The sequence below is a fragment of the Microbacterium sp. NPDC089698 genome, assembly GCF_044749045.1.
Taxonomy (GTDB): domain Bacteria; phylum Actinomycetota; class Actinomycetes; order Actinomycetales; family Microbacteriaceae; genus Microbacterium.
The window spans coordinates 280,059-337,356 of record NZ_JBIVHE010000006.1; the positions used below are offsets into that span (position 1 = coordinate 280,059).

Annotated in this window: 47 protein-coding genes (1 of these 47 running past the window's edge); 22 read left to right on the forward strand and 25 right to left on the reverse strand. The window is 71.9% G+C overall.

The annotated features are described in order from the left end of the window. The 7 genes from ACIPY5_RS16675 to ACIPY5_RS16705 form a co-directional block, all read right to left on the reverse strand. On the reverse strand, positions 1-53 hold the 5' end (the start) of the coding sequence (locus ACIPY5_RS16675) for an antibiotic biosynthesis monooxygenase (RefSeq protein WP_400972584.1). The gene continues 544 nt to the left of window position 1, outside the view; only the first 53 of its 597 coding nucleotides appear in the window; the start codon lies at positions 51-53; its stop codon lies off the left edge, out of view. A 104-nt stretch (positions 54-157) separates the two neighbouring features. After that, on the reverse strand, positions 158-1,198 hold the full coding sequence (locus tag ACIPY5_RS16680; RefSeq protein WP_400972586.1) for an N-acetylglucosamine kinase: 1,041 nt from the start codon (positions 1,196-1,198) through the stop codon (positions 158-160). Next, complete coding sequence (locus tag ACIPY5_RS16685) at positions 1,195-2,469, reverse strand: 6-phospho-beta-glucosidase (protein WP_400972588.1); 1,275 nt, start codon at positions 2,467-2,469, stop codon at positions 1,195-1,197. The genes ACIPY5_RS16680 and ACIPY5_RS16685 overlap by 4 nt, the downstream gene beginning before the upstream one ends. 1 nt (position 2,470) lies before the next feature. Continuing rightward, complete coding sequence (locus ACIPY5_RS16690; RefSeq protein ID WP_309342190.1) at positions 2,471-3,352, reverse strand: carbohydrate ABC transporter permease; 882 nt, start codon at positions 3,350-3,352, stop codon at positions 2,471-2,473. Further along, entirely contained in the window at positions 3,349-4,353 is a 1,005-nt protein-coding gene (locus ACIPY5_RS16695) for a carbohydrate ABC transporter permease (RefSeq protein WP_400972591.1), read from the reverse strand. Before ACIPY5_RS16695 ends, ACIPY5_RS16690 begins: the two co-directional genes overlap by 4 nt. After that, the gene (locus ACIPY5_RS16700; RefSeq protein ID WP_400972593.1) at positions 4,353-5,708 is read right to left on the reverse strand and encodes an extracellular solute-binding protein; all 1,356 of its coding nucleotides are present in this window, start codon (positions 5,706-5,708) and stop codon (positions 4,353-4,355) included. Before ACIPY5_RS16700 ends, ACIPY5_RS16695 begins: the two co-directional genes overlap by 1 nt. A 62-nt stretch (positions 5,709-5,770) precedes the next feature. After that, positions 5,771-6,931 carry an ROK family protein gene (locus ACIPY5_RS16705; protein ID WP_400972595.1) on the reverse strand — a complete coding sequence of 387 codons (1,161 nt, stop codon included), beginning with the start codon at positions 6,929-6,931 and terminating at the stop codon, positions 5,771-5,773. A 169-nt stretch (positions 6,932-7,100) separates the two neighbouring features. Between ACIPY5_RS16705 and ACIPY5_RS16710 the strand changes: the two genes are divergently transcribed. From ACIPY5_RS16710 to ACIPY5_RS16735, 6 genes are all read left to right on the forward strand, one after another. Next, positions 7,101-8,372, forward strand: coding sequence for a hypothetical protein (locus ACIPY5_RS16710; RefSeq protein WP_400972597.1), 1,272 nt, complete (start codon positions 7,101-7,103; stop codon positions 8,370-8,372). Positions 8,373-8,691: 319 nt separating this feature from the next. Next, on the forward strand, positions 8,692-10,194 hold the full coding sequence (locus tag ACIPY5_RS16715) for a CoA-acylating methylmalonate-semialdehyde dehydrogenase (protein WP_400972598.1): 1,503 nt from the start codon (positions 8,692-8,694) through the stop codon (positions 10,192-10,194). 39 nt (positions 10,195-10,233) lie between these two features. Beyond that, positions 10,234-11,421 (forward strand): acyl-CoA dehydrogenase family protein, encoded by a 1,188-nt coding sequence (locus tag ACIPY5_RS16720; protein WP_400972601.1) that lies wholly within the window; start codon positions 10,234-10,236, stop codon positions 11,419-11,421. Continuing rightward, the gene (gene mmsB, locus ACIPY5_RS16725) at positions 11,418-12,302 is read left to right on the forward strand and encodes a 3-hydroxyisobutyrate dehydrogenase (protein ID WP_400972602.1); all 885 of its coding nucleotides are present in this window, start codon (positions 11,418-11,420) and stop codon (positions 12,300-12,302) included. Before ACIPY5_RS16720 ends, mmsB begins: the two co-directional genes overlap by 4 nt. Before the next feature lie 184 nt (positions 12,303-12,486). Beyond that, positions 12,487-13,269 (forward strand): enoyl-CoA hydratase-related protein, encoded by a 783-nt coding sequence (locus tag ACIPY5_RS16730; RefSeq protein ID WP_309342202.1) that lies wholly within the window; start codon positions 12,487-12,489, stop codon positions 13,267-13,269. Further along, positions 13,266-13,811, forward strand: coding sequence for a putative immunity protein (locus ACIPY5_RS16735; protein ID WP_400972604.1), 546 nt, complete (start codon positions 13,266-13,268; stop codon positions 13,809-13,811). The genes ACIPY5_RS16730 and ACIPY5_RS16735 overlap by 4 nt, the downstream gene beginning before the upstream one ends. Before the next feature lie 102 nt (positions 13,812-13,913). Here ACIPY5_RS16735 and ACIPY5_RS16740 read toward each other — a convergent pair whose 3' ends face one another. Together ACIPY5_RS16740 and ACIPY5_RS16745 are read right to left on the reverse strand one after the other, a co-directional pair. Continuing rightward, positions 13,914-14,354: a YdeI/OmpD-associated family protein gene (locus ACIPY5_RS16740; protein WP_400972606.1), complete on the reverse strand. Its 441-nt coding sequence runs from the start codon at positions 14,352-14,354 to the stop codon at positions 13,914-13,916. A gap of 47 nt (positions 14,355-14,401) precedes the next feature. Further along, positions 14,402-14,938 (reverse strand): MarR family transcriptional regulator, encoded by a 537-nt coding sequence (locus ACIPY5_RS16745; RefSeq protein ID WP_309342214.1) that lies wholly within the window; start codon positions 14,936-14,938, stop codon positions 14,402-14,404. Between the two features lie 260 nt (positions 14,939-15,198). Between ACIPY5_RS16745 and ACIPY5_RS16750 the strand changes: the two genes are divergently transcribed. Genes ACIPY5_RS16750 through ACIPY5_RS16760 form a run of 3 tightly spaced genes read left to right on the forward strand, consistent with a single transcriptional unit; the run spans position 15,199 to position 18,574 of the window. Beyond that, positions 15,199-15,975 (forward strand): electron transfer flavoprotein subunit beta/FixA family protein, encoded by a 777-nt coding sequence (locus ACIPY5_RS16750; protein ID WP_400972609.1) that lies wholly within the window; start codon positions 15,199-15,201, stop codon positions 15,973-15,975. Between the two features lie 2 nt (positions 15,976-15,977). Continuing rightward, positions 15,978-16,958 (forward strand): electron transfer flavoprotein subunit alpha/FixB family protein, encoded by a 981-nt coding sequence (locus tag ACIPY5_RS16755; RefSeq protein ID WP_400972611.1) that lies wholly within the window; start codon positions 15,978-15,980, stop codon positions 16,956-16,958. A gap of 2 nt (positions 16,959-16,960) precedes the next feature. Further along, positions 16,961-18,574 carry a cytochrome b/b6 domain-containing protein gene (locus tag ACIPY5_RS16760; protein WP_400972613.1) on the forward strand — a complete coding sequence of 538 codons (1,614 nt, stop codon included), beginning with the start codon at positions 16,961-16,963 and terminating at the stop codon, positions 18,572-18,574. A 285-nt stretch (positions 18,575-18,859) separates the two neighbouring features. Here ACIPY5_RS16760 and ACIPY5_RS16765 read toward each other — a convergent pair whose 3' ends face one another. Continuing rightward, positions 18,860-19,366, reverse strand: a complete 507-nt coding sequence (locus ACIPY5_RS16765) for a GNAT family N-acetyltransferase (protein WP_105689569.1) — start codon at positions 19,364-19,366, stop codon at positions 18,860-18,862. Positions 19,367-19,507: 141 nt separating this feature from the next. On the opposite strand from ACIPY5_RS16765, the gene ACIPY5_RS16770 reads away from it, so the two are divergent. From ACIPY5_RS16770 to ACIPY5_RS16790, 5 genes are all read left to right on the forward strand, one after another. After that, entirely contained in the window at positions 19,508-20,071 is a 564-nt protein-coding gene (locus ACIPY5_RS16770; protein WP_309342227.1) for an acyl-CoA thioesterase, read from the forward strand. A gap of 142 nt (positions 20,072-20,213) precedes the next feature. Beyond that, entirely contained in the window at positions 20,214-24,032 is a 3,819-nt protein-coding gene (locus tag ACIPY5_RS16775; RefSeq protein ID WP_400972615.1) for a proline dehydrogenase family protein, read from the forward strand. Between the two features lie 160 nt (positions 24,033-24,192). Then, a complete protein-coding gene (gene ddaH / locus ACIPY5_RS16780; protein WP_309342232.1) occupies positions 24,193-25,065 on the forward strand; it encodes a dimethylargininase in 873 nt (290 codons plus the stop codon). Beyond that, positions 25,065-26,306: an ornithine--oxo-acid transaminase gene (gene rocD, locus ACIPY5_RS16785; protein ID WP_400972617.1), complete on the forward strand. Its 1,242-nt coding sequence runs from the start codon at positions 25,065-25,067 to the stop codon at positions 26,304-26,306. The genes ddaH and rocD overlap by 1 nt, the downstream gene beginning before the upstream one ends. Positions 26,307-26,428: 122 nt before the next feature. Then, positions 26,429-26,704, forward strand: coding sequence for a helix-turn-helix domain-containing protein (locus ACIPY5_RS16790; RefSeq protein ID WP_400972619.1), 276 nt, complete (start codon positions 26,429-26,431; stop codon positions 26,702-26,704). 23 nt (positions 26,705-26,727) lie between these two features. On the opposite strand, the gene ACIPY5_RS16795 is transcribed toward ACIPY5_RS16790, so the two are convergent. From ACIPY5_RS16795 to ACIPY5_RS16825, 7 genes are all read right to left on the reverse strand, one after another. Next, entirely contained in the window at positions 26,728-27,216 is a 489-nt protein-coding gene (locus tag ACIPY5_RS16795) for a GbsR/MarR family transcriptional regulator (RefSeq protein WP_400972621.1), read from the reverse strand. Between the two features lie 28 nt (positions 27,217-27,244). Then, on the reverse strand, positions 27,245-28,855 hold the full coding sequence (locus ACIPY5_RS16800) for an ABC transporter permease (RefSeq protein ID WP_400972623.1): 1,611 nt from the start codon (positions 28,853-28,855) through the stop codon (positions 27,245-27,247). Further along, the gene (locus ACIPY5_RS16805; RefSeq protein ID WP_309342242.1) at positions 28,855-29,835 is read right to left on the reverse strand and encodes an ABC transporter ATP-binding protein; all 981 of its coding nucleotides are present in this window, start codon (positions 29,833-29,835) and stop codon (positions 28,855-28,857) included. The genes ACIPY5_RS16800 and ACIPY5_RS16805 overlap by 1 nt, the downstream gene beginning before the upstream one ends. A 269-nt stretch (positions 29,836-30,104) precedes the next feature. Beyond that, positions 30,105-31,664 carry a molybdopterin-dependent oxidoreductase gene (locus ACIPY5_RS16810; protein WP_400972625.1) on the reverse strand — a complete coding sequence of 520 codons (1,560 nt, stop codon included), beginning with the start codon at positions 31,662-31,664 and terminating at the stop codon, positions 30,105-30,107. A gap of 69 nt (positions 31,665-31,733) precedes the next feature. Continuing rightward, entirely contained in the window at positions 31,734-32,957 is a 1,224-nt protein-coding gene (locus tag ACIPY5_RS16815; protein WP_400972628.1) for a multidrug effflux MFS transporter, read from the reverse strand. Then, a complete protein-coding gene (locus ACIPY5_RS16820; RefSeq protein ID WP_400972687.1) occupies positions 32,954-34,438 on the reverse strand; it encodes an MFS transporter in 1,485 nt (494 codons plus the stop codon). Before ACIPY5_RS16820 ends, ACIPY5_RS16815 begins: the two co-directional genes overlap by 4 nt. A gap of 5 nt (positions 34,439-34,443) precedes the next feature. Further along, the gene (locus ACIPY5_RS16825) at positions 34,444-34,890 is read right to left on the reverse strand and encodes a MarR family winged helix-turn-helix transcriptional regulator (RefSeq protein WP_400972630.1); all 447 of its coding nucleotides are present in this window, start codon (positions 34,888-34,890) and stop codon (positions 34,444-34,446) included. Positions 34,891-35,042: 152 nt separating this feature from the next. Here ACIPY5_RS16825 and ACIPY5_RS16830 point away from each other — a divergent pair, with 152 nt between their 5' ends. From ACIPY5_RS16830 to ACIPY5_RS16845, 4 genes are read left to right on the forward strand one after another with little or no spacing between them, the layout of a single operon-like run. After that, positions 35,043-35,789: a copper homeostasis protein CutC gene (locus tag ACIPY5_RS16830; RefSeq protein WP_400972634.1), complete on the forward strand. Its 747-nt coding sequence runs from the start codon at positions 35,043-35,045 to the stop codon at positions 35,787-35,789. A gap of 57 nt (positions 35,790-35,846) precedes the next feature. Beyond that, complete coding sequence (locus ACIPY5_RS16835) at positions 35,847-36,713, forward strand: alpha/beta fold hydrolase (RefSeq protein ID WP_400972637.1); 867 nt, start codon at positions 35,847-35,849, stop codon at positions 36,711-36,713. A 42-nt stretch (positions 36,714-36,755) separates the two neighbouring features. Next, entirely contained in the window at positions 36,756-37,805 is a 1,050-nt protein-coding gene (locus tag ACIPY5_RS16840) for a biotin/lipoate A/B protein ligase family protein (RefSeq protein ID WP_309342253.1), read from the forward strand. Further along, positions 37,802-38,812: a DNA-methyltransferase gene (locus ACIPY5_RS16845; RefSeq protein ID WP_400972639.1), complete on the forward strand. Its 1,011-nt coding sequence runs from the start codon at positions 37,802-37,804 to the stop codon at positions 38,810-38,812. Before ACIPY5_RS16840 ends, ACIPY5_RS16845 begins: the two co-directional genes overlap by 4 nt. 173 nt (positions 38,813-38,985) lie before the next feature. Here the strand turns inward: ACIPY5_RS16845 and ACIPY5_RS16850 are convergent, their stop codons facing one another. Continuing rightward, complete coding sequence (locus ACIPY5_RS16850; RefSeq protein ID WP_400972643.1) at positions 38,986-39,879, reverse strand: LysR family transcriptional regulator; 894 nt, start codon at positions 39,877-39,879, stop codon at positions 38,986-38,988. A gap of 274 nt (positions 39,880-40,153) precedes the next feature. On the opposite strand from ACIPY5_RS16850, the gene ACIPY5_RS16855 reads away from it, so the two are divergent. Next, the gene (locus tag ACIPY5_RS16855) at positions 40,154-43,630 is read left to right on the forward strand and encodes a bifunctional proline dehydrogenase/L-glutamate gamma-semialdehyde dehydrogenase (protein WP_400972646.1); all 3,477 of its coding nucleotides are present in this window, start codon (positions 40,154-40,156) and stop codon (positions 43,628-43,630) included. A 309-nt stretch (positions 43,631-43,939) separates the two neighbouring features. Here ACIPY5_RS16855 and ACIPY5_RS16860 read toward each other — a convergent pair whose 3' ends face one another. Beyond that, positions 43,940-45,415, reverse strand: a complete 1,476-nt coding sequence (locus ACIPY5_RS16860) for a carboxylesterase/lipase family protein (RefSeq protein ID WP_400972649.1) — start codon at positions 45,413-45,415, stop codon at positions 43,940-43,942. Positions 45,416-45,575: 160 nt separating this feature from the next. After that, positions 45,576-46,142, reverse strand: a complete 567-nt coding sequence (locus ACIPY5_RS16865; RefSeq protein WP_400972652.1) for a TetR/AcrR family transcriptional regulator — start codon at positions 46,140-46,142, stop codon at positions 45,576-45,578. A 163-nt stretch (positions 46,143-46,305) separates the two neighbouring features. On the opposite strand from ACIPY5_RS16865, the gene ACIPY5_RS16870 reads away from it, so the two are divergent. Beyond that, positions 46,306-47,613, forward strand: coding sequence for an MFS transporter (locus ACIPY5_RS16870; protein ID WP_400972655.1), 1,308 nt, complete (start codon positions 46,306-46,308; stop codon positions 47,611-47,613). 62 nt (positions 47,614-47,675) lie between these two features. Continuing rightward, on the forward strand, positions 47,676-49,214 hold the full coding sequence (locus ACIPY5_RS16875) for a carboxylesterase/lipase family protein (RefSeq protein WP_400972658.1): 1,539 nt from the start codon (positions 47,676-47,678) through the stop codon (positions 49,212-49,214). A gap of 88 nt (positions 49,215-49,302) precedes the next feature. On the opposite strand, the gene ACIPY5_RS16880 is transcribed toward ACIPY5_RS16875, so the two are convergent. Continuing rightward, positions 49,303-49,929 carry a TetR/AcrR family transcriptional regulator gene (locus tag ACIPY5_RS16880; RefSeq protein WP_400972661.1) on the reverse strand — a complete coding sequence of 209 codons (627 nt, stop codon included), beginning with the start codon at positions 49,927-49,929 and terminating at the stop codon, positions 49,303-49,305. Between the two features lie 125 nt (positions 49,930-50,054). On the opposite strand from ACIPY5_RS16880, the gene ACIPY5_RS16885 reads away from it, so the two are divergent. Beyond that, a complete protein-coding gene (locus ACIPY5_RS16885) occupies positions 50,055-52,322 on the forward strand; it encodes a glycoside hydrolase family 3 C-terminal domain-containing protein (protein ID WP_400972664.1) in 2,268 nt (755 codons plus the stop codon). A gap of 232 nt (positions 52,323-52,554) precedes the next feature. On the opposite strand, the gene ACIPY5_RS16890 is transcribed toward ACIPY5_RS16885, so the two are convergent. The 4 genes from ACIPY5_RS16890 to galT all read right to left on the reverse strand — a co-directional run bounded on the left by ACIPY5_RS16890 (position 52,555) and on the right by galT (position 57,125). Further along, positions 52,555-53,088: a GNAT family N-acetyltransferase gene (locus ACIPY5_RS16890; protein WP_400972667.1), complete on the reverse strand. Its 534-nt coding sequence runs from the start codon at positions 53,086-53,088 to the stop codon at positions 52,555-52,557. Between the two features lie 298 nt (positions 53,089-53,386). Continuing rightward, positions 53,387-54,364, reverse strand: a complete 978-nt coding sequence (gene galE / locus ACIPY5_RS16895) for a UDP-glucose 4-epimerase GalE (RefSeq protein ID WP_400972670.1) — start codon at positions 54,362-54,364, stop codon at positions 53,387-53,389. Between the two features lie 127 nt (positions 54,365-54,491). Then, positions 54,492-55,790: a galactokinase gene (gene galK, locus ACIPY5_RS16900; protein WP_400972672.1), complete on the reverse strand. Its 1,299-nt coding sequence runs from the start codon at positions 55,788-55,790 to the stop codon at positions 54,492-54,494. Between the two features lie 147 nt (positions 55,791-55,937). Next, on the reverse strand, positions 55,938-57,125 hold the full coding sequence (gene galT / locus ACIPY5_RS16905) for a galactose-1-phosphate uridylyltransferase (protein ID WP_400972690.1): 1,188 nt from the start codon (positions 57,123-57,125) through the stop codon (positions 55,938-55,940). Between the last annotated feature and the right edge of the window lie 173 nt (positions 57,126-57,298).

Sequence of the window (57,298 nt, forward strand, 5' to 3'; positions counted from 1 at the left end):
ACCTCGCGGCGGATCGACACGGTGATGGGCGCGGATGACGGCGTACCGGACATGGTGGGTCCTTCGGGGGAGTGCGTGCTTGTGGCGTCCCCGAGTGTACGCATCCCGTGTTTCCCGGATGTTGCAGGATGCCGAGGGAGCCCCGGATCCGCTCCTGTCAGGCGGCCACCACCCGCTCGATCGCGGTGCGGGCGCGCTGCAGCACCTCGTCCGGCGCGCCGCGCTGCTCGAGCAGGGCGAGCCCCGCGCCGACGACGGGGCGGGCGTCGACCACGGTCGGCACCGCGTGCGGGAGGTGCTCCGCGAGCCCCTGCCGCACGCCGTCGAGCAGCAGCGGCAGGCGCGCGGCGATCATGCCGCCGCCCAGGACGACCGGGATCCGCTCGCGCTCGAGACCCAGGCGCCGGGCGGCGCTCGCCGCCATCCCGACGATCTCGCCGGCCTGACGCTGCACGAGCGCGCACGCCACGGCGTCGCCGTCGGCCGCCGCCGCGAAGACCGCCGGCACGAGCTCGGACAGCCGCTCCTCGCCGAGACGGCCGAAGTGCACATCCGCGATGAGGGCGGCGAGGTCGGGCCGGCCGACCCGAGGGGGGATCGTCGTGGACAGCACGGTCGCGGGACCGCGGCCGTCCAGTGCTCGCGCCGCGAGGCGCAGCGCCTCGGTGCCGAGGTCGGTGCCCCCGCCCCAGTCGCCGGAGACCGCGCCCCATGCGAGGAAGCGGGCCGTGGCGCCGTCCGCGCGCACGCCGATCGCGTTGAGCCCGGTGCCGCAGACGACGGCGACCGCGTCCGCGGCGAGCGTTCCGGTGCGCAGCAGCGCGAACGTGTCGTTCTCCAGGTGCGCGTCGACGCCGTCGTCGCCGCGGAACCACGGCAGCGGAAGGATCCGCGCCCGATAGGACGCGACCTCCGCCTCGTGATCGAGGCCGGAGAGGAACACGCCCACCCTCAGCAGCGGCGCCCCTCCGGCCTCCGTGCGCACCCGCTGCACGGCCTCGTCCACGACGGAGACCGATTCTCCCTCACGGCCCGGGTGCACATCCGAGGGGCCGAGCCGCACATGCGCCACGACCGCTCCCGTCTCATCGAGGGCGACGGCATCGGTCTTGGTCCCGCCGCCGTCGATCGCGACGACGATCCCTCCGGCGCGCCCCGCCGTCCGCTCCGGACCGGTCCGCACCGCCGTGTCGCTCATCGCGCCCATGCCAGGTGCTCCCGGTTGTTCGCGAGCAGGAGGTCGGCGAGCTTCTCCGCCTTGTCCCACTGGCCGACGAGCGGATGCGCGAGCAGGGCGCGCTCGACGAGCTCCCGGCCGCGCGCGGCGGATCCGGTGTGCCGCGCGGCGTCGAGGGCGAGCCGCTCGTAGCCCGCGACGTGACCGATCAGCCCCTGCACGTCGGCAGGCAGGGGAGCTGTGGGCAGGGCGACGGGGCCGTCCGCGCCGATCGTGGCCGACACCTCGATGACGTGATCGTCGGGGAGGAACGGCAGCGTGCCGTCGTTGCGCAGGTTCGCGACCTGTACGTCGCCGCGGTCGCTCTGCAGCGAGGCGATGAGGTCCACCGCCGCCTCGGAGTAGAACGCGCCGCCGCGTTCGGCGAGGATCGCGGGCTTGGCGTCGACGGCCGGATCCGCATAGAGCCGGAGCAGCTCCCGCTCGACCTCCATGACCTTCTCCGCACGGGGCTGCGCGTGCTGCTGCTCGTCCAGGACGCGATCGTGCGCGTAGTAGTAGCGGAGGTAGTACGACGGCACCATCGCGAGGTTCCGCAGCAGCGGCGCCGGCAGCTCGACCTCGTCCGCGAGTTCCGGCAGGCAGTCCCGCAGCATCTCCGGCAGCGCGTCGGCGCCGTCGAGCAGCACCCCGCGCTCCCACGTGAGGTGATTGAGGCCGACGTGCTCGAGACGGACCAGAGACGGATCCGCGCCGAGCATGCGCGCGAAGCGGCGCTGGAAGCCGATCGCCACATTGCACAGGCCGATCGCCCGGTGGCCCTCCTCGAGCAGCGCGCGCGTCACGATCCCGACCGGGTTCGTGAAGTCCACGATCCAGGCGCCGGGCTTCGCGTGCCGGCGCACGGCCTCGGCGACCTCGAGCACGACGGGAACCGTGCGCAGCGCCTTGGCGAGCCCGCCGGGTCCGGTGGTCTCCTGCCCGATGCAGCAGGCCTGATGCGGCCAGGTCTCGTCGCCGAGCCGGGCCGCCTGGCCGCCGATGCGCAGCTGGATCAGCACCACATCCGCGTCGGCGACGCCCTCCACGAGGTCCGCGGTCGCGCGGATCCGGCCGGGGTGCCCTGCGCGCGAGAACATCCGCTGCGAGACCCCGGCGACGAGCTCCCTGCGGCGGTCGTCCGGATCCACGAGCCAGAGCTCGTCGATCGGCAGCACGTCGCGCAGCCGGGAGAACCCGTCTGTGAGTTCGGGGGTGTAGGTGGATCCCCCTCCGATGACGGTGAGTTTCATGTCAGCCCTTCACGCCGGTCAGATTGATGCCCTCGACGAAGACGCGCTGGGCGAAGAAGAACACGATCACGACGGGGATCGTCACGAGCATGGTCACGGCCATGGTCGTGCCCCAGTCGGTGCCGTGCGTGCCGTGGAAGGTGGACAGGCCGTAGGCGACCGTCCAGGCCGACGGATTCTCCGAGGCGTACAGGAGGGGTCCGAAGTAGTCGTTCCACGAGTTGAAGAACAGGAAGATCGCGGCCGAGGCGATGCCGGGCTTCGTCATCGGCACCATCACGCGCCACAGCACGCCCCACTCGCCGTTGCCGTCGATCCTCGCGGCATCCGCGTAGGCGGTGGGGATCGTCAGGAAGAACTGCCGCAGCAGGAAGATCGAGAACGCGTCGCCGAGCAGGTTCGGCAGGATCAGCGGCCAGAGCGTCCCGGTGAGCCCGAGCTTGGAGAACATCACGTAGACCGGCACGATCGTGACCTGGGGCGGCAGAAGCATCGCGACGATGATCGCGAGGAAGATGATGTTCGCGCCCCGGAAGCGGATCTTCGCGAGCACGTACGCCGCGGGCACCGAGGAGACCAGCATGAACGCCGTCGCGAGCACCGCATAGAAGGCGGAGTTCAGGAACCACAGCCCGAGCGGCACCTGCGTGAACGCGCGGACGTAGTTCGAGAGGTCCCACGGCTGCGGCCAGATCGAGGCGGTCAGCGTCTGCCGGCTCGACATGAACGAGGTCAGCAGCACGAACAGGATCGGGGCGAGGAAGAGCACCGCGAGCACGGAGAGCACGGTGTGGTCCGCGATCCAGATCAGGATGCGCCGGCCGCCGCGCACCGGGCGCGCAGGGCGGGCGGATCCCGTGGTGATGAGCGCGGTCGCGGTCATGAGAAGTCCTCCGGGGAGAAGGCCCGCGACTTGCGCAGCAGCAGAGCCACGAACACGCTCGCGACGACGAACAGGACCACGGCCATGGCCGCCGCGTAGCCGAGCTGGAAGTTGGCGAACCCGCGCACGTACAGCCACTGCGTGTACGTGAGCAGGGAGTCCTCGGGATAGCCGATGTCGGCGGCGAGCCCGCCGGAGGCGGCGCCCGAGCGCCCGGATGCGACGCCGGAGGCCACGGCGGCCTCGGTGAAGTACTGCAGGGCCGCGATCATGCCGGTCACCAGCGCGAACAGCAGGACGGGGGCGATCGACGGGATCGTCACGTAGCGCACCTTCTGCAGGGCGCCCGCCCCGTCGAGCGACGCCGCCTCGTACTGGTCGCGCGGCACGTTCAGGAGCGCGGCGAGCAGGATGATCATGACGTCGCCCATGACCCACACGCCCAGCAGCACCAGCGAAGGCTTCGCGAGGGCCGGGTCGTTGAACCAGAGCGGACCGGGGATGCCGAGGCTCTTCAGCACGAGGTTCACAGGGCCCGTCCCCGGGTTGAACAGGAACACGAAGGCGACGACGGACGCCACGGGCGGGACGAGCGCGGGCAGATAGAAGATCGTGCGCCAGATCCCGCCGGCGCTGCGTGCGCGGAGCAGGAGCCCGGCGACCGCGAGGGCGCAGACGATCCGCACCGGCACGAGGATCACCACGAACCACAGGGTGTTCAGCGCGGCCGTGACGATCCGCGGATCCTTCGTGAACAGGTAGACGTAGTTGCTGAACCCGTTCCACTGCGGCGCCGAGACGAGGTCGTAGCGCGTGAACGAGAAGTACAGGTTCGCGACGAGCGGGTAGACGAAGAACACGGCGAGGCCGAGGAGCGTCGGAGCCAGCATCAGGGCGATGCTTCCGCGGCGCCGGCGGGCGGCGGATCCGCGGCGGCGGACGGTGGCGCCCGGGGCGCGCGGCGGGGTCTCCGCGCGCCCCGGAGAGAGGGTCGCGGTCATCACGGGCCTTCGCTCAGCGCGAGCTGGTCGTCGATGTCCTTGTCGACCTTCTTGAGGCCTGCGTCGAGATCGCCCCCGCCGCCGGACTGGAACTTCGTCCAGTAGCCCGAGAGAGCGACCTGGTTCGCGCTGCCGATCACGGTCGCCGGGATCGAGGTCAGGTGCGGGCTCTTCGCGATGTCGAGGAACGTGCCGAACTGCTCGGGGAGGTCGAGCTTCGAGGACGCGAGGGCGTCCTTCGTGGTCGGGACGTTCTTCAGGCCGTTCGCGAGCTTCACGACCGCATCGGTGTCGAAGGTCAGGTAGCGCAGCAGCGCCCAGGCGGCCTCGGGGTTCTTGGAGGCCTTGGAGACGCCCGCGATCGTGCCGGAGGAGTACCCGCCGCCGTAGAGATCCTCGTGGCCGTCGAGCACGGGGAACGGCGCGACGCCGTACGTGACGTCGGGCGCCTGATCGGCGAGGAACGCGACGCGCCATTCGCCGTCGAGGTTCATCGCGAGCTGCCCGGTCTGGAACGCCTGGCCGGCGGAGAACTCGTCGCCGAGGCCGGCCGTGAAGGCCTTGAGCTTGTCGTAGCCGATCTTGTCGATGAAGCTCTTCTGCCAGGTCATCAGCTCCTTCCACCCGGGGGAGGAGGCGATCGCGCTCTTGCCGTCCTTCATCCAGTCGGCTCCGGCGGCGGCGCCGAAGACGGTGGGCGCGTTCTCGTAGGCGCCCATCAGCGGGTTGAAGCCCAGGGTCTTGATGGATCCGTCGGCGTTGTAGGTCGTGAGCTTGACCGCCATCGCCTCGAGCTCGCTGAGCGTCTTCGGAGGTGCGCTGTAGCCGGCCGCCTGCAGCAGGTCGGTGTTGTAGTAGAGGCCCTGCACGTCGGCGAGCATCGGCAGCGCGCACTGCTTGCCGTCGAAGGAGGTGTAGCTGCGCGCGACGTCCGACAGCTGCGACAGCTGCACGCCGTCGCGCTGGATGTAGGGCGTGAGGTCGCGCAGCGCCCCCGAGGAGCAGAAGGCGCCCACGTTGTCGACAGCTCCCGAGATCGCGACGTCCAGATCATTGCCGGCGGCGATCGCCTTGATGATCTTGTCGTCCTCCTGGCCCGTGCGCACGTCGACCTTCACGTCGGGGTACTTCTTGTGGAAGTCGTCGATCACGGACTGCACGACGCCCGCTTCCCGGTCGCTGAAGAACTCCCACAGCGTGACCGTGCCGGACAGGTGATCGGGCGCCTTCGTGGCGATGGCGGCGTCGGATCCGCCGGAGCAGCCGGCGAGCACGATGCCCGCGACGGCGATCGCGGCGACGGCTCCGAGCCGTCTCGTGGTGTGGCGCTTCATGGGAACCTCTCTGTTCTTCATGCGAACCTCTCTGTTCACGGGGTCTGGACCCCTCGCCGTGGTCCCGGGCGATCCCGGGTCGTTCAGTCGGGCAGGATCCGCGCGCGCAGGCGCGACACGAGCACGTGGCGCGCGCCCAGCAGCACCGCATCCGCGGGGGCGCCGGTGGTGTGCACGGTCGGGTTCCAGCTCGACGACGCGCGCAGGGCGGCGGACACGGCGTCGGCCAGCGGCGCTCCGCCGGCGACGCCCGTGGGGCCGCCGAGGATCACGAGCGACGGATCCAGCACCGCGATCACCGGGGTCAGCGCGAACGCGATGCGCTGCGCGAGTGCCGGGAGGATCCGCTCCTGCCCCGGCGCTGCCAGCGCGTCGAGCGCGTGCGCGTAGTCGAGCGGGGTGCCCAGGACGGCGCTCGCGGCGCGCGCGACCGCGGATCCGCCGACGAGCTCCTGCAGGTCCTCCGCATCCGGGTCGATCGCCATGGCCGTTCGGGGGGCGGGCAGGTAGCCGATCTCGCCCGCGCCGCCGGTGGCGCCGTGCAGGATCGTGCCGTCCAGGTCGATCGAGAGGCCGAGGCCCTCGCCGAGCCACAGCAGCGCGAAGCCCGGTGCTTCGGCGCCGGCGCCTTCGGCCCGCTCCGCGATCGCGGCGAGGTTCACGTCGTTCTCGAGCGTGACGGCGATGCCGAGGCCCGCCTCGAGTTCGCCGCGCGCGTTCTGCATGGGCCAGCCGTCGAGGGTGTCCGTGAAGTTCAGCCGGTCGGCGGCGGGATCCGTGGCGGCCTGCACGCCGATCACGATCTCGACGATCGCGGCCGGCTCGACACCCGCTGCGGTGCAGGCGGCCTCGATCGCGCGGCGCACATCGCCCTCCGCGGAGCGCGGGTGCGAGGCGTCGAGCGCGACGGTCGCGACCGGGCGCTGCGAGCCCCGCGCATCGACGACGGTCGCCCGCAGCACCGTCTCGTCGACGTCGATCGCGACGCCCAGGGTGCGGTCGAGCCGGACGTCGTAGGTCACCGCGTTCGGCCCGCGGCCCGCGGAGAGCTCGCCCGCAGTGCGGATGAGCCCGGCCTCTTCCAGCCGTGCCACGATCTGCGCCGCGGTCGGCTTGGAGAGCCCGGTCAGCTCGCCGATCCGATTGCGCGTCAGAGGCCCCTCGTCGAGGAGGAGGGCGAGCGCCGCCTGATCGTTGCGCAGGGCGAGCCAGCCGGGGGTGCCGGGGGCGGGGGAGGACGTCATCGCAGCTCCTGAATATCTAATAGCTAAGTTTCTTTATAGATTCGCAAGCGGGAAGTGTCAAGACTTTTCTGCGTATCCGCTCGGGCTCGGAGATCCTGGCCCGCGTTCTGCCCGGTGGAGGGGAGCTCTGCCCGTCGATCGGTGTCGGCGCGGTCGCTAGTCTGAGTCCATGGCTACCGAGGGGGAACCGCTGCAGGGCGGGCATGAGCTCGATTTCGGATCCGGATCGCAGAACCCGACCCCGCCTCCGCCCGCTGCGGCTCCGGCGCCGCCGGACGGGGCCTTCCCGCAGTCCGCACCGCCGTATGGTGCGCAGCCGGGGCAGTCGTATCCGGCCCAGCCGTATCCCGTGCAGCCGACGCAGCCGTACGGTGCCCAGCCGACGCAGCCGTACGGTGCGCAGCCGACGTCGTATCCGGCTCAGCCCGGCCAGCCCTATCCCGCGCAGCCCTATGGTCCGCAGCCGCCTCGCAGGTCCTCGAAGGGCCTGCTCTGGGGTCTGATCGGAGGCGGCGCCGCACTGCTGCTCGTGGCGATCCTGGTCGTGGCGCTGCTCGTGGTGCCCGCGATCACCCGATCCTCGGTCACGGCCGCTGACGCGGTCAAGGCCTACCTGACCGCGGTCTCCCAGGGTGACGCGAAGACCGCGCTCGGCTACCTGGAGAGCGTTCCGAGCACGGGCCTGCTCACCGACGAGGTGCTGAAGGAGTCGAACAGACTCGCGCCGATCAGTCACATCTCCGTGGCGAAGGGCGGGGAGGGCAAGAACTCGGCCACCGTCATCGCGTCCTACCGCATCGGCGACAAGACGATGTCGTCCGTGGCGTACGAGGCCTACCGGATCAAGGACTCGTGGAAGATCGCGAACGGGGTGAGTCCGGTCTCCTTCCAGAGCCTGAGCGGTCTCGACGCCACGATCAACGGCGTGCCGACCGCGAAGCTGACCGACGCGTATGTCTTCCCCGGCACCTACGAGCTCGCGCTGGATTCGAAGTACTTCTCGATCGACGGCGATGCGACGTTCACTATCGTCTCCCCGGAGGACGCCGCGGCGCTGTACACCGTGAAGACCGCGCTCAACGACGCGGGCGTCGCGCAGTTCCGCTCGCTCGTGCGCTCGGCGGTCGAGGCCTGCGTGGCGATGAAGACCCTCGCGACGCCGTGCGGGATGGACATCACGGCGATCGACCTCTCCGGAGCCAGCCCGGTGGAGGGGACGGTCACGCGCACGCTCACCGCCGACGGCAGCGCCGCGCTCGACAACCTGAAGCCGGATTCCGGCGGATCCTCGCCCACGGTCGTGTCCAGTTACGACTCGATCAGCGTCGACATGACGCTGCAGGGCAGCGACGGGCAGACCTACACGGTCACGTTCGGCGGGTACCTGAACACCCCGACGGTCGACTTCGGGGCGGCGGCTCCGACGGTGACCTGGGAGTAGCCACCGCGTCTTCTGTGGAGAAGGACCGCTGAGAGAAGAGAGGACCCCCGCCGACCCGATTCGGCGGGGGTCCTGCGGTTCGTGACCGCGTAGGCGCCCGTGCGAGAAAGCCGGGCGCATCCCGTTGCGCGGGGAAGACGAGCACCCGATCCGGTCAGCGTCCGCAGCCCGCGCAGAGTCTGTTGTACGTGTCGAAGGTGGCCGGAAGGTGAACGGCCTGACAGGTGTCGATGAATTACATGGAACCCCTCCTAACTAGATGGATGACCATGTATTCTCAGAGGCAGCGCCGACGACGACGCAGAACCAGGAGCACACGATGGTCCGCGACATCACCCACTTCATCGGAGGATCCCCGATCCCCGGCACCTCGGGACGCTGGGGGGAGGTGTTCGAGCCCGCGACCGGCGCCGTCCAGGCGAGGGTGCCTCTTGCGAGCGGGGACGAGGTGCGGGCCGCGATCGCGAACGCCGAGGCCGCGCAGCCCGAGTGGGCGGCGACCAACCCGCAGAAGCGGGCGCGCGTGCTCATGCGCTTCCTCGAGCTGATCCGCGACGAGATGGACGACCTCGCCGCGCTGCTCTCGCGCGAGCACGGCAAGACGCTGGACGACGCCAAGGGCGACATCCAGCGCGGCGTCGAGGTGATCGAGTTCTGCGTCGGGGCTCCGCATCTGCTCAAGGGGGAGTACTCCACGGGTGTCGGCACCGGCATCGACGTGTACTCGCTGCGTCAGCCGCTCGGCGTGGTCGCCGGGATCACCCCGTTCAACTTCCCCGCGATGATCCCGCTGTGGCAGATGGGCCCCGCGATCGCCGCCGGAAACGCCTTCATCCTCAAGCCCAGCGAGCGCGACCCCTCGGTGCCGGTGCGGATCGCCGAGCTGTTCCTGGAGGCGGGCCTGCCCGCGGGGATCCTCAACGTCGTGCACGGCGACAAGGAGGCCGTCGACGTGCTGCTCACCGACGAGCGGGTGCGCGCGATCGGCTTCGTCGGATCCACCCCGATCGCGGAGTACATCTACACGACCGCGAACGCGCACGGCAAGCGCGCCCAGTGCTTCGGCGGGGCGAAGAACCACCTCGTCGTGATGCCCGACGCCGATCTCGACCAGGCCGCGGACGCCCTCATCGGCGCGGGCTACGGCTCGGCGGGGGAGCGCTGCATGGCGATCTCGGTTGCGGTGCCGGTCGGTGAGGAGACGGCCGACGCGCTCGCGGCGAAGCTCGCCGAGCGCGTGGCCGCGCTCAGGGTCGGCCCCTCGCTCGAACCGGGAATGGACTACGGCCCGCTCGTGAACCGCGCCGCGGTCGAGCGCGTGACCGACTACATCCAGCAGGGGATCGACGCGGGGGCGGAGCTCCTCGCCGACGGGCGCGGGTTCTCCGTCCCGGGGCATGAGGAGGGCTTCTACCTCGGTCCCACCCTGTTCGACCGGGTCACCACCGACATGTCGATCTACCGCGAGGAGATCTTCGGCCCGGTGCTCGTGATCGCCCGCGCGGCCGACTACGAGGAGGCGCTGCGGATGGCGTCCGAGCACGAGTTCGGTAACGGCGTGGGCATCTTCACGCGCGACGGGGATGCGGCCCGCGACTTCGTCGCCCGCGTGAACGTCGGCATGGTCGGCGTGAACGTGCCGATCCCCGTGCCGATCGCGTACTTCACGTTCGGCGGCTGGAAGCGCAGCGGATTCGGCGATCTCAACCAGCACGGCGCCGACGCCTTCCGCTTCTACACGAAGACCAAGACGGTCACCTCGCGGTGGCCCGCCGCGGGCGTCCGCGAAGGCGCCAGCTTCGTCATCCCCACGATGCACTGACCCGGCCGCACGCCGCAGGAACACCAGAAGGAACACGACATGACCACCGTCGCCACCCCGATCACGATGACCAGCGAGGAGCGCGCCGCCATCCTCGGCGCCGTGCGCGAGTTCGCCGAGACCGAGCTCGCCCCGTTCGCCGCCGAGCGCGATGAGAAGCACCTGTTCCCGCGCGACACCCTGGTGCGCGCGGGCGAGCTGGGACTCGGCGGGATCTACGTGCGCGAGCAGTCCGGAGGCACCGGACTCGAGCGCGTCGACACCGTCGCGATCTTCGAGGAGCTCGCGAAGGGCGATCCGACCATCGCCGCCTACATCTCGATCCACAACATGGTGGCCTGGATGATCGACAGCTACGGCACGGACGCGCAGCACGCGCGCTGGATGCCCGAGCTCATCGCGATGGAGGGGCTGGGCAGCTACTGCCTGACGGAGCCGGGCGCGGGATCGGACGCCGCGGCGCTCGCGACGAGCGCGACCCGCGACGGCGACGAGTACGTCCTGACCGGAGTGAAGCAGTTCATCTCCGGCGCCGGCGAGGCCGCGGTCTACATCGTGATGGCCCGCACCGGGGCCTCCGGTGCGCGCGGCATCTCGGCCTTCCTCGTCCCCGGGGACGCGGCGGGCCTGAGCTTCGGCGCGCCGGAGAAGAAGATGGGCTGGCACGCGCAGCCCACCCGCCAGGTGATCCTGGACGGCGTGCGCATCCCCGCGACCAGCATGCTCGGGTCCGAGGGGCAGGGCTTCGCGATCGCGATGAGCGCTCTGAACGGCGGCCGCCTCAACATCGCCGCCTGCTCGATCGGCGGCGCGCAGTGGGCGCTGGACCGCGCCGTGCAGTACGTGCACGAGCGCGAGGCGTTCGGCGAACCGCTCGCCGAGAAGCAGTCGATCCTGTTCGCGGTCGCCGACATGCGCACGGACCTGCAGGCCGCGCGGCTCATGGTGCGCGACGGCGCGCAGGCCGTCGACGAGAAGGCCCCCGATGCCACGATGCGCTGCGCGATGGCCAAGCGCTTCGCGACGGACGCAGGCTTCGACGTCGCGAACAAGGCCCTTCAACTGCACGGCGGCTACGGGTACCTTCAGGACTACGGGATCGAGAAGGTCGTCCGTGATCTGCGGGTGCATCAGATCCTGGAAGGGACGAACGAGATCATGAGACTCATCGTCGGACGCGAGATGCTGCGCCCCTCCGGATCCGCGTCGATGCGGGCCGCATCATGACGCGCATCGCGTTCCTCGGGCTCGGCCACATGGGCCTTCCGATGGCGAAGAACCTGCTCGCCGCCGGGCACGAGGTGATCGGCTTCGACGTCGTGCCCGCCGCGGTCGACGCCGCCTCCGCCGCGGGGCTGCCCGTCGCGCAGTTCGGGGTGGACGCGGTGTCCGGCGCGGAGGTCGTCATCACGATGTTCCCCGCGGGCAAGCACGTGATCGCGGCCTATCAGGACGGGCTGCTGGCCGCGGCCGACCCCGGGACCCTGTTCATCGAGAGCTCGACGATCGCCGTCGACGAGGCGCGCACCGCACACGAGCTCGCGATCGAGGCGGGGCATCGCAACATCGACGCCCCTGTCTCCGGCGGCGTGGTCGGCGCGGAGAACGGCACGCTCGCGTTCATGGTGGGCGGCTCCGACGAGGATTTCGCCGCCGCGCTCCCGCTGCTCGAGACCATGGGCAAGCGCATCGTGCACTGCGGCGGTCCGGGGCTCGGGCAGGCCGCGAAGGTCTGCAACAACATGATCCTCGGCATCTCGCAGATCGCCGTGGCGGAGGCGTTCGTGCTCGGCGAGCGGCTCGGCCTCGAGCATCAGGCGCTCTTCGACGTCGTGTCGCAGGCGTCGGGCCAGTGCTGGTCGATCACGACGAACTGCCCCGTGCCGGGCCCCGTGCCCACGAGCCCCGCCAACCGCGACTATCAGCCCGGCTTCGCGGGCGCGCTCATGGCGAAGGACCTGGGGCTCGCGCTGCAGGCGATCGAGGGCACCGGCACCGACGCGCAGATGGGCCGGCTCGCCCAGCAGATCTACGCGAGGTTCGCCGCCGGCCCCGGCGCCGGTCGCGACTTCTCCGGGATCATCACCGACATCCGCGACGCGTCCTGACCCGGCAGGATCCAGACCCGCAGGATCCCTGACCGCGAGACTCCATCTGGGCGACGAGACTGCACTCGCGCAGTGCAGTCTCGTCGCCCAGATGGAGTCTCGCGGTTCGTCGGGAGGGGACACCGTTCGTTCACCGACATCGGAGATACTGGAAGCGCCACGAAGGTGCGGCGAAAGGATGAGCATGGCCACGAACGAGTACGAGACGATCCTCACGGAGCAGCGCGGACGAGTCGGCTGGATCACCTTGAACCGGCCTCAGGCGCTCAACGCGCTGAACTCTCGCGTCGCCGAAGAGGTCACGGCCGCCGCCACCGCCTTCGACGCGGATCCGGGTATCGGGGCGATCGTCGTCACCGGATCCGAGAAGGCCTTCGCCGCGGGCGCCGACATCAAGGAGATGGAGGCGATGTCCGCCGCGGAGATCACCGCGACCGACCACTTCGGCGTGTGGCGCGACTTCGCCGCCGTGCGCACCCCCGTCATCGCCGCCGTGTCCGGCTTCGCCCTGGGTGGAGGATGCGAGCTCGCGATGATGTGCGACATCATCCTCGCCGCCGACAACGCGAAGTTCGGCCAGCCCGAGGTGAACCTCGGCGTCATCCCCGGCATGGGCGGCACCCAGCGGCTCATCCGCGCGGTCGGGTACTACAAGGCCGCCGAGCTCGTGCTGTCCGGCCGGATCATCGGCGCCGAGGAGGCCGAGCGCGCGGGCCTGGTGTCGCGCATCGTGCCGACCGCCGAGCTGCTCGCCGAGGCGTCGACGCTCGCCGAGACGATCGCGTCGAAGTCGCTGCCGTCGATCATCGCGGCGAAGGCCACCCTCGATGCCGCGATGGAGACCACGCTCGCCGTCGGACTCGACATCGAGCGCGAGGCCTTCGCATCCCTGTTCGACACAGAGGACCAGAAGGAGGGCATGGCCGCCTTCCGTGAGAAGCGTCCTCCGCAGTTCGTGAACCGGTGATCGCCGTGGCCGACATCCACTCCCTCGGATCCTTCGCGGATCCGTCCCGCCAGGACGCCTCGGGGCGCGAGGACCCGTCGTCGAACGTCGTGCCGCTCTTCGCCGACGGCGCGCTGCCCGACATCGAGGATCTGCGCCTCTCGGAGGACGATCGGCGCGAGCTGGTCGGCTGGACCATCGCCTGCGCCGAGCGGCTCCTGCCGCTGTTCCAGGCCGAGCGCCCCGATGACGACCGCCCGCATCAGGCGCTCGCGGCCGCGGAGGCGTTCCTGCGCGGCGAGCTCGACATCGACGCCGTGCGGGAGAAGGCGTTCGCCTGCCATGAGGCCGCACGCCAGGCGCAGGATCCGAGCGCCGTCGCGGCCGCGCGCGTGTGCGGGCAGGCGGTGGCCGTCGCGCACCTCGCCGGGCACAGCAGGCAGGTGCCGCGGCACACGGCCCGGGCGTTCCCCGGCGATCGCTCCCGCCGCGACGAAGAGCTCGCGTGGCAGCGCATGAACATCCCCGCCCGCTTCGACGCCTACGTCTACGACGGGGACTGACGGCGGATCCTCCTGGGCTGGGCGCGTGCTCGCTAGGGCGCCGCGTTTCGTCTCGCTCGGCCTTCGGCCGGGCTCGCTCAACGACCCCGAGGGCGCGGCACCTCAGCCGCGCAGCTCGTCCAGGGCTTTGGCGATGCGGCGTTCGCGCGTCGCCTCCTGCTTGGCGTCTGCGACGGAGACCGCGAGCTCCTTGCGGCGCGTGAAGCTCAGCGCCTCGTAGGCCCCGGTGAGTCCGGCATCGGCGAGGGCGGCCGAAAGCGCTTCCGGCACCTCGACTGTGCGTTCGGCGGTGTCGGCGGCGATCACGGCGTCGAACTCGTCGCCGAGTTCGAGGCCCATCGCCGTGCGGTTCGCCTTGCTGAAGCCGATGAGGTTCTTCCCGCCCATGCGGCCCAGGCGCAGGCGCGCGGAGCTCTCGCCGATCGTCACCGTGACGGGGAAGGCCTTCGCGGTGCTGATCTCGGCGACCTGCGCATCGGTGAGCACGATGGCGCCGGCGGGGCCGAAGGGTTCGAGGACGGTGCGGATCCGCAGTTCGCTCATGCGCGCCAGCCTACGGCGGCGTCGTCCGCACCGCGAGCAGGACGAGATCAGAGCGGATCCGGCTGGGGGCGCGGATCCGCGAAGTCGCCGGCGGCCTTGCGCATGCGGGCGACGATCGCGACGAGGTCCGCCGAGTCCTGGGAGGAGATGCCCGGTTCGGCGAACACCTCGTCGTTGAGCGCGGCGGTGGCGCGTTCGACGAGCTCGCGGCCGCCCTCGGTGAGCTCGAGCAGTGCGGCGCGGCCGTCGTGGGGGTCGCGGTGCCGGGCGATCAGGCCGTCGCGGACCAGCCGGTCCGCGGTGCTGGAGACACTCGTGGCATGCACCTGCAGGCGTGCGACGACGCTCGACAGCGGCAGCGTGCCGGTGCGGCTGAACGCGAGCAGGCGCAGCACCTCGTAGCGCGCGAACGAGAGGGCGAACGGGCGCAGCGTGGCGTCCACCCGCGCGAGCAGGAGCTGCTGGGCCCGCATGACCGAGGTGACGAGCGACATGCCGTCGGCGGCGTGGTCCCAGCCGTGCGCGAGCCACTGCCGCTTCGCCTCGGCGAGAGGATCGACGGGCAGGGGGTGCGGACGGGCCATTCCCCTACGTTACCGGGGCGGGAATCGGATCCGGATCCGCGGGGAGCCGCCGCGCGGGCGTGTTCGTAGTGCTCCGCCAAGGCGCTGCGGGCTGGGCGGCGTCCGGGTTGGAGGGTTGCGCCAGGGTGTGTCCGCCGGTGTCGGGAACGGTCGGATCCGGCCCCCGCGCTGAGGTACGCTGGCACCACGTTATCGCCCGGTAACCGGGATGATTCCGCCTGCGGCCGGACCGGCCGGTCAAGGTCGCGTGAGGAGGCTCGATGAAGATCTTCGTCCTGGTGAAAGAGGTGCCGGACACCTACGGGGACCGCAAGCTCGACCTGGAGACGGGTCTGGCCGATCGCGGCGCCGGAGACGTCGTCCTCGACGAGATCACCGAGCGCGCGCTCGAGGTCGCCCTGAGCTACGCCGACGCCAACCCGGGGACGGAGGTGGTGGCGCTGTCGATGGCACCGGAGTCGGCGACCGCGTCGATCCGCCGGGCGCTCGCGATCGGCGCCGGATCCGCGGTCCACGTCGTCGACGAGGCGCTGCACGGCGCCGATCTGGGGCTGACCGCGACGACGCTCGCGGCGGCGATCCGGCGCGGCGAACCGGATCTGGTCATCACGGGGAACCTCTCCACGGATGGATCCGGCGGCGTGATCCCGGCGATGCTCGCAGAGCACCTCGGCTTCGCGCAGGCGACCGCGCTCAGCGCGGTGACGATCGGCGCGGACGCCGTGACCGGCACCCGTGCGACGGACTTCGGATCCCAGCAGGTGAGCGCGCCGCTGCCCGCCGTGATCTCGATCACCGAAGCACTGCCCGACGCGCGCTTCCCGAACTTCAAGGGCATCATGGCGGCCAAGAAGAAGCCGCTCGAGGTGCTCTCCCTCGCCGACCTCGGCGTCAGCGCCGATCCCGCAGAGGCGCCGCAGACGATCCTGACCGCCGTGGCGGAGAAGCCTCCGCGCGCGGCCGGTGTGAAGATCACGGACGAGGGCGATGCGGCAGCGCAGCTCGTCGAGTTCCTCGCGCAGAACAGGCTGGTGTGAGCATGGCATACCCCGAGAAGGCGATCCTCGTCCTCGTCGACGTGACCCCGGCGGGCGCCGCCGCGCCGTCGACCGCGGGACTGCTCGGCGCCGCAGCGGAGCTGGGCTCCCCGGTCGCGCTCGTCGCGGCCCCGGCCGGAACCGCGCAGGCGGCGGTCGACGCCGCCATCGCGGCCGGCGCGCAGGTCGTGCTCACGGCGGACGTCGACGGCGGATCCGTCACCGTCCCCGTGGTCGACGCGCTGCAGGCCGCGTATCGCGCGGTCGGCCCCGACGCCGTGCTCGTCGCGAACTCGATCGCCGGCCGCGACGCCGCCGCGCGCCTCGCCGTGCGCGAGCACCTGGCGCTGTCGGTGGACGCGATCGGCCTCTCCCGTGACGACGAGGGCGTGGTGGCCCACCACTCCGTCTACGGCGGGGCGTTCCTCACCGACTCGGCTCCGACTTTCGGCGCCCCCGTGATCACGGTGCGCCAGGGCGCGATCGACGCGCGCGCGGAGGCCGTGGCCGACGCCCGCGTCGAGGCGCTCGCGGTCGAGGCGTCCGGTGCCGCTGCCGCGGCCGGCGAGCCCGTCGAAGCCGTCGAGGCGGCCTCGTCCCGGCCCGAACTGCGCGGTGCCAAGGTCGTCGTCTCGGGAGGCCGCGGACTCGGATCCAAGGAGAACTTCTCCCTCGTCGAGGATCTCGCCGACGAGCTCGGCGGCGCGATCGGCGCCTCCCGGGCAGCCGTCGACGCGGGATACATCCCCTACGCCCATCAGGTGGGTCAGACCGGCGTCTCGGTCTCGCCGCAGCTCTACATCGCGCTCGGCATCTCCGGCGCAATCCAGCACCGCGCCGGCATGCAGACGGCCAAGACGATCGTCGCGATCAACAAGGATCCGGAGTCGCCGATCTTCGACGTCGCGGACTTCGGCATCGTGGGCGACCTGTTCACGGTCGTGCCGCAGGTGATCGAGGCGCTGCGGGCTCGGAAGAAGTAGTCATGACGACCGTGCGCAGGGGACTGCCCCGCACCCGCGGCGGCGAGGCCTGGCCGCCCGCCGGGGTGGTCGCGGCGGCTGCCGAGGTCGTCGCGACGGCGCCCGCCGATGCGCGTGCCGTCGAGATGGACGCCGCTCCGAGCGCTCCCGCGACAGCGGAGTCCGTCTCGGTGTCGGCGGATCCGGCGCGCGACGTCGCCGGTGCGGCGGCGGCCGGATCCGCCCTGCGCCGCGGCCTGCCGCGCATCGCGGGGGGTGAGCCCTGGCCTCCGGCGGACGCCGCGCCCGTCCTCCTCGCGACCCCGGCCGCCCAGGCCGTCGAAGGATCCGCCGCCGTGGCGCCGAGCACCGCGAGTGCCTCGGCGACCGGCGCTTCGGAGGCCGCTGCGGCGAGTCCCGCGATGGCGGCCGCGCCGAGCGCCCCCGTGTCCGCGGGCGCTCCCGTTGCGACCGGAACCGCCCTGCGCCGCGGTCTGCCGCGCGTGGCCGGTGGAGAGCCCTGGCCTCCGGCCGGAACCGTCGCCTTCTCGGCCGAGGAGGTGGCCGGCCCCGTGGTGACGGCGGCCGCTGCCGTTGCGACCGAGGCGGCGACCGCCACCGGCGCCGCGCCGTCGACCGTGGTCGCGCCGCGCCCCGACGTGTCCGCACCGCTGCCGTTCACGCGCACCGTCTGGAACGGCTCGGCACCGCGCCACGCCGTCGCGGAACCCGCGGCATCGAAGCTCCGCCCGACCTGGCTGCAGGCGATCGGCGGCCTGTTCGCCGCGGCGGGCCTCGCGGTCCTCGCCGGCGCCGCGATCGTGCTCGTGCGGGCGTTCCTCAGCCTGCCCTTCATGCAGGACTTCCTCACGACCTACCCGGGCGAGTGCCACCTGCCCTCGGGCGCGCCCGTCGGGATCCCCGGGTGGATCGGCTGGCAGCACTTCTTCAACGTGTTCCTCATGACGCTGATCATCCGATCGGGTCTGCAGGTGCGCACGCAGAAGCGTCCCACGGCGTTCTGGACGCCGCGCGGCAACCCCAAGGGCAAGATCAGCCTGACGCTGTGGTTCCACCAGGGCCTCGACCTGCTCTGGATCGTCAACGGCGTGATCTTCGTGGTGCTGCTGTTCGCCACAGGGCAGTGGATGCGGATCGTGCCGACGAGCTGGGACGTGTTCCCGAATGCTCTCTCCGCGCTGCTGCAGTACGTGTCGTTCGACTGGCCGACCGAGAACGGCTGGGTGAACTACAACAGCCTGCAGCAGCTGGCCTACTTCACGATCGTGTTCCTCGCGGCGCCCGTGGCCATCGCCACGGGGTTCCGGATGTCGGGGCTGTGGCCGAAGAAGGCGGAGGGGCTCTCCAAGGCGTATCCCATCGAGCTCGCCCGCGCGGTGCACTTCCCGACCATGCTGTTCTTCACGGCGTTCATCGTGGTGCACGTCGCGCTCGTGCTGCTCACCGGCATGCTCCGCAACCTGAACCACATGTTCGCCTCGCAGGACGCGGTGACCTGGACCGGCTTCTGGGTGTTCGTGCTCTCGCTCGTGGTGATCGCCGGGGGCTGGATCGCCGCGCGACCGCTCGTGATCGCCCCCATCGCGAAGGCGTTCGGCCAGGTGTCGGGCCGGTAGCAGCAGGATCCCGTCGCCCCCCTACCCGCCCAGGATCCGTCGACGCCCCCTCGCAGTATCGAGGCCCCCTCTCAGCGGCGCACGCCTGTGGGGGCGTGGATGCTCAGAGGGGGCCTCGACATGGAAGCGTGCTCCGCGATCGGGCGCGAGTCCGATATCGCGCTCCGTGGCGGGATCCGCTGACGCCCCCTCGCAGCGTCGAGGCCCCCTCTCAGCGGCGCACGCCTGTGGGGGCGTGGATGCTCAGAGGGGGCCTCGGCGCAGAGACGCGGGGCGCAGCCGGGGTCAGCGCACGAAGCGGACTTCCTTGATGGTCTCGCCGAGGAAGGGCTCCTGCTGGCTGGCGCCGTCGAGCGTGAAGCCGTTGCGCACGTAGAAGCGATGCGCGCGGGGGTTGTCCTCGGCGACCCAGAGGTAGGAGTTCTCGCCCGCGCCGACGGCGGCGTCGAACAGGCGCTGGCCGATGCCGGTGCCGTGCCAGGCGTCGAGGAGGTAGATGAAGTAGAGCTCGCGCTCCGCCGGGGGGTTCTCGTCGCGCGCGGGACCGGAGCCGACGAAGCCGACGATCTCGCCGTCGACGAGCGCCGCGCTCATGCGGTACTCCTCGCCCTGGGAGGCCCAGTGCGTCCACAGCTCGGCGAGCCGCTTGGGAGAGACCGCCTCGAGCGTCGCGGTGCTGATCAGGTGGTCGTAGGTCTCGTGCCAGCACTTCGCGTGCACGCGGCCGAGCGCTTCGGCATCGACATCGCGAACGGGCCGGACGGTGACGGTGGGAAGGGCTTCGGCGCTCATGATCGCGACTCTACGCGCGCCGTGCGCGGACGCGAAATCGAGTGACGACAAGCATTTCCGGCACGTTTCCGCCTCCCGGTCGTCTGTGGGATTCAGACAATCGATCAGGGGAATCCATGCCGGATTCACTACGCTCCTCGTGTGAACGTGATCTGGCGCACTCTGCTCGTCATCCTCTCCGCCCGCCGGCGCTCGCGCCGGGGCCAGACCCTCGCTCCGACGGCGGTCGGGCGGATCCGCCTGACCACACTGCCGACGGACCTGGACATCCTGCGGCACATGAACAACGGCCGGTATCTGTCCCTGTTCGACCTCGGCCGGTGGGATCTGCTGATCCGCACCGGGCTGTTCGACGCGATGAAGGATCGCGGCTGGTACGCCGTGGTCTCGAGCGAGACGATCACCTTCCGCAAGTCGCTCGAGCTGTGGCAGCGCTTCGACGTGGAGTCCCGCTTCATCGGGCACGACGACAAGGCTTTGTTCATGGAGCACCGCGCCGTGGTCGACGGCGAGGTGTACGCCAAGGTGATCGTGCGCGCGCGCATGCTGCGCCGCACCGGCGGGACCGTCTCGCACGAGGAGTTCTTCGGCGCGCTGGGCCGACCGGAGGATGTGCCGGGCGTCGAGGACTGGATCCACGACTGGGCGGCCGCCTCGGCGCTGCCGCCGACCAAGGCGCCCGCGCCGAGCGTCTGGGCGGACTGAGGCGGCAGCCCTCGCGCCGGCGGAGGGCGCAGACAGGGGCGCGGAGGGCGTGCCGCCGAGCCGCGCGCCGCGAGGAGCGCCATGCTGGAGGGGAGCATTCCGCGCCCACCCCGAAGGCGCGAGGCGGGAAGGACGGAAACCGATGCCGCAGTGGCTGAACGCCGCCGAGACCGAGCGCGCCCGCCGGGCCGTCGTCCTCGCCCAGCGCTGGATCGATGAAGCCGCCGCCGCGCACGCGGATCCCGCTGCCGAACGGCTCGCCGGGGTGCTGCGGGATCCGAACGGGCTGCCGTTCACGCTCGGCTTCGTCGACGACGTGATGCGGCCCGAGAGTCTGGGGGCCGCGGCCGCCGGGCTCAACCGCGTGGCGCCGCTCGTGCCCGGATTCCTGCCCTGGTACCTGCGCGCCGCCGTCCGTGCGGGCGGGATCGTGGCTCAGGGGCTCCCCGCGCCCACCGTGCCGATCGCGCGCACGGTGCTGCGCGAGATGGTCGGCCACCTCATCGCCGATGCGCGCCCCGCTAAGCTCACCCCGACGATCGCGAAGCTGCGCTCGGGCGGTGCGCGGCTCAACCTCAACCTTCTCGGCGAGGCCGTGCTCGGGGAGGACGAGGCGCAGCGGCGGCTGGACGGGATCCACGAGCTCATCCGCCGGGACGACGTCGACTACGTCTCGGTCAAGGTCTCCGCGGTCGTGAGCCGGATCTCGATGTGGGCCTTCGACGAGGTCGTCGAGCAGGTCGCGGAGCGGCTGCTGCCGCTGTATCTGACGGCGGCCGGGGATCCGTGGGCGTCGACAAGCCCGAAGAGCGCGCAGACGTTCATCAACCTGGACATGGAGGAGTACCGCGATCTCGACCTCACGATCGCGGTGTTCACGCGGATCCTGGAGGATCCGCGGCTCAAGGATCTTGAGGCGGGCATCGTGCTGCAGGCCTACCTGCCCGACGCCCTTCCGGCCCTGCGGGAGCTGACCGCGTGGGCGAAGGATCGCGTCGACCACGGCGGCGCGCCGATCAAGGTGCGTCTCGTGAAGGGCGCGAACCTCGCGATGGAGCGCGTGGAGGCGGCCCTGCACGGCTGGACCCCTGCTCCCTATGACACCAAGATCGACACCGACGCGAACTACCTGCGCTGCCTGGACGAGGCGCTCACGCCCGAATCCGTCCGCGCGGTGCGCATCGGCATCGCCGGGCACAACCTCTTCGACATCGCCTACGCGTGGCTCCTCGCCGGCGACCGCGGAGTGCGCGCTTCGGTCCCCGAGCTCGTCGAAGGGGCCGGCGCCGCAGGCGCGGGATCCGGATCCGCGCCGATCGAGTTCGAGATGCTGCTCGGGATGGCGCAGGGCCAGGTCGAGGCGGTGAGCCGCGAGGTCGGGCACGTGCTGCTCTACGTGCCGGTCGTGAAGCCGCGCGAGTTCGACGTCGCGATCAGTTACCTCGTACGGCGTCTCGAGGAGACGGCCTCTCCCGAGAACTTCCTCTCCTCCGCCTTCCGGCTGCACGAGGATCCGGATGCGCTGGACCGTGAGATCAACCGCTTCGCGCTCTCGCTCGAGCGCTCCGCCGACCCCGCACTGCCGGCACGCCCGCGCCGCCGGCAGAACCGGCTCGCCCCGGTGCACGAGTCCGCCGCGCTGACCACGGATCCGGATGCGGAGTCCGCCGCGCTCACCCAGGCCGTGCTCGGGATCGCCGAGGCCGTGGATCCCGGCGACACCTTCGTGGAGACGGCCGTGTTCGCCGCGCGCGAGGACGAGTCCGCGATCGCGGCGGGCGCCCCGGGCTTCCGCAACGCCGTCGACAGCGACCCGGCGCTGCCCGCGAACCGCGAGTGGGCGCGCGAGATCCTCGCCCGGATCCCCGATTCGACGACCGGCGACGGGATCGTGCGCAGCGCCCGCGTCACCGACGCGGAGCAGCTCGACCGCATCCTCGCCCGCGTGCGCACCGCGGCCGCGGCCTGGGGTGCGCGCCCGGCGGTCGAGCGCGGCGAGGTGCTGCTGCGGATCGCCGCCGTGCTCGAGTCGCGCAGGGCCGAACTGATCGAGGTCGCCGCCGCCGAGACCGGCAAGGTGATCTCCGAGGGCGACGTCGAGGTCAGCGAGGCCGTCGACTTCGCGAGGTACTACGCCGCGAAGGCCCGTGAGCTCGACGCGATCCCCGGGGCCGCGTTCGTGCCGTCCCGGCTCACCGTGGTCGCCCCGCCGTGGAACTTCCCGCTCTCGATCCCCGCCGGCGGCGTGCTCGCGGCGCTCGCCGCGGGATCCGGTGTCGTCTTCAAGCCCGCCCCGCAGGCGCGGCGCTCGGCGGCCGTGATCGCCGCCGCGCTCTGGGACGCCGGGATCCCGCGGGACCTGCTCGCGTTCGTCGACATCTCCGAGGGCGAGCTCGGCCGGGAGCTCATCGCGCACCCCGACGTCGACCGGGTCATCCTCACCGGATCCTTCGAGACCGCCGCGCTGTTCCGCGGCTGGCGGCACGACCTGGCGCTGCACGCCGAGACGAGCGGGAAGAACGCGATCGTGATCGCGCCGTCGGCGGATCTGGATCTCGCGGTCGCCGACCTCGTGAAGAGCGCGTTCGCGCACGCGGGGCAGAAATGCTCCGCCGCATCGCTCGCGATCCTCGTCGGCCCGGTGGGGCGCTCCCGCCGGTTCGCGCGGCAGTTCGTGGACGCGGCCCGGTCGATGCGCGTGGCCTGGCCCGAGGATCCGCGCGCCGAGGTCGGCCCCGTGATCGAGCCGCCGCAGGGCAAGCTGGAATGGGCGCTCACCGAACTCGGTCCCGACGAGAAGTGGCTGCTGAAGCCGCGCGAGATCCCCGGATCCGAGGGCCGGCTGTGGACGCCGGGCATCCGCCTCGGCGTGCAGCCCGGGTCGCGCTTCCATCGCGAGGAGTTCTTCGGCCCGGTGCTCGGCATCATGCACGCGCCGACGCTCGCGCGGGCGGTCGACCTGCAAAACGCCGTGGACTACGGGCTCACCGCGGGGCTGCACACCCAGGATCCGGCCGATCTCGCGCTGTGGCTGGATCGCGTACAGGCCGGCAATCTGTACGTGAACCGCGGGATCACCGGCGCCATCGTGCAGCGGCAGCCCTTCGGCGGCTGGAAGCGCTCCTCGGTCGGCACCGGCACCAAGGCGGGCGGGCCGAACCACCTCATCGGGCTGGGATCCTGGCGGGACACCGGCGGCGCCGGATCCACGACCCTGCACCTGCGCGGACTGGACTCGCGGATCACCGCGCTCATCGAGGCCGCCCAGCCCTCGCTCGACTACACCGCCTTCGAGTGGCTGCGTCGCGCGGCGCTCTCGGACGCGCTCGCCTGGGACCGCGAGTTCGGCCGGGTGCGCGACGTCTCGCGCCTCGGCGTGGAGCGCAACCTGTTCCGATACCGCTCCGTGCCGGTGGCCGTGCGCGCCACGGGAGAGGCGCCGCTGCGGGCGCTGCTGCGGGTGGCGATCGCGGCGATCCGCGGCGGGGGCGCGTTCACGCTCTCCTCGCCGATCGGCCTGCCCGCCGCGGTGCGCCGCGTGCTGGGGGAGGCCGGCGTCACGGTGTTCGTGGAGAGCGACGCGGAGTGGACCCAGCGGTTCACGGGACCGGCCGCGGACGGATCCGTTCGAGATGGATCCGATCTGCTCCTGTCGCAGGATCCGCCGGAGAACCGCAAGGAGAGCGGCAGAGATCGCGACGGGAGCGGGCGGGAACCCGCTGTCGAGGGTGCGCCGGCGCGGCCGAACCGGGTGCGCATCGTGGGCGGGGCGGAGGAGGTCGCTGCGCTGCACGCCGCGCTCGCCGAGGCGGTGCAGGGGGATCCGGATCTGGCGATCTTCGCCGGAGAGGTGACGACCGCGGGACGGATCGAGCTGCTGCCGTTCCTGCACGAGCAGGCCATCGCGATCACCGCCCACCGCTATGGCAACCCGGACGACTGGAGCGCAGAGGTGATCTGACCCGGCGCCGCGCCGTGATGGCCACGTCCAGCCTCGGGTGAGACAATGGACGACGGCGTGCCCGTGTCGCATCTTCTCCGCGCATCCACGATGTGCCGGATCGAAGGACCGCCGGGCCTCAGGACAGCGTCCGCCGCGACCGAAGATTCCGAGGAGCCTCATGTCGACGCCTGAGACCGCCACCGCCACGCCGGCCCGTACCGCGCACCACCGCCGGTACCTGATGTGCAAGCCCGAGCACTTCACGGTGAACTACAGCATCAACCCGTGGATGGAGCCGGCCAACCCGACCGACACGGCCAAGGCCGTCGCGCAGTGGCAGAAGCTGTACGACCTGTACCTCGAGCTCGGCCACGAGGTCGAGCTGATCGAGCCGCTCGCCGGCTACCCCGACATGGTCTACACGGCCAACGGCGGCTTCGTGATCGGCGGGCGCGCCTATGTGCCGTCGTTCTACTACGCGCAGCGCCAGGGCGAGGCCCCCGCGTTCGCCGACTGGTTCCGCGCGAACGGCTTCGACACCGTGATGCCGAAGGAGATCAACGAGGGCGAGGGCGACTTCCTGCTCGCCGGCGATGTCATCCTGGCCGGCACCGGCTTCCGCTCCGCCGGCGACAGCCACCGCGAGGTGAGCGAGGTCTTCGGCCGCGAGGTCGTGACGCTGACGCTCGTCGACCCCCGTTTCTACCACCTCGACACGGCCCTCACCGTGCTCGACCCCGTCATCGGCGAGGAGAACGGCGGCCCCGCGGCCGCCAACATCGCCTACCTGCCGCACGCCTTCGACGACGCCAGCCGCAAGGCCCTGGAGGAGCGCTTCCCCGACGCGATCCTGGTCTCCGACGAGGACGGCGCCGTGTTCGGCCTGAACTCCGCGAGCGACGGCTACAACGTGATCATCTCGCCGCGTGCCACGGGCTTCGAGAAGCAGCTGCGCGAGCGCGGCTACAACCCGATCATGGTCGACCTCAGCGAGCTGCTGCTGGGCGGCGGCGGCATCAAGTGCTGCACCCTGGAACTGCGTGGTGCGTGATGACGCCTGAGCAGGTCAGAGAGTTCGCCGAGCACGGGACGATCTCCGGTCAGGATCCGGATGCCGGGTCGGAGCCGCACGTCGCGCGCAACTACGCGCCTCTCGACGTGACGATCGCTCGTGGCGAGGGCGCCTGGGTGACCGATGTCGAGGGCAAGCGCTACCTCGACATGCTCGCCGCGTACTCGGCCGTGAACTTCGGGCACCGTCATCCGGCGCTCGTCGCCGCGCTCGAGGAGCAGCTGGGCCGTGTCGCCCTCACGAGCCGCGCGTTCCGCAACGACCGGCTCGAGCTGTTCGCCGCCGCACTCGCGCGACTGTGCGGCAAGGACCTGGTGCTGCCGATGAACACGGGCGCCGAGGCCGTCGAGACCGGTATCAAGGTCGCGCGCGCCTGGGGCTACCGCGTCAAGGGCGTGCGCCCCGACGCGGCGCGCATCGTCGTCGCGCACGGCAACTTCCACGGCCGCACCACGACGATCGTCGGCTTCAGCGACGACGAGTCGGCGCGCGACGGCTTCGGACCGTTCACCCCCGGCTTCGACGCCGTGCCCTACGGCGACGCCGAGGCGATCGCCGCCGCGATCACCGAAGACACGGTCGCCGTGCTCATCGAGCCGATCCAGGGTGAGGGCGGCGTGATCATCCCGCCCGAGGGCTTCCTGCGCCGGATCCGCGAGATCTGCGACGAGCGGAACGTGCTGTTCATCGCGGACGAGATCCAGTCCGGCCTCGGCCGCGTGGGCGAGACCTTCGCCTGCGACCGCGAGGGCGTCGTGCCCGACCTGTACCTGCTCGGCAAGGCGCTCGGCGGCGGGCTCCTGCCCGTGTCGGCGGTCGTCGGGAACGAGGACGTGCTGGGCGTCATCCGCCCGGGCGAGCACGGATCCACCTTCGGCGGGAACCCGCTGGCCGCGGCCGTCGGGCTGCGCGCGGTGGAGATGCTCGAGTCCGGAGAGTTCCAGGAGCGCGCCCGCGCGCTCGGCGCGCATCTGCGCGAAGGGCTCGAGGCGTTCCTCGGCCACGGCGTCACCGAGGTGCGCGTCGCGGGCCTCTGGGCCGGCGTCGACATCGATCCGTCGCGCGGCACCGGGCGCGAGATCGCGGAGAAGCTCCTCGACCGCGGCGTGCTCGTGAAGGACACCCACGGCCAGACGATCCGCATCGCGCCGCCGATCGTGGTGCGGGCGACCGAGCTCGACTGGGCTCTCGAGCAGCTCCGCGTGGTGCTCGCCGGCTGAGACCGCGGAAGGGCCCGCCCCGGCGGGCCCTTCCGGGTCTCCGGTCGTCGAAACAGGCAGGTGCTTAAAGCCCGGGTGAGTACGCCCTGGCACATCTCGCCGGTATTTCGGACTCTTGAAGGGTGCCCCGAGTTCCGTCCGCCGCTGCCTCGCACATCGGCGAGAAGATCCGCGGGGCCCGTCTGGCAGCCACGCTGACGCAGGATCAGGTCGCCGCGCACAGCGGCATCGACTCGTCGAACATCCGCGCCTACGAGACCGGACGCGCGATGCCCAGCGTCCCCACGCTCGTGCGGATCGCCGACGCCCTGGGCATCGCGCCCGGCTCACTGCTCGAAGGGCTCACCGTCGGGATGCTCCCGATCGCGGACACCGACGGGCGACGCCGCGCGAGCTGACCGCTCGCACGGAGTCGGCGCGATCAGCTGTCCCGGAGCCCCGAGCGGTACGCCTCCCACTCGTCCACGAGCTCCGGCATGCGCCGCGCCATGAAGCGGAAGAACTCCGCCATCTCCGACGCCCTGTCCTGGGCGGCGCGGTCGTCGTGCTCCGTGCCGATCGCCTCGATGTGCGCGGCGAGCCGATCGTAGATCGGGCCGTTGTTGGTCATGAGCCCGTACCAGGTGTCCGGGATGATCAGGTAGTGGTCGCGCCGGCGATCGGGCCGGGAGACGCGGCGGATGACCTGGATCGTCTGCAGGTAGCGCACGGCGCCGGAGACCGCCGCGGGGCTCACCCCGAGGCGGTCGGCGAGCTCCGCGGCCGTGTAGCCGTCGGCGGGCGCTGCGATGAGCGCCATGAGCACTCGGCCGGGCATGCGCGGAAAGCCGACGGCGGCGATCATCGCCGCCGCGGCCTCCGCGGCATCGACCCCGTGATGCACGGGGGGTGCCGGATCCTGCGCGTTCATGCTTCCATCTTCCCGCGGCCGGCCCGGGTCAGCCCGCCGTGTGCAGCTCGCGGCGGCGCATGAGCGTGAGCCCCGCCGCCGCGCCCACCGCGACGACGAGGACCAGCCACCAGGTGCCGCGCAGATCGACGTCGCCGTTCGTGACGATCGGGGTGACCGAGAACGGCGAGAACCGCGTCGTCCACTCCGGCAGTCCGAACAGGGGGCCGAACAGTCCGAACAGGGTGGCGAGCAGCACGAGAGCCCAGGCGATGCCCACGGTGCCGCGGGGGAGCAGCACGAACACGAGGCCCGTCAGCACGATGAACACGCACGCCGCGAGTCCCTGCCCGAGCCCGACCACCGTGACGACCTGCACGAGCGAGGACGCGTCCTTGTTGCCCGCGAGTCCGGCGTACGCCGCGAGCATCGCCGCGACGACGATGATCGCGATCGCGAACATCGCCACGAGCAGGTAGTCGAGGAGCCACCGCACGCGCCCGACCGGCTGGGCCAGCACGCTCTCCGCCGTGCCGTGCGCCTCCTCCTGCCGTGCTCGGGCGACGATCTGCACGGCCGCGCAGGCGGCCAGGATCCCCATCATCGTGAAGAACACCGAGACGACGGTCTCCTCGAGGTTGCCGGCCTTGCCGATCTTGTCGAGGATCTGCTGCACCGCGGGGTTCTGGCCGGAGATCTGCCCGGCGAGCCCGGACAGCTTGGTCGCCAGGAGGCCCGTGAGCGCGCCGCCGATCGCCCAGCCGATGATCGCGCCGTTGGTGAGCCGCCAGACGAGGGCATGCGGCGTCGACAGTGCGGGCCGCGCGTGCACCCGGCCGGGGCGGGCGGGGACGAAGCCCTCGCCGATGTCGCGCACCGACTGCAGCGCCACGGCGACGATCGCGAGGACCAGCCCGAAGGCGAGTCCGAGCAATGCGGGCCACCCGTTGTCCGTGTCGTATGGGCGGGCCTGCTCGGCCCAGCCGAAGGGCGAGGCCCAGACGAGCCCGGAGCTCGTGATGCGGGTGAGGTCGTCGCTGGGGGTGCCGGCGACGTTGCCGATGCCGTTCACCAGGAACGTGCCGACCAGGATCCACACGGTGAGCGCGTTGGCGCCGCGCGAGGTGCGCATGAGCTGCGCGGCCATGAGGCCGATCCCGAGGAACGCGATGCCGGTGGTCGCGGAGGTCGCGCCCATGAGCCAGGATCCGGGGGCGTCGAGCTTGGACCCGATCAGCGCGAGCGCGACCAGCACGCCGAGCACGACGTTCGCGGCGACGCCGTGGATGATCGTCGCGATGGTGGGCAGGGCGCGCCCGACGGGCGTGGCGGCGACGAGCTCGGCCCGTCCGGCCTCCTCGTCGCCGCGCGTGTGGCGCACGGCCAGGAACGTGCTCATCAGCGCCGCGAGCATCGTCAGCCAGGGCAGGATCTCGAAGGAGAGGAACTGCCCCTCCGAGGCGCCGGAGGGGAGGCCGCGGAACATCATGATGACGGGGTTCGCCATCACGGCCGAGAGCACCTCGACCCGGTCGGTGTGCGTGGCGTAGGACTGCGTGACACCGGCGTAACCGGCGAAGGCCATCAGGACCGTGGCGAGGATCCACAGGAGCACCTGCAGCCAGTCGCGGCGCAGACGCTGCCGGAGCAGGGCGCCCATCATGACTCCTTCGCGGCGGCGCGGCGCGAGGCGCGCGTGCCGGAGCCGGCCGAGGGGTCGTCCTCGGCGGCGCGGAGGGCGGCGAGGTCGTCGCCGTAGTGCCGCAGGAACAACTCCTCGAGGGACGGCGGCTCGATCCGCAGTCCCGTCACGCTGCGCTGGGCGAGCACGGGGAGCACGGCCGGGATCGCGTCGCTGTCGACCGTGAACCGCGCGCGGCCGTCGTCGATCATGCCGTCGTGCGCCCCGGGGATCCCGGCGAGGGCGGATTCGTCCGCGGCCTCGAACGAGACCTCGGTGCGGGTGAGGTGGCGGAGCTCGGGGAGCGTGCCGGACTCGACGATCTTCCCGGCGCGGATGATGCTGACCCGGTCGCAGAGCAGCTCGACCTCGGACAGGATGTGGCTGGACAGCAGGACCGTCGCGCCGGAGCGCCGGATCCGCTGCACCTCGTCGCGGAAGACGACCTCCATGAGCGGATCCAGCCCGCTCGTCGGCTCGTCGAGGATGTAGAGATCGGCGGGGACGGCGAACGCCGCGATGAGCGCGACCTTCTGCCGGTTGCCCTTGGAGTAGGCGCGGCCCTTCTTGCGCGGGTCGAACTGGAACGCCGTCATGAGCCGCTCCCGCTCGGCGCGGTAGCCCTGGTCCTTGGTCGTCGCGCCCCGCAGGCGGGCGAGGAAGTCGATCGCCTCGCCGCCGGAGAGGTTCGGCCAGACGCTCACGTCGCCGGGCACATAGGCGACGCGGCGGTGGATGCCGACGGCCGCGGTCCACGGGTCGTCGCCGAAGACCGTGGCGGATCCGCCGGTCTTGCGCGCGAGACCCAGCAGGATCCTGATCGTGGTGGACTTGCCGGCCCCGTTCGGGCCGAGGAAGCCGTGCACCTGGCCCTCGTCGACACTGAGGTCCAGCCCGTCGAGCGCATGCACGCGGCCATAGTGCTTGGTGAGGCCGTCGGTGCGGATGATCGTGTTCATGGCGGCGATGCTACGCCGATTTCACAAATTCGTGAAGGAAGTGAAGCGCATGGATTCCGTGAGGATCGTCGGGCGGGTGCTCGATGTTCTGGGTGCGTCCGTGGTCCCTCTGGCCCGGTTTGGGGCGTGGCCTGTCGTTTTGGGGCGCAGGGTGCCGGGATCTCCCGGTGGGGCGCGCCCCAAAACGGAGCGGGGCGCCCAAAACAGGGGGAGGGACCGACGAAGGACCCGGGGCCGGACACCCGGGGCCGGGGCCGGACGAGCCGGGGTCAGGCGTTCACGGTCACGCTGACGGTGTGCCAGCCGGTCGCGCCGTCGGGGGCCGGGGGCGCCATCTGCTCGGTCTGCACCGTGCCGTCGGCGCCGATCGCCCGGCAGCGGAGCACGCGCTGGCCCGCGGCAGCGCTCCAGGGGAGGCGCCACTGCACCCAGGTGTCGGCGGAGATCGCCGGGGCCAGCTCGGCCCGCTGCCAGGGGCCGTCGTCGACCTGCACCTCGACCCCGGAGATCCCCTCGTGCGGCTGCCAGGCCACGCCGGCGATGACGGCGTCGCCGGCCGTGATCGCACGGTTCTGGCGCGGCACGTCGATGCGGGAGGACAGCTTGATCGGCCCGCGGGGGGACCAGCCCCGATCCGTCCAGTAGGCGGTCGCGCGATCGAAGCGGGTGACCTCCAGATCCGTGACCCATTTCGTCGCAGAGACGTATCCGTAGAGACCGGGCACGACCATCCGTACCGGGAAGCCGTGCTCGAAGGGCAGCGGCTGGCCGTTCATGCCGATCGCGAGCAGCGCGTTGCGGTCGTCGGTCAGGGTCTCGAGCGGTGTGCCCGCGGTGAAGCCGTCGACTGAGGTCGAGAGCACCATGTCCGCGTCCGCGGAGGGCTGCGCCTTCGCGAGGAGCTCCCGGATCGGGTAGCCGAGCCAGACGGCGTTGCCGACGAGGTCGCCGCCCACATCGTTCGACACGCAGGACAGCGTCGCCGCCGACTCCACGAGCGGCAGGGCGAGCAACTGGTCCCAGGTGAGGGTGACCTCGTGCGCGACCAGGCCGTGGATGCGCAGCTTCCACTGCGCCGGATCCACCTGCGGGACGATGAGCGCCGTGTCGATGCGGTAGAAGTCGGCGTTCGGGGTGATCAGCGGGGTGATGCCGTCGACCTTCAACGCGGCGCCCGCGGGGACCGGAGGTGCCGGCTTCGCCGGCTTCGGCAGGTGGAGTGCGGCGCGCACCGCACCGACCGCGACGGATCCGGCTCGGCTCGCGGTCGCCGCGACGGCGGCGAGGACTCCGATCGCCGCGGCGCCGACGGTCCAGGCGAGGAAGCGGCGACGGGAGGTGCCGGCGCCCGCCGCGGCAGCCGCTCCGGATCCCGCCCCCGCGATCGTCTCGGGCAGCCGTCGCACGAGCATCCGCAGCACGACGGCCGCGACGATCCCCGCCAGCAGCGCGGGCAGCCACGAGAGAGGCGCCGCGTCGGCGCGCAGCGGTGCGATCACGGCGACGGCGGCCCCCAGCACCACGAACCCGGTGACGCCGATGCCGCGCCAGCGCCGCTCGCAGATCCCGAGGGCTCCCGCCGCGGCGAGCAGCACGATCGCGATCCCGGTGAGCAGCGCCGCCTTGTCCCCGGTGCCGAACCACGCGATCGCCGTGTCCTTCGCCCAGGCGGGCGCGGCGTCGATGAGGAACCCGCCCACGACCGCGAACGGGCTCGACGAGGGCGCGAGCAGCGTCGCCGCGAGCTCGCCGAGGCCGATGCCGAGCAGGGCCGCCGCGACGCCGGCCGCGGCGGCCAGCGCCCTGTCGCGCGACGCGGATCCGGTCATGCTCTCAGCGTAGGAACCTGCACGGGCGCCGGCGCGGGGAGATCACGGATTCGTAAGAAGTTCCCGGCATCAGCCCCTGGCCCGGGTGATGCGCCCTGTCGCGGCGAGCAGGGCGAGCGCGGCCGCGAACGCGATGAGCATCGTCGCGCCCATGAGGGTCGCCGAGACCCCCGCGTGCGAGAGCAGCGGCGGCAGGAGCGCGCCCAGCAGGGCGGCGAGCGTGCCCAGCACGGCGGAGGCGGATCCGGCTCCGCGCGTGATGCGGGACAGCGCGAGCGCGGTCAGCGTCGGGTTGTTCACGCCGTGCAGACCCACGAGCACGAAGAGCGGTGCGAGCAGCCAGGGCAGCGGGCTGTGCAGCAGCGCGCTCAGCAGAACAGCGACGGCCGCCGCGGTCCCCAGCGAGAGCGAGGTCAGCACGATGCGGCGTCCGTCGATGCGGCGCTCACCGGTGCGACGGGCGAGACGGCGGCTGATCCACGCGCCGAGCACGATGCCTCCGGAGTTCATCGCGAAGATGAGCGCGAACCCCTGCGCGTCGACGCCGAACTGGTTCTGCAGCACGAACGACGACATCTGCAGATAGGCGAAGAATCCGGCGGACGCCAGGCCGAGAGTGAGGGCGAACACCATGAACGGGCCGTTGCCGAGCGCCGCCCCGATGCCGCGCAGGTCGTTGCCGAGCCCGCCCGTCGTCCGCTCGGCGAGCGGATGCGTCTCCGGCACGAACAGTGCGGCGGTCAGCAGGAGGAGGGCGCCGATCGCGCCCAGCGCGACGAACAGTCCGTGCCAGTCGGTGAAGGTCAGCAGCGCACCGCCCAGCAGCGGCGCGAGCACGGGCGCCGCACCCGAGATCGCGGTGAGCGTCGCGAACCCGGCGGTCGCCTCGGATCCCTTGTACACGTCGTGCACGACCGCGCGCGCGATCGCCATCCCGGCCGCGCCGCAGAGTCCCTGCAGCAGGCGCACCAGGATCAGCAGCTCGATCGACGGCGAGACCGCGCACACGAAGGAGGCGACCGCGAACCCTCCCACGGCCCACATCAGCGGGCGACGGCGTCCGTAGCGATCGCTGATCGGTCCCCACAGCAGCTGGCCGAGGGCGAGCCCGATCAGGCACGCGCTCATCGTCACCTGCGCGAGGGCCTCGGTGGTGTGCAGGTCGCGGCCGAGCTGGGGGAGCGCCGGGATGTACAGATCCATCGAGAGCGGCCCGAACGCGGAGAGCGCGCCGAGCGCGGGCAGCAGCGAACGGCGCGCGCGGGCGTCGCCGACCGGGGCGGCGCCGCTCACGCGCCGTCGCCCGATCCGTTGCGCTTCGTCGCGTCCGCACGGGGCGAGCCGAGGTCGGCGTCGGCGGATCCGCCGCGGTCATCGGATCCGCCGCCGTCGGATCCAGGATCGCCGAGGTCTCCGGTCCCGTCGGGACGCGCGGTCCCCGGCCCGGCGTCCGTGCGAGGCTCGACCCGGATCGGCGTGGTCGCGCTGGTGATCGGCGGGACGAACGCGCGCTGCATCGCCTCGACCACCCGCACCGGGCGGGTCTCGTCGAGGGTGAGCAGGAAGCGGGCGTCCTCCCGGCGATGCAGCCGCCCGGAGTACAGCATCCAGCCCGCGCCGATCGCGAAGGACAGGAGCCCCGCGGCGCCGCCGACCGTGATCGCGGCGCGCGGGCCGAAGGTGTCAGCCACCCAGCCGGCGATCGGGGCGCCGATCGGGGTCGCGCCCATGACGACCGCCATGTACAGGGCGAGCACCCGGCCGCGCAGGGCCGGATCCGTGGTCGTCTGCACGTACCCGTTCGCCGTCGTGAGCATGGTGACGGTGGAGAACCCGACGAACACGAGCGTGATCGCGTAGGACACGTAGGTCGGCATCTGCGCGGACACGATCGAGGCGACACCGAACCCTCCGGCGGCGATCATGAGCACGCGCACCCTGGCCCGATCCCGGCGGGCCGCCAGCAGCGCCCCGGTGAGGGATCCGATCGCGAGCACCGAGCTGAGCACGCCGTAGCCGTCGGCCTGCTTGTGGAACTCGAGTGCCATGGTCGAGGCGAAGATCGGGAAGTTCATGCCGAAGGCGCCGATGAGGAACACCATCGCGAAGACGACCACGAGATCCGGGCGGCTGCCGACGTACCGCACGCCCACGATGAGCCCGCCCGCGCGGCGGTTCTTCGGGCGCGGCATGAGCTCGCGGGTGCGGATCAGGAGCAGCGCCACGATCATCGCGAGGAACGTGGCCGCGTTCGCGACGAAGACCCAGCCGGATCCGAGGGCGACGATCGCTAGGCCGCCGATGGCGGGGCCGATCAGGCGCGCCATGTTGAAGGAGGCGGAGTTCAGCGCGACCGCGTTCGAGGCGTTCTCCATCGACACCATGTCGGAGACGAACGCCTGCCGCGCGGGGGCGTCGAAGGCGTTCGCGATGCCGAAGCACGCCGCGAACACGAGCATGAGGGGCAGCGTCATGACGTGCGTGAGCAGCAGCGCCGCGACGGTCAGGGCGAGGAGCATCAGCGTGGTCTGCGTGACGAGCAGGATCCGGCGCCGGTCGAACCGGTCGGCGACCCGGCCGGTGAGGCCGACCAGCACCAGAGGCGGTCCGAACTGCAGCGCCATCGTCGCGCCCATCGCGGTGGCGTCGTTGTGCGTGAGCTCGGTGAGCACGACCCAGTCCTGCGCGGTCGACTGCATCCAGCCGCCGATGTTCGAGACGATCGCCCCGATGAACCAGACCCGGTAGTTGAAGACTCCGAAGGAGCGGAACATCTGGCTCACAGCTCGGCCAGCTTCCGCATCAGGATGCTGGCCTCGTGCAGGATCCGCAGCTCGTCCTCGGTCAGATCCAGCTCGGCGATCTCGGCCATCAGGAGCTGGGTGCGCCGCTCGAACGTCTCCACCACGATGGACTCTCCCACCGGCGTGATCTCCACGTGCACCCGGCGGCGATCCTGGTCGTCGGGGATCCGGATCGCGTAGCCCTGCTCCTCGAGGCCGGTCACGAGCGCGCTCATGGTCGGGGCGGTCACGCGCTCGCGGTCGGCGAGCGCGGTGAGGGAGTGGCGGCCGTGTGCGCGGAGCGCCGCGAGCACGCCGAGCTGGGCGTCGCTCATCGCGGTGTTGCGGCTGTCCACGGCGCGGACGGAGCGCAGACGGCGGGCGAGCCGGAACGTGGCGAGGCGCAGTTCGGTGGCGGTCTCGTGCAGGTTCTCAGAAGTCATTGCTTAGATAGCCTAACTAAGTATTCGACCTCGTGGGTGCGGACCGGCGGACGGATCCGGTGGGGGAGGGGCGCCGATCCGGTTTGGCAAGCGGCTGAACAAACGCCCGCGCGTCCGTTCCGCTCGCGACGCCGACCGGTGAGAATGGACGAATGCCGCTCGCGCTCGAAGTCGCCGTCCAGGATGCCGCAGGAGTGCGCATCGCCCGCGAGATCGGCGCACGCCGCGTCGAGCTGACGCAGGCCCTCGCGCTCGGCGGACTCACGCCGTCGCCGGCGACGCTCGAACTCGCGGTCGAGGCGGCGGGGGAGGGCGCGGGTCCGGAGGTGCACGTCCTCGTGCGCCCGAGGGCGGGCGGATTCCACTACGACGCGGATGAGGTCGCGACCGCGGTGCGCGACGTGCGGTGGATGCTCGCGCACGGCGCGGCCGGAGTCGTGATCGGCGCGCAGACGGCCGGCGGCGACCTCGACGCGGATGCCCTCACGCGACTGCGCGACGCGGCCCGCGAGGTGCGCGCCGACGCCCAGGTCACCCTGCACCGGGCGATCGATGCGACGCCGGATCCGCGGGCGGGGCTCGACGTGGCCCTCGCCCTGGGACTCACCCGCGTGCTGACCTCGGGCGGAGCCTCGGCCGCCCGCGACGGGCTCGGCGTGCTGCGCGCCCTCGTCTCGGCGGCAGGAGGGCGGATCGAGATCATGGCGGGCAGCGGGATCACCGCGGAGAACGCGGCCGAGATCGTCGCGACCGGCGTGGACGCGCTGCACTTCTCCGCCAAGCGCACGGTCGCCGCGGCCGGATCCGTGCGGATGGGCTCGGCGGCGGACGACGGCGGCGGCCACGAGGTCACCGACCTCGCCGAGGCCCTCGCCGTGCGCGCCGCGATCGGGCTCTGACCACGTCATCTGCGGACCCGATCCGCGCGCGGCGGTCCGGATCCGTAGACTCGGGGCATGGCTGAGCCCCGCACCGCCGAGTTCACCGACGCACACGGCATCGCGATCGTCTACGACGTCCACCCTGCCTCCGGCGTCGCCCCCCGCGGAGTGGTGCAGCTGCTGCACGGCGTCGGCGAGCATGCGGGCCGCTACGGCGCGGTGATCGCCGCGCTCACGGCGGCCGGCTTCGCGGTCTACGCCGATGACCACCGCGGCCACGGGCGCACGGGCATGAAGCAGCACGGCGATGCGGCGAGGCTGGGCCGGCTCGGCCCCGGCGGCATGCGCGCCGTCGTCGCCGACGAGTGGCAGCTGACCGAGCTGATCCGCGCGGAGAACCCCGGGCTCCCGCTCGTGCTGCTCGGCCACTCCTGGGGATCGTTCCTCGCGCAGATGGTGCTGAACGCGCACCCGGACGCATACGACGCCGTGATCCTGACCGGATCCGCCCACCGCACCCCGACGGACCTCAACTCGATGCCGCTGAACGCGCGGTGGAAGGGGCCGGACGCGCACGGCCTGGAATGGCTCACGCGCGATCCCGCGGTGTGGGAGGCGTTCCGCGCCGATCCGCTCACGACCGAGGTGCCGCTGCTGAAGCTGTTCGGGCCGATCGAGGCCGCGCGACTCTACGGGCGCCCGGGCAAGGACTTCCCGAACGACGTGCCGGTGCTGCTCATGGTCGGCCGGGACGACCCGGTCGGCGGACCGCGCAGCGTGCACCGTCTCGCCGACGACTACCGCAACCGCTCCGGACTCAGCGACGTGACCACGCTCGTCTACCCCGATGCGCGCCACGAGATCTTCCACGAGCTGCAGCAGGACGAGGTGCGCGCGGACCTGCTCGCCTGGCTCGACAAGCACATCCCGCGCCGCGACTGACCCGCGGATCCGCCGCGGCACGCCGCCGCGTAGGCTGGAGCGGTGCACGGTGAGTACAAGGTTCCTGGCGGCAAGCTGGTCGTCGTCGACTTCGAGGTGACGGACGGCGCGATCGCCGGCTTCCGGCTGGCGGGCGATTTCTTCCTCGAACCGGACGACGCCCTCGACGACATCAACGCCGCGGTCACCGGACTGCCCGTCGAGACGGACGCGTCTGCGATCGCCGCGGCCGTGCGCGCCGCGCTCCCCGAGGGGGCGCAGCTGCTCGGGCTCACGCCCGAGGCCGTCGGCACCGCGGTGCGGCGCGCCCTGGTGACGGCGCCGGGCTGGGGCGACTTCGACTGGGAGATCCTGCACGACAAGGCCGTCTCGCCGCGCATGAACCTCGCGCTCGACGAGGTGCTCACCACGCGCGTCGGCGAGGGCCGGCGCCGTCCGACCCTCCGGATCTGGGAGTGGGACGAGTCCGCGGTCGTGATCGGATCCTTCCAGTCGTACCGCAACGAGGTGGATCCGGAAGGGGCCGCGAAGCACGGCTTCGACGTCGTCCGCCGGATCTCCGGCGGCGGCGCGATGATGATGGCCGCGGGCCAGATCATCACTTACTCGCTGTACGTGCCGGCATCGCTCGTGCAGGGCATGACGTTCGCCGACTCCTATGCGTTCCTCGACGACTGGGTGCTGCAGGCGCTGCGCTCGCTCGGCATCGACGCGACCTACCAGCCGCTCAACGACATCGCCGGTCCCAGCGGCAAGATCGGCGGCGCCGCGCAGAAGCGCCTCGCCAATGGCGGCGTGCTGCACCACGCGACGCTCTCCTACGACATCGACGGCCAGATGATGACCGAGGTGCTGCGGATCGGCCGCGAGAAGCTCAGCGACAAGGGCACGGCGTCGGCGGCCAAGCGGGTGGATCCGCTGCGCAGCCAGACCGGCCTCAGCCGCGCCGAGATCATCGAGCGGTTCAAGGACACGTTCCGCGGCATCACGGGCGCCGAGGACGGCGCGATCGCCGCCGACGAGTACGAGGCCGCGGAGGAGCTCGTGCGCACCAAGTTCGCCACCGAGGCGTGGCTGCACCGGGTTCCGTGAGCGACGCGGCTGAAGCTGCTCCGGCCGTTGCGCCGGTCGAAGCGCCCGGCTCCTCGGATGCGGCGTCCGAGGTCCGTGCCGGATCCGTCGAGATCGTGCACGGCGAAGCGCTGGACGTGGCGAGGACCCTACCCGACGGATCCTTCACGCTCGTCTACCTGGATCCGCCGTTCAACACCGGCCGCACGCAGGAGCGGCACGCGGTCTCGACCCGTCGGGCCGATCGCCCGACGGACGCAATTCAGGACGAGGGTTCCGGATCCACGGAAACCGAGCCTGTTTCGGCGCCTTCTGCGCCATCGATCCTGAATTCGGAACGCGCCCGCGAAGTCAACCACGGCTTCCACGGTCACCGGTACGAGCGGGTGCGCGAGCTGCTGCACGCCTACGACGACCGCTTCGACGACTACGGCGACTTCCTCATGCCGCGCCTCGAGGAGGCCTGGCGGCTGCTCGCCGACGACGGCACGCTCTACCTGCACCTCGACTACCGCGAGGCGCACTACGCCAAGGTCATGCTCGATGCGGTGTTCGGCCGCGACTGCTTCCTGAACGAGCTCATCTGGGCCTACGACTACGGCGCCAAGCCGCGCACCCGCTGGCCCACGAAGCACGACACGATCCTGGTCTACGTGAAGACGCCGGGCGGGCACGTGTTCAACGTCGACGACATCGAGCGCGAGCCGTACATGGCGCCGAGCCTGGTCAGCGCCGCCAAGCGCGAGCGCGGCAAGCTCCCCACCGATGTGTGGTGGCACACGATCGTGCCGACCACGGGGCGCGAGAAGACCGGCTATCCCACGCAGAAGCCGGAGGGGATCCTGCGCCGGATCGTGCAGGCGTCGAGCCGCCCCGGCGACCGGGTGCTCGACCTCTTCGCCGGATCCGGCACCACGGGCGCCGTCGCCGCAGCGCTCGGCCGGGACGCCCTGCTCGTCGACGTGAGTCCCGAGGCCGTGCGGGTCATGCGGCAGCGGATCCCGCACGCGAGCCTGCGCGAGGGCTGAGCGCCCGGGGCCCGCTTCGTGAGGGCCCGGGCGCACGATCTGCACACGCTGCGACGATCTGCACACGGATCCGGCCGGTCCCTGCGCTGAACGTCGCAGGCTGTGCGGATCGTCGCAGGCGCGGCGCGGCGGGGTGAGGCGCGGAGGGCGCGCCCTGGAGTCGGGCCCGGCGCTCAGCGGCGTCGGGGCCGGCGGTGCTGCGCGAACGCCTCCGCCAGGGCGCTGCGGACGGCGCCGATCGCGTCCGAGGCGCGGGCCGACTCGCGCACCGCGGTGAACACCTCGCGCACGGGGGATCCGGGCAGCTCCGACAGGGCGACCCGCGCGGGGGCGTCGCCCCAGATGAGGTCGGGCAGCATCCCGACCGCGTGCCCGGCCTCGATGAGCCGCACGTGCGCCGTCAGATCCGCCGCCTCGAAGCGCACATCGGGCTCGAAGCCCGCGGCGCGGCACTGCTGCACGGCCCACTGCCGGGCGGCGGATCCGACCGGCTCCATGACCCAGGCGCGATCCCGCAGCGCGGGGAGCGACACCGCATCCTCGCCGGGAGGGAGGACGAGGCGGATCGGATCCTCGCCGATCAGTTCGTGCAGGTTGCCCGCATGCCGCTCGCGGGTGTGGCCCGGATACTGCTCGGCGATCACGAGGTCGAAGCGGCGTGCGGTCAGCTCGAACAAGCCCTCCTCGGGCGGCGCCTCGGTCATCTCGACGCGCAGGTGCGGATGCGACGCGGCGACGGCGGTGAGCGCCGAGGGGACGATGGTCTCGGCGGCGGTCGGCATCGCGCTGATCCGCACGGCTTCGGCGGGCGCCTGGCTGAGCTGCTGCCGGGCCTGCTCGTCGAGCTCGAGCGCGCGGGCCGCATGCGCGGCGAGCACCCGTCCCTCGGGAGTCAGCCGGATGCGCCGCCCGTCCGGTTCGAGCAGGGCGACGCCAGCCTCGCGCTCCAGCAGCGCGAGCTGCTGCGACACCGTGGACGGGCTGTAGGCGAGCGAGTGCGCGACCTCCGCGATGGTCCCGCGCAGCGCGAACTCGTGCAGCAGCCGCAGCCTCCGCAACTCGAACATGCCCTCTCCTCACTCCTTCTTGACCGCGAGACTGCAACTCCGCGACGAGACTGCGCCCCGCAAGCGCAGTCTCGTCGCCCAGATGGAGTCTCGCGGACAGGGGGGAGTTGCGAGACGGGACGGAACCATCGGGAATTACGAATAATACCCGTCATGAATGATCGCTTTTCCTGCAGGGAGATCGGATCCATGCTGGGAGCATCCCCGCGCGCGTGCGCGATCCGTCTGCGCGCGTGCGCGAACCCCCGCCACGGCACCGAACCCACGAGGAACCATGACCGCCAACGAAAGCCCTGTCGGCACCGCAGCCGGCATCGACGATCTCTCCGCCCTCGCCGACGACGCCGTCGCCCTCGTCAAGAAGTGGCTCGTCGAGAGCCGCGAGGTCCCGGTCGACGCCGCGGGCCAGCGTCTCGCCGGCGTGCTGCGCGACCCCAACGGCCTCGACTTCACGGTCGGCTTCGTGGACGGCGTCGTGCGTCCGGAGGACCTCAAGGTCGCCGCCGCGAAGCTCAAGGAGCTCGTGCCGCTGACCCCCGGATTCCTGCCCGCCCCGATGAAGGGCGCGATCGGCCTCGGCGGACTCGCCGCCGGCATGGTCCCCGGCATCGTCGTGCCCGCTGCCCGCACCGTGCTGCGCCAGATGGTGCGCCACCTCATCGTGGACGCCCGCGACGAGAAGCTCGGCAAGGCCATCGCGCACATCCGCGAGACCCAGGGCGTCAAGCTCAACATCAACCTGCTCGGCGAGGCGATCCTGGGCCGCGAGGAGGCCGCGCGCCGCCTGGAGGGCACCCGCCGCCTGCTCGAGCGCGACGACGTCGACTACGTCTCGATCAAGGTCTCCTCGACCGTCGCCCCGCACAGCCCGTGGGCGTTCGACGCCGCCGTCGAAGACGCGGCCGAGGCGCTCCTGCCGCTCTACCGGATCGCACTCAAGGGCATGCCCGACGGATCCGCGAAGTTCATCAACCTCGACATGGAGGAGTACAAGGACCTCGATCTGACGATCGCGGTCTTCACGTCGATCCTCGACCGTCCCGAGTTCAAGACCCTCGAGGCCGGCATCGTGCTGCAGGCCTACCTGCCCGACGCCCTCGGCGCCATGATCCGCCTGCAGGAGTGGGCCGCGAAGCGCGTGGTCGACGGCGGCGCGCCGATCAAGGTGCGCGTCGTGAAGGGCGCCAACCTGCCCATGGAGACGGTCGACGCCGAGTCGCACGGCTGGCCGCTCGCGACCTGGTCGACCAAGCAGCAGTCCGATGCCTCGTACAAGGCGGTGCTCGAGTACGCCCTGCGCCCCGAGCACGTGGTCAACCTGCGGATCGGCGTCGCCGGACACAACCTCTTCGACATCGCCATGGCCTGGCTGCTCGCCTCGAAGCGCGGCGTGACCGAGGGCATCGAGTTCGAGATGCTGCTCGGCATGGCGTCGGCGCAGGCGCAGGTCGTCAAGCGCACGGTCGGATCCCTGCTCCTCTACACGCCCGTCGTGCACCCGGACGAGTTCGACGTCGCGATCGCGTACCTCATCCGCCGCCTCGAGGAGGGCGCATCGCAGGAGAACTTCATGTCCGCGGTCTTCGACCTCGACGCGGATCCGAAGCTCTTCGAGCGCGAGAAGGAGCGCTTCCTCGCCTCCGTGCGCAGCATGCCCACCGAGGTTCCCGGGACCAACCGCGTGCAGGACCGCACGGCGCTCGCCGCGCCCGGTCTCACGGACGGCTTCCTCAACGCCCCCGACACCGACCCGTCGCTCGCCGCGAACCGCGCCTGGGGCGATGCGATCCGTGCCCGCATGAAGGGCTCGGAGCTCGGCAACGCGACGGTCGAGGCGAACACCCTCTCCACGTCCGAGCAGGTCGATGCCGTGATCTCGACCGCGGTCGCCGCGGGCGAGGCCTGGCGCGCGCTCGGCGCCGAGGGGCGTGCGGCGATCCTGCACAGGGCCGGCGACGTGCTCGAGGCGCGCCGCGCCGAGCTGCTCGAGGTCATGGGATCCGAGGCCGGCAAGGTCATCGAGCAGGGCGACCCCGAGGTCTCCGAGGCGATCGACTTCGCGCACTACTACGCCGAGAGCGCCAAGGATCTCGCGGACGTCGACGGCGCGGTCATGCAGCCCGTGGGCCTGACGGTCGTCACCCCGCCGTGGAACTTCCCGGTCGCGATCCCGGCCGGATCCACCCTCTCCGCGCTCGCCACCGGATCCCCGGTCATCATCAAGCCCGCCCGTCAGGCCCGTCGCTCCGGCGCGGTCATGGTCGAGGCGCTGTGGGAGGCCGGTGTGCCGCGCGAGGTGCTGCAGTACGTGCAGCTCGACGGGCGCGACCTCGGCACGAAGCTCGTGAGCGACCCGGCCGTGGGCCGCGTGATCCTCACGGGCGGCTACGAGACCGCCGAGCTGTTCCGCGGCTTCCGCCAGGACCTGCCGCTGCTCGCGGAGACGAGCGGCAAGAACGCGATCATCGTCACGCCGTCGGCCGACCTCGACCTCGCCGCGAAGGACGTCGCGTACGCGGCGTTCGGCCACGCCGGCCAGAAGTGCTCCGCGGCGTCGCTCGTCGTGCTCGTCGGATCCGCCGCGACCTCCGAGCGGTTCCGCCGTCAGCTCGTCGACGCCGTCCGCTCCTACGACGTGGGCGAGCCCAGCAACGGCTCGAACCGCATCGGCCCGCTCATCGGACCGGCCGAGGGCAAGCTGCTCGGCGCGCTCACGACGCTGCACGCGGGCGAGAGCTGGCTGCTGCAGCCGCAGAATCTCGACGACGCCGGTCAGCTGTGGCGCCCGGGCATCCGCGACGGCGTGAAGCGCGGATCCGAGTTCCACCGCGTGGAGTACTTCGGCCCGGTGCTCGGCATCATGACCGCCGGCTCCCTGGAGGAGGCGATCGACGTCGTCAACGACATCGACTACGGCCTCACCTCGGGGCTGCACTCGCTCGACGAGGACGAGATCCAGACGTGGCTGGCCGCGATCCAGGCTGGCAACGTGTACGTGAACCGCGGCACGACGGGCGCGATCGTGCAGCGTCAGCCGTTCGGCGGCTGGAAGAAGGCCGCCGTCGGCGCCGGATCCAAGGCCGGCGGCCCGAACTACCTCGTGGGCCTCTCGGAGTGGACCGACGCCCCCGTCACGTCGACGCGGGAGCTCGACGCCCTCGCGACCGGCGCCGTGGGCGCGCTCGCCGCCGCCGGCGACGCGGACGCCGACATCGCGTGGCTGCGCGGAGCGCTGGCCACCGACATCGACGCCTGGGCCGACGAGTTCGGCGTGGTGCGCGACGCGACCGGTCTCGTGACCGAGCAGAACGCGCTGCGCTACCAGGCCGTGCCGGTGACGGTGCGCTTCGAGGGCGACCGCGTCGCCGAGCTGATCCGCGTGGTCGCGGCCGGCCGTCGGGCCCGCGCCCGGGTCACGGTCAGCACCGCGACGGCGCTCCCGGCCGCAGTCGCGTCCTGGCTCGGCACGCAGGACGTCACGGTCGCGACCGAGGACGCCGCCGCCTGGGCCGCGCACGCGCAGCGTCTCGCGGCGCGCGACGGACGGGTCCGCCTCGTCGGCGCCGCCGCGGCCGACACCGCCGCCGCCGTGAACGGCTCGCCGAGCCTCGCGCTGTATGCGAACCCGGTCGTCGCCGCCGGTCGCGTGGAGATCCTGACGTTCCTGCGCGAGCAGGCGGTCTCGGTCACCGCGCACCGCTTCGGCACGCCGCACCGCTACGAGATCCCGCTGCTCGACCCGATCGCCTGATCGGATCCGGGGCGCAGGCCCCGCTTCGACCCGAACCCGCCGTCCCGCTCCCATCGGACGGCGGGTTCGTCCTTGTCCCCCTCCGGGGTCGTTGAGCGAACACGGCCGCAGGTCCCCTCCCGGGGTCGTTGAGCGAACACGGCCGCAGGTCCCCTCCTGGGGTCGTTGAGCGAACACGGCCGCAGGCCGAGTGAGACGAAACGCGGCGCTCTCGCGAGCTGCGGCGTTTCGCCTCGGTCGCCTGCGGCGTCCTCGCTCAACGACCCCGATGCGGGCCTGCGGCGTCCTCGCTCAACGACCGGGGCGCGCTCAGGCCAGGGGCAGTGCGCCGTCGTACGCCGTCGCCGAGAGCGCGGGCTCCGCAGGACCGGCCCCGAAGACGCGCGAGAGCCCCGGATCCGTGCGCCACTGCGGCCAGCCGGGGTCGCCGTCCTCGACGAATCGGACCGCCGTGGTGTGCATCTCCGTCGCGAGGTGCTGCGGCGGGGTCGGGCCGGCCAGGCCCTCCACGAACGGATCGTCGAGCACGTCGAACCAGAACGGCACGTCGAGGCAGTGGCAGGACCAGCCCTTGGCGGGTGAGACCCAGGCGAACCGGTAGGCCCAGGTGGGCGCATCGCCTCGCGCCTGCGCGGCCCGCACGACCAGCGAGCGGAACACCCGGTCCGTCACGAAGCGTCCGAGCAGCGCCGGGGTGCCGAGGCGGCGCTGCGGCCCGTTCGCGGCGAGGTAGGCCCGGCGCACGGCGCGGCCGCGGCACAGGAGGGCGAGCGCGAGCGAGGCCGGGACGAACCGCAGCACCCCCGGGGCCTGGTCCATCGTCATCGTGAACTCGTCGTCGGTCGCGCCGAGCAGGAGCGGCTTGTCGGCGCCGATCCCCGCCTGCAGTGCCTCGACGGCCGGACGGGGAACGACCTCGCCGTCGATCACGGGACCCCAGGGCAGCCCCTCGGCAAGCGGGGCCAGCAGCGCTTTCAGCCGGGTCGCGCCGAGCAGCGCGGCCTTCGGCTGGGCGCGCTGCAGGGTGCGCTCCGGCACCGTGCGGAAGCCGGCGGCGTCGGGAGCGCAGCCGAGCAGCACGCCCAGTGCCCTCGTGCGCCGCGATGCGAGCTCCGGGTCGATGTCGGCGAGCGCGGGGGAGAACGCCATCGCCGCGTGGAACAGGTGCTGCGCGCGCTCGAGGCCGAGCAGCGTCAGCACCGCGCCCGCCCCGGCGGACTGCCCTGCGATCGTCACGCGCGACGGATCCCCGCCGAATGCGGCGATGTTGCGCTGCACCCACTCCAGCCCGGCGATCCAGTCCAGCACCCCGCGGTTGGCGGGAGCGCCGGGCATCAGGCCGAAGCCGTCGAAGCCGAGCCGGTACGACACGGTCACGGTCACCACGTCGTCGCGGTTGAAGGCGGCGCCGTCGTACCAGGGACTCGCGGGGGAGCCGTCGACGTAGCCGCCGCCGTGGATCCACACCATGACGGGACGGGATCCCTCGAGCGCCGGGGTGAACACGTTCACGTTCAGCGTCGCGGAGCCGGGGACGCTGGGCTCGGGGATGAGCGTCTCGCCCTTGTCGCCGCGCTGCGCGGTGGGGCCGAACGCGGTCGCGTCGCGCACCTCGGTCCAGGGCTCGGGAAGCTGCGGGGCGGCGAAGCGCCGCTCGTCCACGGGCGCCGCGGCGAACGGGATCCCGAGGAACGCGGCGGAGGCGTCCGGTGTGCCGGGCTCGCCCCGCCAGAATCCCCGGACGGGGCCGGAGTCGGTCCGGGCGAGAGGGGCATCGACGGTCACCCGATCAGCGTATCCGGCCGACCTCGACGGGGACGTCGAGCGAGCACGGCCGCAGGCCGAGCGAGACGAAACGCGGTGCTCTCGCGGGGCGCGACGTTTCGTCTCGCCTTCGGCTCGCTCAACGACCCCGAGGGGACGTCGGCCTCGATGATCACCGGCGTCACGCGCGCAGCAACGCGAAGAACCGGTCGATGTCGGCGGCCATGTCGATCGTCGGATCCAGGATCCACGCGTTCTGCAGTCCGTCGGCGAGGGCGTGGCCCGCACGGATGACCCACTCGATGTCGAGATCGGCGCGGATGCGCCCCTCCTGCTGGTCCGCGGTGAGCGCCTCGCGGGCGACCGCGTGCACGGCCGCGGTGCGGTCGAGGAAGAACCCGCGGGCCGGGTGCTCGGGGTCCGCGGCCTCCGCGGCCAGGCGCGTGTAGAGCTCGACGAGGCCCGGCACCTCCGTGTTGTGCCGCACCACCTCGAGGAAGGACTCGGTGAACCCGAGGTCGTCGAACCGCTCCGTGTCGTGGGCGTCGCGGGCGCGCAGGATCTCGACGAAGAGCTGCTCCTTGGTGCCGAAGTAGTGCAGCAGACCTGCGGGGCTGAGGCCCACCGCATCGGCGATCTCGCGCACCGAGGCGTTGCGGTAGCCGCGCCGGCCGACGATCTCGAGCGCCGCCTCGAGGATCTCCTCGCGCTTGACGACGCCCTTCGCGTACGCACCACGTTTGGCCATGGGGTTCAGAATATCCGTTCGTCACGAAACTCGAACGAGTTGCGGCTTTCGCCCCCAAACCCTTGCAGCGTTCGTGTTTCGGTGCGACAATCTTCTCGGATCTCAATACCAAACTGTGTTCGGGATTGAGTTCTGCACCCGACCAGCTCGACGAGGAGCCCCCATGACCATCACCCCTCCCGATCCCGCCGCAGGGATCGCGCCGACCGGACTCATCCGCGCCGAGGCGCCCAGCGCGGGGGAGCCCGCAGCGAGCCCGCCCGCGACGAGGCGGCTGCTGCCCGGCCTGCTGATCGCCTCGCTCACGCTGTTCGCGACCTACGGGGGCCTCATCGCGATCCTGCTGCCGTCGCAGATCGCGATCCTGGATCCTGCGCACAAGGTGCAGAACCTTGCGATCGTCACGACGACCTCCTTCGTCTTCACGCTCTTCGCGCAGCCGCTCGCGGGCGCCTTCAGCGATCGCACCCGTTCGCGCTTCGGCCGCCGTGCGCCGTGGATGGTCATGGGGGCGCTGGTCGGCGGGATCCTGCTGTTCGGGATGGGATCCCTGCAGGACGTCTTCTGGATCACGGTGTTCTGGGTGGCGATCCAGGTCGCGCTCAACTTCCTGCAGGCGCCGCTCACCACGATCACGGCCGACCGCTTCCCCCGTGCCAAGCGCGGCGGCGCGAGCGCGATGATCGGGCTCGGCACGCAGCTCGGCATGACGGTCGGCGTCATGGTCGCGGCGGCGCTCGGCGCGCAGATCGGCATCGGCTACTCCGTCTTCGGCATCGCGGTGATCGTCGTCACCGTGCTGTTCGTGCTGCTCAACAAGGACTGGTCCTCGAAGAACGCCGCCGTCGCCCCGTTCCGCTGGGGTTCCTTCTTCCGCGGATTCTGGATCAACCCCCGCAAGCACCCGGACTTCGCCTGGGCGTTCGCGGCACGGTTCCTGCTGATCCTCGGCTACTTCGCCGTGACCGCCTACCAGCTGTATCTGCTGACCGACTACATCGGGATGTCGCTCGCGGAGGCGCAGGGCGCCACGCTCACGCTGACGCTGATCCCGCTCGTCCCGACCATGGCGGCGATCGCCCTCTCGGGATGGTGGAGCGACAAGGTCGGCCGTCGCAAGATCTTCATCTACGGCGCCACCGTGGTCATGGTCATCGGCCTCTCGTTCCCGCTGATGATGCCCAACATGACCGGCATGATCATCATGAGCGTCGTGAACGGCATCGGATTCGGCCTGTACATGTCGGTCGACGCGGCCCTCATGACCGAGGTGCTCCCCAGCGAGGGCACGGACGCCGGCAAGGACCTCGGGATCCTCAACGTCGCCACCAACATCCCGCAGGCGCTCAGCGCTCCGATCGCCGCGGTGATCATCGGATCCTTCGGCGGATACCCCATGCTGTTCGTGTTCGCGATGGTCTTCGCGGTGCTCGCCGCGATCGTCACCGCCCCGATCCGGAGCGTCAAGTAGCACCCGCTCCGGCGGGTCGCCTCCGGCCCGCCGCGGCGCCACCCTCCACGAAAGGACTCCCGATGGAGAACACCCAGACCACGCCGGCCGACGAGGCCGCAGCGGCCACGGCCGCGCACCCCGAGGTGCAGATCAGCGCGGGCCGCGTGCGCGGGCGCTGGCATGACACGATCGCGCCTGGATCGGGTCCGCGCGGGAACCTCCGCTCCGCGGCGTTCCTCGGCATCCCGTTCGCCGAGGCGCCGGTGGGCGAGCTGCGCTTCGCGGCGCCCTTGCCGAAGGCCCCGTGGCAAGGCGTGTTCGACGCCGCCGCGTTCGGGCCCACCGCGCAGCGGGGCGACCCCGGCGTCACGCTCATTCCCGAGCCGAGCGTGCCGGGGGAGTCGACGCTCAACGTGAACGTCTACACGCCGAGCCCCGAGACCGCGACCGGGGCCGGCCTCCCCGTGCTCGTCTACATCCACGGCGGCGGGTACTTCGCCGGATCCCCGGCGAGCCCCTGGTACGACGGGCGCAACTTCACGCGCGACGGCGTGGTGACCGTGACCCTCTCCTACCGGCTCGGGTTCGACGGGTTCGGCTGGATCGAGGACGCGCCGTCGAACCGCGGCGTTCGTGACTGGCTGCTGGCGCTGGAGTGGGTGCAGCAGAACATCGCGGCCTTCGGCGGGGATCCGGCTCGCGTCACGATCGCCGGGCAGTCGGCGGGCGGCGGTGCCGTCATGACCCTGCTCGGCATGGAGAAGGCGCAGCACCTGTTCCAGGGCGTCTACGCGATCTCCGGCGCCCTGGCGGATGTCTCGGCGGCCCGGTCGGAGGAGTTCGGCCGCCGGCTGGCCGCCGAGCTCGGCGTCGCGCCGACGCGTGCGGGCCTCGGCGCGCTGAGCGAGGAGCGCATCCTCGAGGTGCAGAAGAAGCTCACCGCGTTCGACGGCGGCGACATGGGCGACATCGTCGAGAACGGACTGCCGCTCGGCCCGTCCGTCGACGGCGACCTCATCCTGCGGCCCACGCCGGAGTCCTTCCGTGCGGGTGTCGGCGCGGACAAGCCGCTCGTGCTCGGCGCCACCGACGACGAGTTCACGATGGCCACGGCGGATGCCGGCAAGGCTATGGCGCTCGTGCCGAAGGGGGTGCTGCTGGGCAAGCTCGGCGTGCCGAAGGAGGCGCGCGCCCCCTATCTCGCCGCGAACGCCGACGTGCTCGCGAAGGGCAAGGCGCGCCTGGCCGGACGCGTGCTGACCGACCGGATGTTCCGGGTCGCGATCCTGCGGATCGTGGCGGATCGCGGTGCCGCGCCCACGTGGGTGTACCGGTTCTCCTGGCCCTCGGGGCACTTCGGGTTCGCCGAGCACTGCCTCGACGTCCCGTTCTTCTTCGACTGCCTCGACGGCCCCGCGATGGAACCGCTCGCCGGCCCGAACCCGCCGCAGGAGCTCGCCGATGAGGTGCACGCCGCCGCGGTCGCGTTCATCGCGGGCGGGGATCCCGGCTGGCCCCGCTACGGTGCGGAGGAGATCGCGCGCGTGTACGACACCCCGTCGCGCGACGAGGCCGACGCCTATGCGTCGGTGCGACCGCTGCTCGCTACCGGTCGCTGAGCGAGGCCGGCGAAGCCGGCCGAGACGAGACGCGGTGCGCTCGCGAGAGGACGGCGTTCCGTCTCGGTCGGCTCGGCTCGGTGCGCGCTCAACGACCCCGAACGTGACCCCCGGAGGTCTCGGATCCGGGCGACCGCATGAGGTCGAACAGCGTCTCGATGAGCACGACCATGTCGAGTTCGGGCTCGACGAGCAGCTGCATCTGAGCGCCGTCGGACACGGCCTGCAGCAGCCTCGCCGCGAGCATCGGATCGATGTCGTCGCGGAGCGCGCCCTCCGCCTGCGCATCCGCGATGGTCCCGGCCCAGCGCTCTCGGAGGCCGGCGCTGCGCTCGGCGAAGAACGCGCGGGACGGATGCTCGGGGTTCGCGGCATCGGCCGCGAGGCGGGTGAACAGCTCGACCAGCCCCGGCACCCGCGCGTTGTGCCGCACGATGTCGAGATAGCCGTCGCGCATCTCGTCGAGCGTCGCGGCATCCACCGCGCCGGAGTGGCCGGCCATGTCGACCTCGTCGCGCGTGCGCAGGATCTCGACGAACAGTTCGTCCTTGCTGTCGAAGTAGTGCAGCAGGCCCGCCTGGCTGAGCCCGACCTCCTCGGCGAGCTCCTTCACGGAGGCGCCGTGATAGCCCTCCCGGGCGACCACCGCGAGCGCCGCGCGCAGGATCTCCTCGCGCTTCGCGATGCCCTTCGCGTACGAACCTCGTCGTGCCATGCCCCCGAGACTATCCCGGGGCTGAGCGCTCGCGGATAAAAACCGAGTAACACTTGCTTTCTGTTCCAGAACCTGATCGACTGGCCCTGCCCGTCACCCGAGAGTCGTCCACGAAGGAGTCGACAATGACATCGCCCCGCGATCATCTGCCCGAGCTCAGCACCGAGGAGAAGGCCTCGCTCACGAGCGGCGCCGACTTCTGGACCCTGAAGTCCATCGACCGCATCGGCCTGCCGTCGATCATGGTCACCGACGGTCCGCACGGCCTCCGCAAGCAGGCCGCGGACAGCGATCACCTCGGCCTCAGCGAGAGCGTTCCGGCCACCTGCTTCCCGCCGGCCTCCGGACTCGGAGCCGCCTTCGACCCCGAGCTCGCCGAGCGGGTCGGCGTCGCGCTCGGCGTCGAGTCCGCGATCGAGGACGTCGCGGTCATCCTCGGCCCCGGCATCAACATCAAGCGCTCGCCGCTGTGCGGGCGCAACTTCGAGTACGTGTCGGAGGACCCGATCGTCTCCGGCGTCATCGGCGCGGGGCTCGTGAAGGGCATCCAGTCGCAGGGCGTCGGCTCGTCGCTCAAGCACTTCGCGGCCAACAACCAGGAGTTCGAGCGGATGACCGCGTCGAGCGACGTCGACCCGCGGCCGCTGCGCGAGATCTACCTGCGCGGCTTCGAGCGCGTCGTCAAGGACGCGCAGCCGTGGACCGTCATGTGCTCGTACAACAAGATCAACGGCGTCTACGCCTCGCAGGATCCGTGGCTGCTCACCCAGGTGCTGCGCGACGAGTGGGGCTTCGAGGGCCTCGTGGTCTCCGACTGGGGCGCGGTGAACGACCGCGTCGCCGCGCTCGTCGCGGGCCTGGATCTGGAGATGCCCGGCAGCGATGGCGGCCCCGACCGCGCCGTGGCCGCCGCCGCAGGATCCGACCCGGCCGTCGCGGCCGCGCTGGACGCCTCGGCCGCCCGCGTGCTCGACCTCGTCGGGCGCGCTCAGGCCCGCCCCGCCGTCGCCGGTCCGCTCGACGTCGACGCGCACCACGCCCTGGCCCGCGAGGTCGCCGGTCGCTCGATCGTGCTGCTCAAGAACGACGCGGTCGGCGGCGCCCCGCTGCTGCCGCTCGCCGAGGACGCGTCGATCGCGCTCATCGGCGAGTTCGCCCGCACCCCGCGCTTCCAGGGCGGCGGCTCCTCGCACATCAACCCGACGCGCGTGGACTCGGCGCTCGACGCGCTGAGCGCGGCCGCCGGAGACCGGGTCGCGTTCGCGCCGGGCTTCGCGTTCGACGCCGCGGCCGAGGGTCAGGATGCGCTGCGCGACGAGGCCGTGGCGCTCGCGGCCTCGCGCGATGTCGCCGTGGTCTTCCTCGGCCTCACCGACGCCGAGGAGTCCGAGGGCTTCGACCGCGACCACATCGATCTCGCCGCGCACCAGCTCGCCCTGCTGGACGCGGTCGTGGCGGCGAACCCGCGCACGGTCGTCGTACTGTCGAACGGATCCGTCGTGGCGCTGCCCTTCGCCGACCGTGTGCCGGTGATCCTCGAGGCGTGGCTGCTCGGCCAGGCCGGCGGATCCGCGACCGTCGACGTGCTGCTCGGCACGGTGAACCCGTCCGGCCGCCTCGCGGAGACGATCCCGCACCGCATCGAGGACACCCCGGCGTTCGGCAACTTCCCCGGCTCGAACGGGCACGTGCGCTACGGCGAGGGCATCCTCGTCGGCTACCGCTGGTACGACGCCCGCGACATGGCGGTGACCTACCCGTTCGGCCACGGCCTGTCCTACACGTCCTTCGCCTACGGCGCGGTCTCCGCCGAGGTCACCGCGTCGGGCGACATCGTGGTGACGGTTCCGGTCACGAACACCGGATCCCGTGACGGCCGCGAGGTCGTGCAGGTCTACGTCGCCCCGGTGGCCTCCGCGGTGGAGCGCGCTCCCCGCGAGCTCAAGGCGTTCGCGTCGGTCGAGATCGCCGCGGGCGCCACGGTCGACGTCGTGCTGACCGTGCGCCGCGAGGACCTCGCGTACTGGGACGTCCGGGTCGACCGCTTCGTCGTCGAGGGCGGCGCGTACCGCATCGAGGCCGCCGCGTCGAGCCGCGACCTGCGCGGATCCGTCACGGTCGACGTCACCGGCGACGCGGTCCTGGTGCCGCTCACCCCGGAGTCCACGCTCGCCGCGGTGTTCGCGCACCCGGTCGCCGGCCCGATGGTCGCCGGCGCGTTCGCCGCGCTCCAGGAGCAGTTCGGCGGCGAGGGTGACGGCATCATGTCGGGCGAGGCCATGGCGAAGATGATGGGTTCGTTCCCGATCGGGCGCCTGCCCGCCTTCGGCTGGGGCCTCGACCGCGAGGGCGTGGACCAGCTCCTCGCCGCCGCGAACGCCCCGCAGGGCTGAGCCGGCTCGTTCGTCCCGGAACGCGGTCTCCCTCTTGGGGAGGCCGCGTTCCGCGTTTCGGCGCGGGCCCGAGTGCACGGGATCCTGCCGCCGTGATCGCCGAGCGCACCGGATCCCGCCGGGTGCACGGGATCTTGGCGTGCGGGAGCCGTGGGCTCGGCAGCATGCCGTGCGCGCGGCGAGCGCTACGTTCAACGCGCTGTGCGCCGGGCGGCGGAGGTGGGGCGGGGCGTCAGCGGAGCAGCTTCACCCTGCGGCGCTCGTGCAGGCGCAGGCCGGGGCGCTCCTCGACTTTCACCTCGCCGTCCTCGATCCAGCCGTGACGCTCGTAGAACGTCGCGGCGCGGTCGTTGCCCTCAAGCACCCACAGATACGCGGATCCTGCTCCGTCGGCGCGCAGCGACTCCTCGACCGCGGTGAGCAGCGCGTGCCCGACTCCCCGCGACCAGAGCTCGGGGTGGGCGTAAAGCCCCCACAGCTCGCCGCCGTGCGGACCGGATTCGCGGGGCTCGCCGTAGGTCGCCCACCCGAGGATCCGGTCCGTGTCGGGATCCGCCGCGACCAGGGCGCGAGAGCGTGGGCCCTCCGGCTCCTCCCCGTGGTCCCGTGCTTCCAGGATCCGCCGCCACCCGTCGGCGCGGTCGGTGATCGACAGCTCATCGAGCACGGCCTGCGGCATGAGTCCGCGGTACGCCTCCTGCCACCCGCGCACATGCACCACAGCGATCCCGTGCGCATCGGCCGGGGCAGCGGGGCGGATCAGCATGCGCCGAGCCTAGCCGCGGGACGTGCACGGTCGCCGAGGGCACGGGATCCTGGCGGGCGCACGGGATCGCCGCGAGTGCACGGGATCCTGCCTGCGCGATCCGCGAGTGCACGGGATCCTGCCGCCGCGATCCTCGAGTGCACGGGATCCTGCCGCCGCGTTCTGCGAGCGCACGGGATCCTGCCGGGCGCACAGGATATTCGCGCGCACAAGCCGTGCGCTCGGCAACAACCCGTGCGCTTGGCGAAGCGCGCCCCCGGGTGCACCTCGCGCCCCGGGCTCAGCCCGCGTCTCGGGGTCAGCCGGCGTTGCGGCGGGCTTCCCAGCCCGAGCGCACCATCTCGTCGACCGTGTGACGCATGCGCCAGTCCAGGTCGCGCGCGGCGAGCTCACCGGTCGCGACGATGCGGTCGGGGTCGCCGGGGCGACGCGGGCCGATCTCGGGTGTGAAGTCGATGCCGGTCACGCGCGCCATCGCATCCATGATCTGGCGCACCGACAGGCCGTCGCCGGATCCCAGGTTGTAGGCGGCCTCGACCGGCCGGCCCGCGATCATGCGCTGGGCCGCGGCGACGTGGGCGAGCGCGATGTCGCCGACGTGCACGTAGTCGCGCACGTTCGTGCCGTCCTCGGTGGCATAGTCGTCGCCGTTGATCCGCGGGGTCTCCCCGGCGAGCAGCTTCTCGAACACGATCGGGAAGAGGTTGTGCGGGCTCACGTCGTGGACGGTCGGGTCCGCGGATCCGACCACGTTGAAGTAGCGCAGCGACGTGTGCACGAGGGGGTTCGCGGATCCGGCGGTCGCGACGGCCTCGTCGCGCAGCAGCCACTCGCCGATGAGCTTGGACTCGCCGTAGGGGCTGGCGGGCCGTTTCGGGGTGCCTTCCACGACCAGCGGCACGTCGGGCGTGCCGAACACGGCGGCGCTCGAGGAGAACACGATGTTCGCGACGCCGGCGGCCGCCATCGCCTCGAGGACCACCCGGGTGCCCTCGACGTTCTGCGCGTAGGTGTGCAGCGGACGCTGCACCGAGACCCCTGCGTACTTGTAGCCGGCGACGTGGATCACGCCCTGCACCTCGTGCTCGCGGAGGGTGCGCTCGACGAGCTCCCGGTCCAGGATGCTGCCCCGCACAAAGGCCACGTCCTCGGGCACGAACGACGCGACCCCGCTGGAGAGGTCGTCCAGCACGACCGGGGTGAGACCGGCCTCCGAGAGCGCGCGCACGACGTGCGATCCGATGTAGCCGGCGCCGCCGGTGACAAGCCAGGACATGGGTCTCCTTCCGTCGCGCGGGTGCGCGGCTCTCATTCTTCACGGGGTTCGCTGGGGGAATCCCGGGGCGGATCCGGATCCGTGCTCCCGTCGCAGAAGGGAGCGGCGGGGGACCGGATCCGGGCGCTCAGACGTCGCGGCGCGGCCCTGCCGACGGCGTGACGGTGAACACGTGCGGCGCGGCGAAGCCCGACCCGGCGAACGCCGCTCGCACGGCCTCCGAGACCGCCGGCACCGCGTCATGGTCGACGAGTGCGATCGCGGCGCCGCCGAAGCCGCCACCCGTCATGCGCGCGCCGATCGCGCCGTGCGCGAGGGCGACGTCGACCGCCGTGTCGAGTTCGGGGATCGAGATCTCGAAATCGTCCCGCATCGACGCGTGCGACGCGACGAGCAGATCGCCGATCGCGCGCGGACCGCGCTCCGCGAGCGCCGCGACCGTGTCGAGCACGCGCTGGTCCTCGGTCACGACATGCCGCACCCGGCGGAAGTCCGTATCGTCGAGCAACTCCGCGGCGCGCGGCAGATCCGCGACGGTCACGTCGCGCAGCGCCGCGACTCCGAGCGCGGCGGCCCCGCGTTCGCAGGACTCGCGGCGCTCGCGGTAGCCGCCCGTGGAGTGCGCGTGCGTGACGCCCGTGTCGATCACGAGCACGTCGAGCCCCTCCTCGGCGAATCCGAGCGGGATCGAGCGGGTCTCGAGCGAGCGGCAGTCCAGGAACACCGCGGCATCGGCCCGCCCGAGCATCGACGCCATCTGATCCATGATTCCGGTGGGGGCGCCGACGGCCTCGTTCTCGGCGCGGCGACCCGCCTGCGCGAGCGCGACCGGATCCAGCCCGAGACCCCAGAGCTCGTCGAGCGCCGTGCTCGTCGCGCCCTCGATCGCCGCGGACGACGACAGCCCGGCCCCGACCGGAACGTCGGAGGCGATCGCGATGTCGACGCCCGCGAAGGTGCCGGCGGCCCAGGCGGGCACCAGTGCGCGCAGCGCCCAGGCGACGCCGAGGGGGTAGGCGGCCCACTCCGGGACGGCCGGTCCGTGCTCCTCGACAGCGTTCGCGGCCGTGCGACGGGCGCGCCCGGACGGGAACAGCGTCTCGAGGTCGTCGAGCGCGACCTCGACCGGTTCGGCGGCGAACGTGGACGCGACGCGGATCCGCCCGTCGGTGCGCAGCCGTGCGGCGGCGGCCGTGCGGTGCTGGATCGCGAAGGGCAGCACGAAGCCGTCGTTGTAGTCGGTGTGCTCGCCGATGAGGTTCGCACGTCCGGGCGCCGACCAGACGCCTGCGGGCTCGGATCCGGTCAGCTCGCGGAACAGGGCCTCCGCGGCGGCGACGGCGGCGGGGGCGGCGGCGGAGGAGGCGCTGGCATCGGCGGTGCCGGCCGTCTCGGTCGTCGCGGTGGTGGTGCGGGCAGGGGTCATCGGGTCTCCTCGGGAGGGGTGTGCTGCCGACCGTGTCCCAGTTCGGGTGGGGCCGTGTCCCACTTTCGGCGGTGAAAGTGCTGATTCCGGAGCGAAAAGTGGGACACGGTCTGACAAGGCAGGGTCAGGCAGGACAGGGGCGCGGGGTCAGGGGGTCGGGGCGGGGACCGACGCGATCGCGTCCCGCAGGCGCGCGGCGGCGTCTTCGGGGAGGATCTCGGCGGTCCATGCCGACATCGCGGCTTCGGATCCGGCCAGGAACTTCAGCTTGTCGGCGGCGCGGCGCGGGCTGGTGAGCTCGAGGCGCATCCGGATCTCGTCGCGTCCGACGCGCACGGGCGACTGATGCCAGGCCGCGATGTACGCGGTGGGCGTCTCGTAGAGCGCGTCCACGCCGCGGAGCAGGCGCAGATAGAGCGGGGCGAGCTCGTCGCGCTCGGCGCCCGACAGCGCGGCGAAGTCGGGCACGTGGCGGTGCGGCAGCAGCTGCACCTCGAGCGGCCAGCGCGCGGCGAAGGGCACGAACGCGGTCCAGTGCTCGCCCTGCAGCACGACGCGCTCGGAGCGCTGCTCGGCGTCCAGGATCCGCTCGAACAGATCCGCGCCGGTGCGGGCGATGCTCTCGCGCAGCCGCTGCGTGCGCGGCGTGACGTAGGGGTACGCGTAGATCTGCCCGTGCGGGTGGGGGAGGGTCACGCCGATCGCCTCGCCGCGGTTCTCGAACGGGAACACCTGCTCGATGCCGGGCAGGACGCTCAGCGCCGCGGTGCGGTCGGCCCATGCTTCGATCACGGTGCGCGCGCGGGTGACGGACTGGGTGCCGAAGGATCCGGCGTGCTCCGGACTGAAGCACACGACCTCGCACCGGCCCACGCTGGTGCGGGCGCGCTCGATGCCGATCGTCTCGAGGTCGTCCAGGCCGCGAGGCGGATCGACCGCCTCCGGAGCAGCGCCTACGGCCTCGGCGAGGGCAGGGCCGAACGAGGGGGAGCGGTTCTCGAACACCGCGACGTCGTAGCGGGACGGCACCTCGGAGGGGTTCGTCGGGGACTGCGGGGCGAGGGGATCCGCATCCGCGCTCGGCATCATGACCCGGGTCTGGCGCTTCGTGGCGAACGTGATCCAGTCGCCGGTCAGCACGTCCTGCCGCATCGACGCGGTCTCGGGACGCGGGTCCAGCGTGCGTGCGTCGATCGAGCGCTCCGCGGGGAGGGTGGATCCGGGATCGTCGTAGTAGATGAGATCACGGCCGTCGGCGAGGCGCGTCGCGCGCTTGACCACGCCGGCGGAGAGCGTTGTGGTCTCGGTCGCGACGAACTCGGGAGCGATTTCCATGTTCACGTAAACACGATAAGGCACGCGACGTGATAGCGTCAACAATCCTGAGGTCGGTACATGCGGGACCGGCGGGGTGAGAGGCGGGCCGATGCCGAAGCGCGACGACGAGCTCGAGGAGCTGCGACGGATCGAGAGCGGGGCGCCGTCCGTTCCTGCGCGTCGCGGACCGA

Coding starts and splice junctions, on each gene's coding strand:
- ACIPY5_RS16865 (WP_400972652.1), bottom strand. CDS start 46,142: ATGGCCAAACGTGGTGCGTACGCGAAGGGCGTCGTCAAGCGCGAGGAG.
- mmsB (WP_400972602.1), top strand. CDS start 11,418: ATGACGCGCATCGCGTTCCTCGGGCTCGGCCACATGGGCCTTCCGATG.
- ACIPY5_RS16730 (WP_309342202.1), top strand. CDS start 12,487: ATGGCCACGAACGAGTACGAGACGATCCTCACGGAGCAGCGCGGACGA.
- ACIPY5_RS16715 (WP_400972598.1), top strand. CDS start 8,692: ATGGTCCGCGACATCACCCACTTCATCGGAGGATCCCCGATCCCCGGC.
- ACIPY5_RS16880 (WP_400972661.1), bottom strand. CDS start 49,929: ATGGCACGACGAGGTTCGTACGCGAAGGGCATCGCGAAGCGCGAGGAG.
- ACIPY5_RS16885 (WP_400972664.1), top strand. CDS start 50,055: ATGACATCGCCCCGCGATCATCTGCCCGAGCTCAGCACCGAGGAGAAG.
- ACIPY5_RS16745 (WP_309342214.1), bottom strand. CDS start 14,938: ATGGCCCGTCCGCACCCCCTGCCCGTCGATCCTCTCGCCGAGGCGAAG.
- ACIPY5_RS16830 (WP_400972634.1), top strand. CDS start 35,043: ATGCCGCTCGCGCTCGAAGTCGCCGTCCAGGATGCCGCAGGAGTGCGC.
- ACIPY5_RS16875 (WP_400972658.1), top strand. CDS start 47,676: ATGGAGAACACCCAGACCACGCCGGCCGACGAGGCCGCAGCGGCCACG.
- ACIPY5_RS16695 (WP_400972591.1), bottom strand. CDS start 4,353: ATGACCGCGACCCTCTCTCCGGGGCGCGCGGAGACCCCGCCGCGCGCC.
- ACIPY5_RS16855 (WP_400972646.1), top strand. CDS start 40,154: ATGACCGCCAACGAAAGCCCTGTCGGCACCGCAGCCGGCATCGACGAT.
- ACIPY5_RS16690 (WP_309342190.1), bottom strand. CDS start 3,352: ATGACCGCGACCGCGCTCATCACCACGGGATCCGCCCGCCCTGCGCGC.
- ACIPY5_RS16810 (WP_400972625.1), bottom strand. CDS start 31,664: ATGACCGGATCCGCGTCGCGCGACAGGGCGCTGGCCGCCGCGGCCGGC.
- galE (WP_400972670.1), bottom strand. CDS start 54,364: ATGTCCTGGCTTGTCACCGGCGGCGCCGGCTACATCGGATCGCACGTC.
- ACIPY5_RS16680 (WP_400972586.1), bottom strand. CDS start 1,198: ATGAGCGACACGGCGGTGCGGACCGGTCCGGAGCGGACGGCGGGGCGC.
- ACIPY5_RS16825 (WP_400972630.1), bottom strand. CDS start 34,890: ATGACTTCTGAGAACCTGCACGAGACCGCCACCGAACTGCGCCTCGCC.
- ACIPY5_RS16820 (WP_400972687.1), bottom strand. CDS start 34,438: ATGTTCCGCTCCTTCGGAGTCTTCAACTACCGGGTCTGGTTCATCGGG.
- ACIPY5_RS16870 (WP_400972655.1), top strand. CDS start 46,306: ATGACCATCACCCCTCCCGATCCCGCCGCAGGGATCGCGCCGACCGGA.
- ACIPY5_RS16760 (WP_400972613.1), top strand. CDS start 16,961: ATGACGACCGTGCGCAGGGGACTGCCCCGCACCCGCGGCGGCGAGGCC.
- ACIPY5_RS16835 (WP_400972637.1), top strand. CDS start 35,847: ATGGCTGAGCCCCGCACCGCCGAGTTCACCGACGCACACGGCATCGCG.
- ACIPY5_RS16740 (WP_400972606.1), bottom strand. CDS start 14,354: ATGAGCGAACTGCGGATCCGCACCGTCCTCGAACCCTTCGGCCCCGCC.
- ddaH (WP_309342232.1), top strand. CDS start 24,193: ATGTCGACGCCTGAGACCGCCACCGCCACGCCGGCCCGTACCGCGCAC.
- ACIPY5_RS16775 (WP_400972615.1), top strand. CDS start 20,214: ATGCCGCAGTGGCTGAACGCCGCCGAGACCGAGCGCGCCCGCCGGGCC.
- galT (WP_400972690.1), bottom strand. CDS start 57,125: ATGGAAATCGCTCCCGAGTTCGTCGCGACCGAGACCACAACGCTCTCC.
- ACIPY5_RS16710 (WP_400972597.1), top strand. CDS start 7,101: ATGGCTACCGAGGGGGAACCGCTGCAGGGCGGGCATGAGCTCGATTTC.
- ACIPY5_RS16685 (WP_400972588.1), bottom strand. CDS start 2,469: ATGAAACTCACCGTCATCGGAGGGGGATCCACCTACACCCCCGAACTC.
- rocD (WP_400972617.1), top strand. CDS start 25,065: ATGACGCCTGAGCAGGTCAGAGAGTTCGCCGAGCACGGGACGATCTCC.
- ACIPY5_RS16805 (WP_309342242.1), bottom strand. CDS start 29,835: ATGAACACGATCATCCGCACCGACGGCCTCACCAAGCACTATGGCCGC.
- ACIPY5_RS16755 (WP_400972611.1), top strand. CDS start 15,978: ATGGCATACCCCGAGAAGGCGATCCTCGTCCTCGTCGACGTGACCCCG.
- galK (WP_400972672.1), bottom strand. CDS start 55,790: ATGACCCCTGCCCGCACCACCACCGCGACGACCGAGACGGCCGGCACC.
- ACIPY5_RS16750 (WP_400972609.1), top strand. CDS start 15,199: ATGAAGATCTTCGTCCTGGTGAAAGAGGTGCCGGACACCTACGGGGAC.
- ACIPY5_RS16850 (WP_400972643.1), bottom strand. CDS start 39,879: ATGTTCGAGTTGCGGAGGCTGCGGCTGCTGCACGAGTTCGCGCTGCGC.
- ACIPY5_RS16700 (WP_400972593.1), bottom strand. CDS start 5,708: ATGAAGAACAGAGAGGTTCCCATGAAGCGCCACACCACGAGACGGCTC.
- ACIPY5_RS16795 (WP_400972621.1), bottom strand. CDS start 27,216: ATGAACGCGCAGGATCCGGCACCCCCCGTGCATCACGGGGTCGATGCC.
- ACIPY5_RS16800 (WP_400972623.1), bottom strand. CDS start 28,855: ATGGGCGCCCTGCTCCGGCAGCGTCTGCGCCGCGACTGGCTGCAGGTG.
- ACIPY5_RS16705 (WP_400972595.1), bottom strand. CDS start 6,931: ATGACGTCCTCCCCCGCCCCCGGCACCCCCGGCTGGCTCGCCCTGCGC.
- ACIPY5_RS16765 (WP_105689569.1), bottom strand. CDS start 19,366: ATGAGCGCCGAAGCCCTTCCCACCGTCACCGTCCGGCCCGTTCGCGAT.
- ACIPY5_RS16890 (WP_400972667.1), bottom strand. CDS start 53,088: ATGCTGATCCGCCCCGCTGCCCCGGCCGATGCGCACGGGATCGCTGTG.
- ACIPY5_RS16720 (WP_400972601.1), top strand. CDS start 10,234: ATGACCACCGTCGCCACCCCGATCACGATGACCAGCGAGGAGCGCGCC.